Raw genomic sequence first — 55,842 nt, 5'->3', positions numbered from 1 at the left:
TCAGAGTGACGTTTGAATGTCAACTCTTTTTAAAAAAGTTTTTTTTGATTTCGTTTGAGAAATCTTTCAGCAACTCATTTATCATATCGCATCGTTTGTTATTTGTCAAGAACTTTTTTTGAAGTTTTCCTTGATGAAATCAAGCTTCATAAGCAGTTCTTTTTAAACAACTTAGTTATCTTATCATGCCATAATGAACATGTCAACAACTTATTTAACGACTAATCAACAAAATTTTAATTGCTCTTGTTGAACAAATAATAATATACCAACTTAAAATTCTAAAGTCAATAATAAAAATGCTGTTTTAACAACATTTATAACAAGTTCGATCATTATTTAATTCTGCTTTAAAATCATTCGCTTTTTACACTATTTTCGCTTGATTTTATATTACATCTGTAATAATTGTTCAGTTTTTTTCTATTATGTTTGATTTACAGTGATTTCTTCTAAATTTTTTGTTAACAAAGTGTTGCTTTTATCTATTTCTGCTTTTTTTTGCTAGAATAATAGTAAACACACTTATTCTGGAGGATTCATTATATGAAAATTTTAATTGCAGATGACGACAAAGAAATTGTAGAGTTATTAAGTATCTATGTACACAATGAAGGTTACGAGGCAGTAAAAGCTTATGACGGAAAAGAGGCACTATCAAAAATTAGAACTATTCCCGATATTGAATTGCTTATTTTAGATATCATGATGCCTGAAATGGATGGTATGCAAGTTGTAAAAGAATTACGAAAAGAATCTCAAATTCCAATTATTATGTTAACAGCAAAAACAACTGATATGGATAAAATCAAAGGGTTAGTTGCTGGTGCAGATGACTACGTAACCAAACCATTTAATCCATTGGAAGTTATGGCGCGTGTAAAATCTTTATTACGTCGTACAAAAATGCAAATAACTGCTGAACAACCGGATGTATTAGAAGTAAATTCATTAATAATCAACAAAGACTCCCATGAAGTAAAAACAATTGACGGGAAAGAAATCCAATTAACTGCTTTAGAATTTGGCATTTTATATCTTTTAGCTAGTCACCCAAATCGTGTATTTAGTGCGGATGAAATTTTTGAACGTGTTTGGAAACAAGAAAGTATTGTCTCAGCAAAAACAGTTATGGTTCACGTGAGCCATTTACGAGATAAGATTGAAGAAGCTACAGGTGGAGAAAAAGTAATTCAAACTGTTTGGGGGGTTGGATATAAAATTGACGCAAGATAAGAGCGTGGGAAAAGAGAAACGACGGCGTATCATTTTAACTTCCAAAGAAATCAGTGAACTTTTAGCAGAAGGAATTATCACAGTTATTCTTTTACTTCTATTAAATGTCGCTATTTTAGTAGTAATTAGTTCTGTCATCAACAGCTCTCCTTCTCTCACAAACGCAATTTGGGACTCAAAAAATATTTTTGCCCAGCGACTTGGCTCTGATCTTTTTTGGAATGGTAGGAATTTTATTATTCCGCTTTTCTTACTATTAGATGTAGCAGTTTTATATTGGCGCTTGATTCGGCGCTATCGACAAATGCAATTACGTCATATTATCAGTGAGCTACATTTCATTGCTAATGGTAATTATGATCATCGAATCCCTTTTGAACTTAGTGGCGATCTTAGTAGAGTTGTTACTAGTATCAATGGCTTAGTAGATAGTACGGTTGCTGCTATTGAGGATGAGCGAAAAATTGAAAAATCAAAAGACGAACTGATTACAAACGTGAGCCATGACATTCGTACACCCTTAACATCCATTATTGGTTACTTAGGTCTGATTGAAGATGGACAATATCATTCTCAAGAAGATCTTTTGAAGTACACACATACTGCTTATGTAAAGGCAAAACAAATGAAATCCTTAGTTGAAGACCTTTTTGAATATACAAAAGTGCGACAGCCAGCAGTGCCTGTTAACTTTTCAGCATTTGATTTGATTCAATTAATCGAGCAGCTTGCTGCTGACTTTGAGTTGGAAGCTGCAAAAAAAAATATTCAAATACTTGTTCAATCTAAAGAGTCTTCTCTGATTATGGATGGGGATACAGAAAAATTGGTCCGCGTCTTTAATAATTTAATTACAAATGCCCTGAAGTACGGTAAAGGAGCTACAAATATTATCATTGAAGTCGAACGTGTCGGAACAGAAGTTGTAGCAGTCGTTAAAAATAATGGGGCAATGATTCCAAAACAATCTCTTGATAATTTATTTGATCGTTTTTATCGTGTGGAAGAATCTCGATCACAAGCAACTGGCGGAACAGGACTTGGGCTAGCAATTGCTCAAAGTATTGTTGCATTACACGGTGGGTACATTTATGCAAAATCAGATCAAAGTTGGACTTCATTTATTATGCACCTACCTTTGAAAAAAAATAGTAAACTTCCTCAAGATGAAAAATAATCAGTTGACGAATATCTCATTTTTCGATATTCTTAAGTCAATTAGTGAATACTAAACACAGAACCCAGTACACTTTATTTTTTAACAGAGAGCTGATGGTCGCTGCAAATCAGCAAAAAATAATTTGGAAGTTCCAGTTCTATGATGTGTGCTTTTTGAAATAAGAAAAGCCGGTTAACAGCCGTTATCTGTAAACAAGAGCAGCAATTAAAGCTGAACTCGGGTGGTACCGCGAATACAAAACTATTTCGTCCCAAGATTTTTGGGAAGGAATAGTTTTTTTTATTTATAAAGGAGGAATTAATTAATGTTAGATGTAAAAATGATGCGTCAGAACTTTGACTCAGTCCAAGAAAAATTAATGACACGTGGCGTAAAAAAAGAAACTTTGGCTGAATTTATGGAATTAGATGAAAGTCGTCGTAATTTGCTTGTAAAAAGTGAGGAATTAAAAAAATATCGAAATGATGTTTCTGCAGAAATTGCACAACTAAAACGTAATAAAGAAGATGCTTCTGCAAAAATTTCAGAAATGAAAGAAGTTGGTGGCAACATCAAAGCCTTAGATACAGAAATTGCTGATGTTGATGAAAAACTTACTCAGATTGCTACTACTTTACCAAACTTGCCTAATGACTCAGTACCAATTGGAAAAGATGAAGACGATAACGTAGAAGTTCGTCGTTGGAGCAATCCCCGAAACTTTTCTTTTGAACCTAAACCACACTGGGAAATCGCAGAAAATCTTGATATTTTAGATTTTGAACGTGGCGCAAAAGTTTCAGGAAGCCGTTTTGTTTATTATAAAGGATTAGGTGCACGCCTAGAACGCGCCGTGTATAATTTTATGCTTGATCAACATATTTATGAACATGGTTATACTGAAATGATTACTCCTTACATTGTTAACAGTCGTGCAATGTTCGGGACAGGTCAATTTCCAAAATTTAAAGAAGATGTGTTCCAATTAGAAAATACCGATTTAACATTGATTCCTACTGCAGAGGTTCCTTTAACCAACTATTATAATGACGAAATTTTAGATGGAAAAGATTTACCAATTCGCTTTACCGCTCTTAGCCCTGCTTTCCGTTCAGAAGCTGGTAGTGCTGGTAGAGATACTCGTGGTCTGATTCGTTTGCACCAATTTAACAAAGTTGAAATGGTTAAATTTTCTGATGCTGAACATTCTTATGAAGAACTAGAAAAAATGACTAATGATGCTGAAGATATTTTGCAAAAATTAAACTTACCTTATCGTGTCGTTGCTTTGTCAACAGGTGACATGGGCTTCTCTGCTGCTAAAACGTATGATTTAGAAGTTTGGATTCCCGCGCAAGATACTTTCCGTGAAATTAGTTCATGTTCAAACTGTGAAGATTTCCAAGCACGTCGAGCAATGATTCGCTACCGTGATGAAGATGGAAAAATTCATTACGCTCATACATTGAATGGATCTGGTTTAGCTGTTGGCCGTACAGTTGCAGCTATCTTAGAAAACTACCAAAATGAAGATGGCTCAGTAACTATTCCTGAAGCTTTAGTGCCATATATGGGTAATTTAAGAGTAATCAACTAAATTTACTTTCTAAAACAAAAAACTTCCACCAAAATCAATTATGATTTTGGTGGAAGTTTTTCTTTTATTTATGATTCAACTGAGTAGTTTGGTGCTTCTTTAGTGATTTGAACATCATGTGGATGTGATTCTTTTAGTCCACTGCCACTCATTTGGATGAATTGTGCATCATCTCGTAGTTGTTGTAAGTTTGCAGCTCCGACATAGCCCATTCCTGATTTTAATCCACCAATCATTTGGAAGATAATATCTGCTACGCTTCCTTTATAAGCTACACGTCCTTCAATACCTTCGGGAACTAATTTATTTGCTTCATTGATACTTCCTTGGAAATAACGATCTTTTGATCCTTTTTCCATCGCACCTAATGAGCCCATTCCACGATATGTTTTGAAACGACGACCTTGGAAAATTTCGAATTCACCTGGTGATTCATCTGTTCCGGCTAGCATACTACCTAACATAACTGCATGTCCTCCAGCAGCTAGTGCTTTAACAATGTCACCTGAATATTTGATTCCGCCATCGGCAATAATTGTTTTACCATACTGACGCGCAACAGAAGCTGCATCATAGATTGCTGTCAATTGAGGAACACCGACACCTGCAACAACACGGGTTGTACAAATCGAACCAGGTCCAATACCAACTTTAACAACATCAACACCAACATCATAAAGTGCTTTCGTTGCTTCAGCAGTTGCTACATTTCCAGCAATCAGTGTTGCTGCTGGGAAAGTTTCACGAATTTCTTTAATCTTGCGAATTACACCTGCACTGTGTCCATGAGCTGTATCAATAATGATTGCATCTACACCAGCAGTTAACAATGCATCAGCACGTTCAAAAGTATCGCTTGTTACGCCTACAGCAGCAGCAACTAATAAACGACCATGTTCATCTTTCGCAGCATTAGGAAATTCGATGACTTTTTCAATATCTTTGATAGTAATCAAGCCACTTAAACGACCATCTTCATCGACGATTGGTAATTTCTCAATTTTGTGTTTTTGTAAAATTTTCTCTGCATCTTTTAGAGAAGTTCCTTCTGGGGCAACAACTAAGTTATCCTTTGTCATCACATCGTCAATCGGAATATGATAATCTGTTACGAAACGCATATCACGGTTAGTAATGATTCCTACTAATTTTCTATTTTCCAAAGTTTCAACAATTGGAACACCACTAATTCGATATTTACTCATTAATTCTTCAGCATCAGCAACTAGATGTTGTGGTGTTAAAAAGAATGGGTCAATGATGACGCCACTTTCTGAACGTTTTACTTTGCGAACTTCTTCTGCTTGTTGGTCAATTGTCATGTTCTTATGAATAACACCTAGACCACCCTGACGAGCCATCGCAATTGCCATCTTACTATCAGTTACTGTATCCATGCTTGCGCTCATAATTGGAATATTTAACTTAATGTTTTTTGCTAGTTGTATGCTCATATCCACTTCGTTTGGTAACACGTGACTTTCTGCTGGTATCAATAAGACATCATCAAAAGTAAAACCTTTTTTCGTGAACTTTGTTTCCCAGTTGGACATTGTTAGTACCACTCCTCTAATTTAGTTTATCTATTAAAATAAGCGATTTTATCCTTTAAGTCAATAACTAAGAAGCAACTGCTGCTTTATTTCTCATAAAACAAAGATTTTATTTTGATTATTCTCATTGTTACGAAAGAAAATATAAAAAAAAACAACGCACGAATAATTTCGTACGTTGCTTGCTAATTATCTTCTTGGAACAGATAGACTGCCCACGATTTCATATTTTTTCTTCAAGTAGTAACGTAGTGCTAATGCTGCTGCACCAATCACAATTACTGCAATTGGATTTAACACTGGGTTAAGAACTGGTGGAAGTAACGTTGTCGCTGAGAATGCGATTACCCACACAAGTGTTGAACCACCTAAAATCAATAATGTTTTTAACATTCCTGGTTTCTTGCTTCTATCTGCACCTGGATATTCATATTGATAAATATATTTATACATCATATAAAATACCCAACCACCGATAGCTGATCCAAACAGAAGTGTTGAGATTCCATAAGCTGGAGCTGTTTCACGTGAAAAGAAACCTGTAATTGCAATCATGATACTCAATAAACCTAATAACAATAATGTATTATCTAACCACATCAAAACTGGTGTAGAAGATTTTTTAGGTGCTACTGGCTTACTAATAATTGATTCTGTTCGCTCAGAAACTGTTCCAAAAAGCTGACGTGCAGTTTTGCCGCCTTTTTGTTCTTTCACCAAGACAGGTAACATATCATGAAGCGCATTAACTTTCTCTGCCTCAGATAAGTTTGCTGCTTCTAAAGATTTTTTCAAATCAAAAATATACTGTTGGTTTCGCTTCGTTAATTGTGTTTCTAAATTATTATTTTCTTTCACCATTTCACGTAATTGCTCTGGTTCCATGATCTAGTAGTCCTCCTTAGCCGTTAGTTTGCTTAACGGTCGTCACAAAAAATATTTTAACATATTTTTAGCAAACTATGATAGCCCTTTTATACATTAAAACGGAACAACATAACGTCTCCATCTTGTACAATGTACTCTTTACCTTCTAAACGAACACGTCCAGCTTCTTTAGCTGCATGCATATTTCCATATTTATTCAAATCATCGAATGAAACTGTTTCTGCACGAATAAAGCCACGTTCAAAGTCCGTATGGATAATTCCAGCTGCTTGTGGTGCCTTGATTCCTTTTCTGAAAGTCCAAGCACGCACTTCTTGCTCACCTGCTGTGAAATAAGTTGCTAATCCAAGTAATCCGTAGGCTGCACGAATCAATTGATCTAAACCAGATTCTTCAATTCCTAAAGCTTCTAAGAATTCTGCTTTGTCTTCTTCATCTAGTTCAGCAATTTCTTCTTCTGCTCGGGCACAAACTACGATAACTTCAGCATTTTCTTCTGCTGCAAAATTGCGCACTTCTTGAACATAATGATTTGATTCTGCATCAGCAACATCATCTTCTGATACGTTCGCCACATATAAAATAGGTTTAGTTGTCAGTAAAAATAGACTCTTAACGATTTTTTGTTCTTCTTCCGTAAATTCGATTGAACGGGCAGAACGGCCTTCTTCTAAAACTGGTTTGATTTTATCCAACACAGCTAACTCTGCCACAGCTTCTTTATCTTTTGTTTTTGCTACTTTAGCCACACGTGTATAACGTTTAGTAATTGATTCCAAATCAGCTAAAACCAACTCTAAGTTGATTGTATCAATGTCGCCTAAAGGATCTACACGACCTTCAACATGGGTGATGTTATCGTCATCAAAACAACGAACAACATGACAAATTGCATCTACTTGGCGAATATGGCTTAAAAATTTATTTCCTAATCCTTCACCTTTACTTGCGCCCTTAACGATACCGGCAATATCAGTAAATTCAAATGTCGTTGGTACAGTTTTTTTCGGTTGTACAAGTTCTGTTAAGCGTTGTAAACGCCAGTCTGGTACTTCAACCATTCCAATGTTTGGATCAATTGTTGCAAAAGGATAGTTCGCTGCTTCTGCTCCAGCTTTTGTAATTGCATTAAATAAAGTTGATTTTCCTACGTTGGGCAAGCCAACGATTCCAGCAGTCAATGCCATAAATTAATTCACTCTTTCTTTGCCTTTTTTTCAAGTATTTTTTTTAGTTTTTTTTCAAAATCGCGACGTGTCATCATCACGATATGGCCACAGTTCACACATTTAATTTTGATGTCTGCTCCCATACGAATGATTTCCCAACGATTTGTTTGACAAGCATGAGGTTTTTTCATTTCAACAATATCGCCTAAATCATACATAAAATAGCCTCCTGTTTCTACTCTTCATCAAATTGAATGTTAAGAATATCAAGAATTCTTGTTAAATCGTTTTGTGAAAGATACTCAATTTCAATTTTTCCTTTGCCATCTTTTTCTTGAATTGCAACACTCGTACCAAATTTATCCATCAAACGATCTTCGCTTTCACGAATGTAATAAGGTTTTTCTTTTGCCAAACGTGGGATTTTTTTCTTTTCTTTCCCATCATTTTGATTTAATTCAGACACTGTTTGTTCTAATTGACGAACAGTTAAGTTTTCAGATACTACACGATTAGCTAATTTCAAAATAAGATCTTTATTTTTTAGACCTAATAAGGTTCTAGCTTGTCCCATTGATAAACGGTGATCTTGAACCATTTCCTTCACTAGATCTGGTAAAGACAACAATCGTAAGTAGTTCGCAATGTAAGGACGACTTTTCCCTAAACGGCTGGCTACTTCTGCTTGTGTCAAATTCAAATTTTTCATCAGCATTTCGTAAGCTTCTGCTTCTTCTAAAGGATTTAAATCTTCTCGTTGCAAGTTTTCTAAAACAGCAACCTGCATCATTGCTTCTTCATTGAATTCTCGTACAATTGCTGGAATTGTTTCTTTTTCAGCTAATTTTGAAGCACGAAAACGTCGCTCACCAGCGATAATTTCATACCCTTTTACCGTAGATCTTCTAACAATAATTGGTTGAAACACACCCGATTGTTCAATTGAATTAGCTAGCTCCTGTAGAGATACTTCTTCAAACGTTTTTCGTGGTTGATAAGGATTAGGACGTAGCTCGTTCAAAGGTAATTGAATAACTGCTTCGTCTTTTACATCAACACTTTCTAAATTTTCTAAATCTTGAAATAGCGCGTTGATTCCTCGACCTAGGCCTTTATTTTTCTTCACGATCAACCACTTCCTTTGCCAATGCTTGATAAACTTCTGCTCCTCGAGAACGTGGATCGTAGTCAATAATTGGTAGACCATGACTTGGTGCTTCTGATAAACGAACATTTCTTGGAATAATCGTATCATAGACTTTTTCACGGAAATACTTACGAACTTCTTCAACAACTTCTGTCCCAAGGTTCGTTCTTGCATCATACATCGTTAATAAAACGCCAGCAATTTCTAAGTCGGGGTTAAAATGTTTTTGTACTAAACGAACGGTATTAAGTAATTGGCTTAAGCCTTCTAAAGCATAATACTCACACTGGACAGGTATTAAAATTGCATCACTAGCAGTAAACGAATTGATTGTTAAGTGGCCTAAAGAAGGCGGGCAATCAATCAAAATATAATCATATTGATTCTTTACTTCTGCTAAAGAACCTTTTAATCGAGATTCTCTAGCCATCATAGAAGTTAATTCAATTTCTGCTCCAGCTAATTGGAGAGTAGCAGGCACGATATTTAAATTTTCATGTTCTGTTACAATCGTTGCTTCTGCAATTGGCAATTCATTCACCAATACATCGTAAATATCTTGCTTAACATCCGGTTTTCGGACACCCACACCGCTAGTAGCATTTCCTTGCGCATCCATATCAACTAAGAGTACTTTTTTTCCTAGGCTAGCAAGACAAGCACCTAGATTAACTGTAGTTGTCGTTTTACCAACTCCACCTTTTTGGTTTGCAACAGATATAATTTGTGCCATCTCTTCTCCTCCTACTTAATGGGTTGCTTATTAGGCAATCCAGGTTTTCTTGGATATTTTTTTGGTGTGACTTTTTTCTTTTCTATAGTAAGAATATGACGTTGATCCGAAATTTTTGGCAGATCAACTGCTGTCTCCTTGATAAATTTACCACCCAAGATAGCAATTGCATGTTTTGCTTCAGTCAATTCTTCTTCACTTTTAGCAGCTTTTAATGCATAAAAATGACCACCTAACTTGACTAGTGGCATACATAATTCTGCCAATACGTTTAATCTAGCAACAGCCCTTGCAGTAACTAAGTCAAAAGATTCACGAAATTCTATGTTTTGCCCAAATGTTTCTGCGCGATCATGGTATAAAGAAGCACTAATACCTAATAAGTTAGTTAATTCTGTTAAGAAAGTAATTCGTTTATTTAATGAGTCAACAATTGTAATTTGTAGCTCTGGAAAAACAATTTTTAATGGAATACTTGGAAAGCCTGCGCCTGATCCAACATCACACAAAGAAAGCTTCTCGGTAAAGTCAACTTCAAAAGCCAGTGTCAGTGAATCATAAAAATGTTTCAAATACACTTCATTTTCATCTGTAATAGCTGTTAAATTCATTTTTTCATTCCACTCAACTAGTGTTTTAAAATACGTGGTAAATTGCTCCATCTGATGATCTGATAAATGAATTTGTTTTTCTGCTAATGCTTGGCGAAATTCTTCTGGTGTCATAATTAGTCCTTTCATTGTGAAACAGAAATTGTTTCACAGAATCTTCTCCTACTTTAACGCAATTTTCTTTTTCTTGCAATGCTTCCTTGGACAATCTTAAAAAAATTCGCACTAAAAAACGAACAAAAAAGAACTCGAGCAAGTATATAAATTATTACAGCTCAAGTTCTCTTTTTATTTTAAAAATTTATTGGGCAGATGCGTTAACTTTCGCAATCTTCCCTTGTTCGATATAGACCCAAATTGATCTATCAATAATTATCAAACTGAGTCATATAGAGACAAAAATTTCAAAAATGACCTGTTAAATGGTCATCAAATATCATTTAAAATCAATACGACGGAGTCAGACACGGAGTCAAAACAAGCCCGCTGAGAGTAAAAAATATACAGTCCCATAGGTAAAGTGCCACAGGACTGTATATTTTTTTATTTGAGATTACCTGAAATGATTCCATTTACTTTTTATCTCATTTTTTCCTACTAGTTAGTATCAAATACTCTCCTATTTTCTCAATAAACTATTTTGGGTTACATGGTATCTGAAACAGCTAAAACCTTGTCATTACAACAAAAAATCACTTTATCTCCGTTTCATTTCAGATACATTTCACTTAAGCGGATTCCAAAAAAACAAAAGAAAAAGGAACCCCTAGTTAGCCTATGCTTTTTATAGGTTCCTCTCGAAACACGGTCATATAACAATGGGGTGGGGTAAATGAATGAAAAAGGTGGAGGAAACATTATTCAATAGCTGTCTTAAATACTTCGTTATAAAATGTGAACAAATAAAAGACATCCTGCAACTGCAGAATGCCTCTACCCCTATTTTCTACACTTCCACTTTACTACCATCTTTGAATCGTACAATTTTCTTAACTCTTCTCGTTTACCTCAATTCATTTTCAAGGGGAATCAACTCATCATCTAACATTTTACGCCATGCTCGCTTCATTTCTTGTGTGTATTTAAATGGCTTCGCTTCTGGATGTTTGGCTTTATATCCTTCGTAATCCTTACTGTAGATAATTGCTTTCATATTAGGAATTGGATCTTCACCTAGCATATATTGCAGATTAGAAGCATGTAATTCTTTCTCAGAGACAAACCACTCATTGGAAAAGGCATGAATCAAATCATCACTTGCTTGTGTAAAATAGCGACGTTTAATGACAAAGATATCTTCATTACTATCTAAAGTCCCCACATCAAATGCATTTAAAATTTGTCGGTAAACTTCTTTGACTCCTTCTGTTTTATTCAATTTAGCCAAAGCTTTTTCAATTTCTTCTCGTGCATCTGAACTATTCGCAGCATAAGTTCCTAGTAATTGATCAATATAAGTTGAATCAATATCATACAACTTCGTGGTATTTTCACTATAAAATTCGATCGTTGAAAAATCTTCTCCCTCTTTTTCTGGTTCTTCCTCTATTAATGAACCCTTCACGGTCTCGTACACGCCAATTTGTTCTTCCAAAAGTTGAATTTGATTGTTCAAAGTTGGAGATTTCACCATGTCATCATTGTAATCGTCATAAGTCACTAACGATTCATACGCACGATTCAATTCTTGAAATGCTTTGACGTACTCGATACGGATTTCAAGTGGCGTATGTTCATCAATGGATTCCATGGATGAAACCTCCTTTAACTTACCATATGCTTGCTTGAATCTTTTTTTGGATTCCTGATAACTTGGATAAATCAAACCCGATTCTTCTTTTGCTTCTGAATACAGTTTTGTCGCATCCTCGACATTCTTCTCCATTGTCGCTGGCTTACGAAACGTCACAATCAATCCTTTTGTCTTTTCAGGATACGTACGGTTCGTACGTGAAAAAGCTTGAATCAATCCTGCATACTCTAGATTACGATCCACAAATAGGGTTTGAATCGTAGGTGCGTCAAAACCTGTCAATAGACGATCCACTACGATTACTAAATCGATTTGTTTCCCAAATTGTTTGAATTCCGCTCTTTTTCGTGCCAAACGGTTATTGATGTCTCCGTTATAACGCTCAATGTCTGCTAATGACCAGGAAGTATCATAATACTGATTATATTCCTCAATAATTTTTTGCATTTCTTCTTGTTGGACACTTGAATCTCGGCTGTTTTCTTCTAATGAATAGGTAATAGCGATTCGTGGAAAATCAGGATCCTCCATCGTTCTTCCTTCACGAATGGGCTGATTAGGAAACTCTTTTGTTAACCAGTCAGGTTCTTTCGTCATTTCTTTGATCGCTCGATAATACTTTTTGGCCATGTCAATGGAACTCGTGGTTAAGATCGCAGACTTCGTTGGACGGCCATTTCGAAAATCAAATTTTGTATAGGCATTGTCTGGACGGAACATTTTATGAATGACTTTTTGGATATGTTCATCTGATTCAAAAACAGTAGGGTCCAAATAACTTTCTTTTTTAACCGGCTCCATTTGATCAATCATACGATTGATCTGTTCCGGTGAATACTCTGCATATGTTTCTACTTCTTTTAATTTCCGATAGATTTTATTCTCTAATGAAGTCGGCTCCACGGTGTTTTCATGCTCTACTTGAAATCCTAAAACCGAGCCATCTTCTAGCGCATTCTTGATGGTATAGGTGTGCAAGACCTCTCCATACTGATCATGGGTCGTACGTGCCAATTGCCCTTTGGCTTGTTTCCGATTCTCAGGGAAAATCGGTGTACCTGTAAAGCCAAACCAAGTGGATTTCGGAAACATTTTTTTGATTTCTTCCATATTTTCAGCACTTAATGCTCGATGACACTCATCTACTACAAACACGATATGTTGCCCCATTAATTTTTGGAAGCGATTGGTTCCTTTTTTCTCTTCTTGTTTCTTTGCATATTTCAACGCCGCATCTAGCTTTTGACGGGTTGTAATAATCACAACATTTGCATTGGCATCTGCCAACAGGGTTTCACTTAACTCTTTGGCACTTCCTGTTCCCACGATCAAGCTATTCGCTTTGGCGTTCCCGGAAGAAATCCCAGTATTAAATTCCGAAGCAAATTTCGTAAACTCTGCGGTGGTCTGATTATCTAAATCTTTGCGGTCCACTAACATGATCGTTCGATCGATCCCCGATTTTCGCGCTAAAAGCTTAGTAGATACAAAACTAGTCAACGTCTTTCCTGAACCAGTCGCATGCCACACATACCCTGATTGATGTTTATTTGCGGCAATAAACAAGGCTTGAATCGCATGAACTTGATAAGGATGTAACACCATGAGGGTTTTATTGTCTTGATCTTCACTGACAATCGTATAATCCGCAATCAAGCGATGGGCATCCGGGATATTTAGCACTTGTTTACAAAACTCATATAAGTTTTCTACTTTTTCATTGTCTTTCGTTCGCCAACTAAATAAAAACTTAGGGTGCAAGTCTTTCGGTAAGGCATTTGCAAAATACCGAGTCGTTTGTTCATTAGAAACCACAAACAACTGTAAGGTCGAAAAGATATTGTTCCGAAACATGCCTTCTTCTGCATATTTTTTGATTTGGTTAAAGGCCTGATGAAAACCATCTTTTGCGGTTACTTGTTTCAACTCGATTTGAACAATCGGTAATCCATTGATCAATAAGGTGACGTCAAAACGTCGATCCCGTGCTTCTATGTTACTTCCACGTTTTGCAATTTGATGGACCACTTCATAAGTAGAGATTCCTCCACCAATGTCTTGATTGGAATAAAGGATAAGTGAGACAGAACCTAATTGCGAATCTTCCCGTTCAATCGTGATCCGAGCCATCCCATTTTCACCTTTTAACCATTTCGCAGCATCAAATGGGGTTTTCGTCCGTAGCAATAATTCGGTTTTGATCGTTTCAAACTCTTTATCGGTCAAAGGAGAATCATTCAGTTCCGCTTGATTGTTTGAGATGATTTTTTGACGTAAATTAACCCAAAGATCTTCTTCTGATTTTAGATCCGGACGATACGTCCACTGATTATGCCCTTCTCCAAGTACACGAATCAACTGTTCTTCGACTTCCGCTTCCTCACGGTGACTAATTTTCATTCTTCTTCCCTCCCTAAACAAACATCTTTTGCAAGAAGCCTTTTTTCGTTTCTTTTAGTACATCTAATTCGCGCTCATGAAGGGCAATAGTATTATCAAGCCTCTCAAAAAATGCAGCAATCTGTTTCTGTTCCTCAATGCTAGGAACCATTATCTTGACTAATTTTAGTGTTGGAAATTTCAAATTCCATGTGTCAGATGTCAGGCCTTGTGAATTTCTCTTGAATGTTTGAATCATGTCATATCGCTTAAAATCATACGCAAAGAATTTTGAATCAGTTCCTTCTTTAGGAATAATAACAGTATATGCAGGGCTTAGAATCCCCTCATAAGAAGAATATCCGCTTGCGCCTTGCCACATCCGCATTGAATTATACGCAATATCACCAACTTCAACTTTCTTGTAATTTGATTTATTATCACTAGAATTATCTTTTCTATCAAGTTCACTTGCCTTTATAACTCCTGAGTTAATTGTAACCGAGATAAGCTCTCCCTCACTACTACGTTCTGATCGTTCAGAGAAAACATCTCCCAATTTCCGCTCTTCCCAATCTTTCGTAAATCCAGGAAACCGAATTTCTGGCACTTTTGCTCCGTTTTTAGGGAACATTTTTTGTAAGAATCCTTTTTTCGTTTCCTTCAGCAAATCTAACTTACGTTGATGAAGGGTGATGGTATTGTCAATCTGTTTAAAGAAAGTGCCGACTTTTTGTTGTTCTTGAATGTCAGCTGGTACTTTAACAGGTAACTTTGCAAGATCATTTGAATTTATAGCTGGATAGCTTGTTCCTGTACTTCTTTCTAAAACTCTATTTACAAATTTTTCTTCTTGTATTAGAGTCAAAAGAAAGTAGCCATTACCTATAGGTCTCATTTGTGCATAACCTGTTGAGAAAACATAGTTATCATAAGGTAAGTCAAAGAGATAATTATTCTTTTGATAAGGGCGCACTGTCTGATAAAACACATCATTTTTTTTAGCTAAGCGTTGGGCTCTTGAAGGAGCGGAATATCTATTTTCCGTTCTATGTCCGACCAACTCTGTTCCAACCACAGATTCTAAATCAACATATTCGAATCTTTCAGGCAAGTCTGATTTGGGATTGAACTCTGCTAACTCATTTAACTTACGCTCTTCCCAATCTTCCGTAAATCCTGGGAAACGGATTTCTGGTTGTGTATTATTGCTCATGTTTGAACACCTCCAGCGCACCTTGCAACCACGCTTCATTTTCAGGTGTTGTTTGCAGGGAAGAGATAGCTTCTAAAAGTTCTTTTTCTAGCACTTGCTGTTCTTGTCGTATCTTCTTGATGTCATTTCCGACATGAACCATATCAATTGGTTCTTCTTCTTCGAACGTATCGACATAGCGTGGGATATTTAAGTTATAGTCATTTTCTTTGATTTCATCAAAGGTTGCCAAATGAGCATATTTATCTACGTCTTTTCTCTCTGCATATGTTTCGAGGATTTTTTGAATGTTTTCTTCCGATAATTTATTCTGATTTTTTCCTTTGACAAATTCTCGACTAGCGTCAATGAATAATACATCGCGAGTTTGACGATTCTTCTTCAATACAATAACCGTCGTTGGAATCGACGTGCCAAAGAATAAGTTCGCAGGCATACCGATCACAGCATAAATACTGCCGTCTTCTAGTAATTTTTGACGAATGATCCCTTCTGCAGCGCCACGGAATAAAACTCCGTGTGGCAAGACGATAGCCATGGTACCCGTTTCCTTCAAATGATAGAACCCATGAAGAAGAAACGCAAAATCTGCTTTGGATTTTGGTGCTAATTTTCCATAACGATTAAACCGAGAATCATCTAAGAAGGTCGTATCTGCTGACCATTTTGCTGAATAGGGTGGGTTCATCACTACTGCATCAAATGTGTAAGGTTCATCTGTTGGCCAGTCCTTATTCAACGTATCCCCATTGCGGAGATTCATTTCTTCGGCATCTACCCCATGTAAAATCAAGTTCATTTTTGCTAGATTGTATGTCGTTGTATTTAATTCTTGCCCATGATATTTAACGTTACCTGGGTGAGTTAAGTAGCTACGTACGTTTAACATCAATGAACCTGAACCCATCGTTGGATCAAAAACACTAAAGAACCGACTTTCTTTTTGATCCAACGTCACGATTTGTGCCATCATATCAGAAACCATATGAGGCGTGTAAAATTCTCCGGCTTTCTTCCCTGCTTCTGAAGCAAATTGACTGATCAGAAATTCATAAGCATCCCCGATCACGTCCCCATCGTGACCTAAAACTTCCACGTCATTCAATTTCTTAATGACTTCGGTAATCGTCACATTTCGTTGTTGCTCATCTGTCCCTAGTTTTTTTGATTGGAGATCCACATCATCAAATAACCCATTAAATTGATTGTAGGTAGATGCCAATTGCACAAAGGCTTTATTTAAATCATTCAATTGGAACGTTGCTTGTTTTGCTTGATCCGCTAAGACGTTGAAAAGATACTCTGGCGCAATCGCATACCCCAAAATATCAACGATTGTGGCAATCAGATCTTCTTTTGATTCTTCATCTGAAAGTAATTCACGATACAACATTGTTTGTTTGCTTACTGTGTCATATTCCTCTAAGGATTCATCTGCTAAAAGAACCACTTGTTCCAACAAACGGTCGGATAAATATTTATAGAAAATCAGCCCCAATAAATAATTTTTATATTCTGACGCATCCATTTTACTACGGAGATTATCTGCCGCACTAAATAATTTTTGATTTAATTCTGCACCCAAAAAGATACACTCCTATCTCTTATTTAAAGTTGCTATATACCCTATTATTTTAGCATACTCCCTTTTAGAAAAAGAAAAAAACTTATTCTTGCTAATAAACTACGTGAAAGGAGCCTAACGTTGTTTGATATAACTTAGACTGATCGTTAACTTATTTTTTATATTTCTACATAGTTATCTTTAGAACCATTTCAGATACATATGAAACAATTACATATGATTTTTTCATAAAAAAACAGTACTGTCTAGTAGTATAAAATATACAAATTTCTTAAAAATTTTTTCACTAAAATCACTACCTGAAAACACTTATATATCAACGTTTAATGAAACTATCTCCGTTTCATTTCAGATACAAATAAATATAGTCGGGATCCAAATCCGAAAAAAAAAAACACCCCCAGTAGCTTATCCTAAGCTACTGGAGATGTATAAGTACGGTCATATAACAACGGGGTAGGGTAAATGAATGAAAAAGATGGAAGAATCATTATTCAATAACTTTTTTAAATACTTCGTTGTAATCAGTTACCTGTCCGTTCTTAAATACCACAGAATAATCTTTTTTCCCATTTTCAAGTAACCTAAGTGGAACATCTTTACCAACTTGCTCTGTCACCGCATTACTGATTCCTGTTAGGTTGGCTAATAAATCTGATAAAGATTGAGCATCTGTAGAAATCTCTGTATCAGTATTTATCGTGATTCCTTTATCTTCATTTACAAGTTTCCAAGTAGGTGGTATAGCCGTATACGTTTTTATGAATGAATCAATTTTTTCATCTGTTGTTTGTTTCGATATTATATCATTTTCCTTTTCTATCTTACCAATCGGACTCTTATCTTTTGAAGTTCTATAAAGAACTGCTGTTGAGAATTTCCCGTTCAATGTTGCCATCAACATTAGTTTATCCTTCTCACCTTCCATACGCATAATCGATACTTTACTTTCCCCAGTAGTTTGTTCTATTTCCGGTATCCCTTTAACTAATTCATCTTTTGATATTTTTATTACACTATATGAACCTGTATTTATCTTTTCATGTTTTAGAGTATACTTATAGTCCACCAATTCATCATTTTCTTTTAGTTCTATTACTTTGTCTTTAGTTATTTTAAAATCATAAGCTATAGGGAGCCCATCCTCAGTTCCTGACCAATATCCATAAAAATCTTTATCTTTATTTCTACACCCCGATAATTGAAGAACTAGTATGGTTCCTATGACCAAAAACATACCTATTTTTAAATAACTCTTTTTCATCACAAGACTCCTCTTTTAAAGCTTTTTTAAAAACTTTACATTAATTATTATAACATTTACTTCTCATCTTTATTAGTATTTTATTTATAGGAAATCAAACAAAAATCTTTAGTAAGATTGTAGTTTTGAGAGTTTCTTTTGGGACAATATGCATAATAAAGAGGCTAAATAAATTTCATATCAATTTAGCATTAACACCTCTGTATATGGTATCTCTACATATACACGGTCTTTCTTTGGATAGTACTCGATATTTATATTGATAGCACTTCCATTGTCTAACGTAGCTTTAGCTCGGTACGTGTTATCACCATTTTCATGAGTGATAGTCACGTCGTCACAAGAACGATTTAAGTTGTACTGTTCTTGTAAAATCTGTGTTACCAATGGTTTAGATGACTTCTCTAAATTAGATGAGCCTGTCATTCTTGAGAAAATAATACTTATAATAATAGCCAATACAACGATACCTATAATGACAAATTTCTTATCCATATTTACTTTATTCATTTTTTTATCTCCTATCTCCAAAATGATTTTCTCTCATCAGTAACCCGTTGACATCCCTAAAAGTACACCCAAGATTGCTCCGGCTATCCCTGCTATCATCAAAACCGTACCCATTTTTTCATCTTTATCTCGATATAAGTACCCCATAATAACAGCTACGGCACCAAACGCAACAGGAACGAATACCAACGATACCACCGTAGAAACCCAACCAATAATCAAATACAGCTTCCCTGTCTCTTGTCCATGTACGATTTGTTCCTTCATTTCATTAATTGTCTGCTCAGTACTTTTCTTTACTGCGTCTGCTCCGGTTGTCTCATCTGTTTCTTGTAGTGCTCCGCAAAACTGGCAATACTTACTTTCATCTGTTATTTCTTTGCCACATTTTCTACAATACATGTCTTCTCCTCCTAAAAACATTCAATTGTTTATTAGTTAACTGTTTACTTTATTAAATACATCAGAAAACAGCTCATTCATTGGTACACTTAATATCTCAGAAAGCATTTTCATTTGATAGGGTTTAGGAATCGTTCTCCCTGTTTGCCACGAACTTACACATTGCGCTGAAAAAATCTTCTCTACACAACAGGCAGTAGCAAGATGGGAAAATTCTGTAACAGAACCTAACCTTGATAGCTTAACAGCTCTTTCTAGAGCCCTAGGAACCCCTGTAAGCCATTTTCTAGATGAAGAGATGATTAAACGGAGGAAGACTTTGTGACCTTGTATCGATCGCTCAGCCCCCATGATAGAGAGAGAACAATTGATTATATGAAATTATTAAAAAAGCAAGAATTTGAACGAAATGAATTTGCTTAAAGAAAGAGCTTACTACGAAATGTTAAGCACTTTCTTTTAGTATATTGATGACTTTATTATGCAATCGAGCAATTTGTCTGTTGGCTGACTCCAGTTTTATACCTTGTTTTTTTGCGATTTTTTCTGGTACCATTGTTACTATATCTGTTAGAAGTATAATGTCTTTTGTATTTAATCCATTCATAATGTCCTCTCTCATTTCTATATTTCTTTGGTGACTAGATACATTGTCAGAAAGAACACCGATTGATACATTGTCTGGTGTACTAACTGTAGACAGTCTCTCCTCATATCTACTTATACTAGATAAATGATTTTTTTTAATCCATTCTTGCATCTCAATTGATAAATTGCCATATCTTTTTTCAAATTCCTTTTCTCGATCTTTTTGACTTCGCCTTTTCATGTTAAGTTCCATTTCGAAAAACCTGTCTTTTGTTGCACGTTGCGAATTTGATAAGATTCTTTTTATTTCAAGTTCACTTTCTGAACAATCCTTTAAAAGAAAGTCCTCATAAGAAAGTCCGTAACTTAAAGTACTATACCGCTTTTTTCCATTGTTTAACTCATAGAATAAACTATAATCAAATTCCGCCTTTATAGTCTCTCTGTCCCAACGTTGATATGGGAGAAAAAGTGAAATAAGATGTTTGAGAACCCACTTACCTTTTTTTGTCTTCTTTATTTTCCAAATGATATCTTGGAATCGTCCTGTATCTATCTTAGTAATATTTTTTTTCATTTTTTTACCTACTTTCTGTCTGTTTTTATGTTTTTTCGCCCCTAGTAATTATGAAAAGGTCAATAATTAATAAGAACAATATTTAATTTAGTAACTTCATACATATATAAATATCACTTCTGTTATTAAAATATGAGATAAATACCTAGTTAAATATTTAATTTATATACATATATCAAAAAACTATTATACTCAGGAGGGGCTCTGCCCCTCCCTCGGTCAATCTGAAAGATTGTGGGGGTTTGGGGCGCATAGCCCCAAGGTCTTAAAAGCCCTTATTTTGTTTTTAAGAAAACATATTCATTTGATCAATTATAAATGGTTGATTCATCAGTTACCTAATACTTATTTTCATCTAAAAACTGAATGATATCAGTTTTTTTATAAAGACATAAACCATCTATAGTAACCCGTTTTAAACCTTTTCTTCTTAGCTTAGTCAAGCTATTAGTAGATATCCCCCCTAAATAAGCTTTAGTCTCCTCCGTAGTCAAATACTCTCTATACCGAGAACTATCTTGATTCCATGATTCAAATATAATGCTTATCTCTTTTTTCATTTCCTCTAACAGCCCGTCAGTGTTTACTAACAACTCCATAAAAAAACCTCCTAAAAATCAATTAAAAGAACAACTTCCATGCCAACATAATATACTCATACCGTTTACTACGCAAGCCTGTTTTTTATAAAAAAACGCACAAAAATAGGGCTATTGTTTTTTGTCAATAGCCCTAATCTGTCTCACCCAAACCCTTATTTATTGAAAATATTATATAACATAAAAAAATTCATGTCAAAAAAATATTGTTTACAAAGTAAACAGTAATATGCTATCGTAAATACAGGTGATGAATATGAAAGAACACAAATATTATTTCTTTGACAAATCTGCTATCGGTAAGAGAATCAAAGCTATACGTGAAAATTTCGATTGTACGATGGAACAATTTGGTCAATTGATTGGAACAACCAAAGTAGCGGTTTATAACTGGGAAACAGGAAAAAGATTTCCTAGCGATGATAGTCTTGAATGGATTGCTCTTTTAGGTAAAACAACTGTGGAATGGATTGTATACGGAGATATAGAAGAATATATATTGTCTTTATCAACAATAGACTCTTCAATCTACACTCAGTTAAAGAGTTTCTACACGAACCACTGTGCAAACAATGTAAGTTTATTTGAACGATACGAGAAGGCTACGACAGAAACAAGAACAGATATAGTCAAGCAAGTGGTTAACGACTATGCTAGAAGAAATTTATTAATCTACTCACAATTAAAGCACGTTTTTGACTCTTTTATGTTAACCATGGAAGATGCGTTATCCAAACAAGACATAGTAGAACTACCTGATGATCTAAAAAGTTCATTATCAAAAATAAAAAAGAAAAGTTTATCACACAAAGGCATAGATTCTTTATTGAAATCAATTCGTAATTATTTAGAAAATTAATTTGAAAGGTGGGATGCAATGATTTTCCTTTATAGCCAATAAGCTCTCAGCGGGCTTCTATGGCTTCTTCAAGGAGGAATTACAATGCCAACTATACAACAATACAAAAAAAGCGATGGCACCACAGCTTGGCTTTACAAAGTTTACATGGGCAAAGACCCGATGACAGGTAAAGAAAAACGGACGACACGTAGAGGATTCAAAACAAAAAAAGAAGCCTCTTTAGACTTGGCTCGATTCCAGTTAGAAATCGAATCTAATGGAATAAGTCAACACTCTATCAAGACATTCAGTGAGTTATATGATCTATGGATGAGCCAACACGTTAAAAATATTCGAAACACAACAGAACAACGGATCAAGAATCACTTCACGAACCAAATTCTTCCCTCTTTTGGAAAAATGAAGTTAGAGGCTATTACTCCTGCTACATGTCAAAAAATACTAACTGAATGGTCAATGAAGTATCATTCTTACCAGAAAATAAAGAGTTACACTTCACAGGTATTCAACTACGGTATATTGATTGGCGTGATCAAGACCAATCCCATGGAACGTACCATTACACCTAAGTCTAATCATGACTCTGCTGAGATCGAAGCGGAGTTTTACACAAAAGAAGAGCTTCGACAATTCTTTGATTGCTTGCAAGAGCTGAAAGATGATCGTGCTCTAGCATTTTTTAGACTAGCTGCTTATACAGGAGCTAGGAAGGGGGAAATACTGGGGCTGACGTGGAAAGACATCGACTTTGATAAAAAGACTGTGCAGTTCAATAAAACGCTAGTAGAGCTATCTGATGGCTCTCTATGTATCAATCCTACAAAGACAGAGTCATCTAAGAGAACAATCACAATAGACGACGGGACTTTGACTATTCTTAAGAAGTGGAAACGTACCGTCATAAAAAAGAATCTCTCTAGAGGTATCAGAATCGATAATATAGATGATGTACCTGTTATCAGCACTATTAAAGCAAATAAAAAAAGGGACTTCCTGTATAAGGGCTACCCTAATCATGTAATGAGTAAAGTAGCTAGGAAGTTCCCTGATATGAAAATAATCAAAGTTCACGGTTTTAGAAAGACTCATGCCACCTTGCTATTTGAAGCGGGTGCACAAGTAAAAGATGTACAGAATAGACTCGGACATTCTTCATCCAAAACAACCATGGATATCTATATCCAAGTATCGACAAATCGACAAGAGGAGACAGTCCAATTATTCGATTCTTATATGAACGCTTGATAGGCGGAGTCAAAAACGGAGTCAGCGTATACTAAAAGGACTCATTTTTTAACATGAGTCCTTTCGTATCAATGCTTTAAGCCTGCACTTTCGCAATCTTCCCTTGTTCGATATACACCATCAGAATACTCAAATCGGCAGGATTTACACCACTAATTCGACTCGCTTGCGCAATCGTTTCAGGTTGAATTTTTTGCAATTTTTGTTTTGCTTCTGTAGCTAAACCATTGATTGCTGCGTAGTCGATATTTTCTGGAATTTTTTTAGCTTCCATACGTTTTAATTTTTCAACTTTTTCCATGGCTTTTTTGATGTAACCTTCATATTTAATTTGAATTTCAACTTGTTCAATTTCTTTATGTGTCAGTGCATCATTTTCTGGAATAAATTTTAACAAATCTGCGTAAGAAATCTCTGGACGTTTCAAGAAATCACTTGCCAAGACACCATCTTTTAATGGTGCTGCTTCAATGCTACTCAAGAAAGCTTGGACTTCCTCTGTTGGCTTAATTCGAATGCTCATTAATCGTTTGATTTCTTGCTCAACCGCTGCTTTCTTCGATAGGTAAGAATCATATTGTTCTTCTTTTACTAATCCAATTTGATGGCCCATTTCAGTTAAACGTAAATCTGCATTGTCATGTCGTAAAATCAAACGATACTCGGCACGAGAAGTAAGTAAACGATAAGGTTCATTTGTTCCTTTTGTCACCAAATCATCAATCATCACACCAATATAGCCATCACTACGTTTAATTACGAAAGGATCTTTTTCTTGGACTTTTAATGATGCATTGATTCCAGCAATCAGACCTTGACCTGCCGCTTCCTCATACCCACTTGTTCCGTTTGTTTGACCAGCTGTATACAAGTTTTCAATTACTTTTGTTTCAAGTGTTGGACGTAATTGATGTGGCTCAATGACATCATACTCAATGGCATATCCCGTACGCATCATTTCCACTTTTTCCAAACCAGCAATTGAATGCAATACATCTACTTGAACATCTTCTGGTAACGATGTGGATAGCCCTTGGACGTATACTTCTTCTGTATTTAATCCTTCTGGCTCTAAAAACAATTGGTGACGTGGTTTATCAGCAAAGCGAACAATTTTATCTTCAATTGAAGGGCAGTAACGTGCGCCCACACCTTCAACAATTCCAGTAAACATCGGTGCACGATGTAAATTGTCACGAATAATTTGATGCGTTGATTCACCAGTGTAAGTTAACCAACAAGGCTCTTGATCAATTTTATATGCACTATCAGGTGTGCTAAAACTAAAATGATTAGGTTTTTCATCACCAGGTTGTTCTTCTGTGACTGAATAATCAATTGTACTTGATTTTACACGTGGTGGTGTTCCTGTTTTAAATCGTTCAATCTTAAACCCTAATTCCTTTAGATTATTGGCTAAGCCTACTGATGGCTGTGAGTTATTTGGACCTGATGAATATTTTAATTCACCAATAATAATTTCACCACGAAGAGCTGTTCCAGCTGTGATAACAACAGCTTTCGCGCTATAACGTGCGCCTGTAGAGGTAACGACGCCACGACAAACACCCTCTTCAACAATTATTTCTTCAACAATTCCTTGTCGTAGCGTCAAATTAGGTTCTTTTTCAATGGTATGTTTCATTTCTGAGGCATAGGCATGCTTGTCAGCTTGTGCGCGCAAAGCACGAACTGCAGGTCCTTTTCCGGTATTCAACATTCTCATTTGAATGTACGTTTTGTCAATATTTTTTCCCATTTCTCCGCCTAAAGCATCAATCTCACGAACAACCACTCCTTTAGCTGGTCCGCCTACTGATGGATTACAAGGCATAAATGCAACCATATCCAAATTAATTGTTAATAGCAATGTTTTCGATCCTAGTCTAGCCGAGGCTAACGCTGCTTCAGATCCAGCATGCCCTGCTCCAACAACGATGACATCATACGACTCTGCTTGATATTGATTCAAAAGATGTTCCTCCTCTATTTTCCTAAACAAAATTGACTAAATAACTGTGTTATCAATTCATCTTGGACACTATCTCCAACTACTTCTCCAAGATAGTCCCAACAACGTGTCATATCGATTTGAACTAAATCAACAGGCATACCAGCCTCTATTCCTGTGACCACTTCATCTAATGAAATAGCTGCTTTTTCTAATAATGCGATATGTCGCGTATTTGAAACATAAGTTGCATCTTTCTCGCCTGTTTTCCCACCGAAAAACAGTTCAGTAATAGCAAGTTCTAATTGATCCAAACCATCATTGTTTGTGACTGAAACTGGAAAAACAGGTTCATGATTAATAAATGTTGCTAGTTTATCTAGTTCAATTTTTGCGGGTAGATCAGTTTTATTTAAAAGAATGATTCTCTTTAATCCACTGGTTGCTTCTAATAATTGTTCATCTTCTGCTGTTAGAGCTTCACTTTGATTTAAAACTAATAAAATCAAATCAGATTCAGACAAAGCTTTTCTACTTCTTTCTACACCAATTCGTTCTACAACATCATCCGTCTCACGAATTCCAGCTGTATCAATCAATTTCAAAGGTACCCCCCGAACATTGACATATTCTTCAATCACATCACGTGTCGTTCCGGCAATATCAGTTACAATTGCTTTTTCTTCTCGCAATAAATGATTTAGCAAACTTGATTTCCCTACGTTAGGGCGTCCAATAATTGCTGTGCTTAGCCCTTCTCGTAAAACTTTTCCTTGTTTTGAAGTTGCCAATAGCTCTTCAATTTTTTGATGAACCATTTGCGCTTTTTCAAGTAATAATTTAGTTGTCATTTCTTCAACATCATCATATTCTGGATAATCAATATTGACTTCAACTTGTGCTAACGTTTCTAAAATTTCTTGGCGCAATGCACGAATTAATGAAGAAAGATTTCCATCTAATTGATTAATTGCTAGGTCCATTGCCTTATCTGTTTTTGCACGAATTAAATCCATGACAGCTTCTGCTTGTGACAAATCCACCCGTCCATTTAAAAATGCACGCTTTGTAAATTCTCCTGGCTCCGCTAGACGCGCACCCTCTCTAAGTAAAAGCTGAAGTACCTGATTGACTACAACAATCCCACCATGACAATTAATTTCAACCACATCTTCACGAGTAAAAGTTTTCGGTGCTAACATTACTGAGACCATCACTTCATCCACTAGATGATTATCTTTTGGATCAGCTATATGACCATAATGAATCGTGTGGCTAGGTACTTCGAGTAAAGTTTTTGTTCCACTACGATAAACTTTATTGGCAATTTGAACTGCATGATCACCACTCAAGCGTACAATACTAATTGCACCTTCACCTGGTGGCGTTGAGATTGCTGCGATTGTGTCAAACTCCAAAGTAATTTCAGCCATTTTTTCACTTCTCCTTTAATTTTACGCACAAAAAAAGCGCCCACTCCACCCTTTACATAAAAAGGTGAACTTAGCACTTTGACTGCTTGTTCTTGATTAAATTCTTGTCATAGACTATCACATTTCTAAAAATGAATCAAGTTCTTTTGATTGACTAGTCTCTAACCTTATTTTTAAGCAAAAAAGTACAAAGCAAATGCCTTGTACTTCTTTTTATCAAAGTTAGACTACTACGATCGTATACTTCGATAAGAATGATTTCTAGTAAAATATACTTGGTTTAAAAAATTTTGTCAATCTGATTTTATTTCTTCACACCATTTAGCCATAAAAAAATTATTTTAGTGTTCTTTTTTCTTTATTATCTTATATATATAGAAACAAAAATAGAAACAAAAAAGGAAATGTCACAAGTCAACTGACTTGTGACATTTCCTTTTTGATTTTTATTTCACTTTAATAGAATCTTTTTGCTGGCTCAACAACTAAATATCGATAAGGCTCTTCACCTTCAGAGTGTGTTTTTACTCCGTCATTTTTACTTAGTGCTGCATGAATCTGTTTTCGCTCAAAAGCCGGCATTGGTTCTAAAAATACTGGCTGACCTGTACGAATGACTTTATCAGCTGTTCGCTCAGCTAAACGCTGAATAATTTCTTGGCGCTTTTCACGGTAGTTTCCTACATTAACAACAATTGATAATTTGTTTGTAGCCACCCGATGGATAAATACTTGTGCTAAATACTGCAAAGCATTCAGTGTCTTCCCATGTTTACCAATTAAAATTCCTTGTTTTTGTGTTTCTAAGTGAAAAACAACTAAGTTTGCTTCTCTCTCCATTTTTACCAGAGCAGGCGCGTCCAAATGTTTAGAAATTTCAGTAAGATAAAGTGCCAATTCCGTTAAAGCTGCTTCATCATCCAAGTCACTTAATTCTTGTTCTACTGAACTTTCTTCTGACTCTACTTCAATTTCATCAATCACTGTGATTTCTACAGGAGTTTCTTCTAGAACGTCTTCAACTGTTTCTTCCACTACTTCTGAAATAGTTTCACTAACAGAGGGCTCAATAGACACTTGAGCATCTTTACGGCCCATTCCAAGGAAACCTTTTTTTCCTTCGTCAAGTATCTCAAGTTCAACTTGATCTTTAGTCAAACCTAATTGATTCAAACCATTTTGAATGGCTTCATCTACTGTTGCAGCTTTATAAATCGGCATTAGCATTACCTCCCTTATTTTTTACGTTTTTTCTTAGGACTTGTGGCTTTTTTCAACGCTTTTTCTTTTTCACGAATCTTCATTGCTACTTCTTCACGTTCTTTACGGATCTTAAACGGATTATTAATCAACAATGTCTGAACAACTTGAAAGGCATTTGAAACTACCCAGTATAATGAAAGACCACTTGCTAAGTTAACACCCATAACTAAAATCATCACTGGCATAGCAAAACTCATAATTTTTGTTGTTGGGTTTGACTCAATTTGACTCATACTAGATAAGTAAGTACTTGCAAAAGTAAAAATTGCAGCTAAAATTGGCAAAATAAATGTTGGATCTGCTTCACCTAAATTAAGCCAAAGAAAATGTCCCTGTTTTAATTCTGGTACACGAGAAATTGATTGCCATAATGCCATCAAGATTGGCATTTGTACCAACAAAGGAAGACATCCAGCGTATGGATTTACACCATTTTCAGCGTAAAGCCGTTGTTGTTCTTCTCTCAATTTGCTTTGAGTCTCAGGATCTTTAGAAGAATATTTCTGTTGTAGCTCTTTTAATTTCGGTTGAACTTCTTGTGTTTTGCGCATACTTTTTGTTTGAAAATGCATTAATGGTAATAAAATTACCCGAATCACTAATGTAAATAGAATAATCCCGATTCCAGCATTCCCAAATGATAAGCCTTTAATCGCTTGAGCAAAATTATAAACAATGTAGCGATCCCAAATTCCTGTACTTTGTGCACTCACTTCTCCAGTTCCACAACCAGACAAGATGACAACTAAACTAATTATGCCAGCCATCAAAAGTAAACGTTTGTATTTCTTCACGTACTCGTTACCTCTCTATCGATTATTTTTGCAAGCTTTAAGACATGGACTAAATTTGAGCGAATCTCATCGTAAGTCAGTCCTTCAACACTTGGTCTTGCAATTACAATAAAGTCTAATTCTGGATCGATTTCATCTTTAAAAGAATAAATCGCTGCACGAATCTTTCTTTTTACATCATTGCGGGAGACTGCATTTCCAACTTTTTTACCTACTGAAAGTCCTACTCTAAAATGAAGTTGGTCTTTTTTATCTAATCGGTAAACAACAAACTTACGGTTAGCAAAGGAAGCCCCTGTTTTAAAGACGGCTTGAAACTCTCGTTCTTTTTTTACTCGATACGCTTTTTTCATTAGTTTTCTTTCCTTTTCTATCTCTCACTTACGTGAACCATCATACCATATTTACTGTTATCAGTTCATCATTTCCCTAAAAAAGGGCATAAAAAAAACCACTGAAACCCCAGTGGCCTAAGCTGAAAGAACTTTTCTTCCTTTACGACGACGGCTTGCTAAAACACGACGTCCATTTTTAGTACTCATACGTTTACGGAATCCGTGAACTTTTTGACGTTTACGTTTATTTGGTTGGTATGTTCTTTTCATGTATTCCACCTCCAAAATTTCTTATCTAATTATAAACACAGACATACTTTGATAGTATACCGACTAGAATGCTGTTTTGTCAATATAAAATAATATTAACTCTCTTAAAACTTATCCACAACATTATTTTTTGCTGTGTGATTTTTTTGTGGAAAAAGTTATCAACAACAATTATCCACAATTTTTTTAGCCCATTTTTTACACAGAATAAACACATGTAAAAAAAGAAATCCACAGACTCTCTCTTTTCTGTGAATTGTTTATTCAATCGCTTATAAATATTAACTTTTTTATCCACAAGCGCTTGTTAAAAACTTTTTTATTAGCTGACTTATCCACCTGTTGATTACTCCTGTGGATAAACTTTTTCCTCTCTTGTGATTTTCTCTTTTTTTCTGACGTGGATTTTGTGGATAATACAAATAAATTTATTTTTTTCTTTTCTTTCTGTGGAAAACTATCTGAAAAAATGCTAAATTAGTACTAGTTATTCACTTTTTAATGAAGGAGGAAGCCTTATGGTATCCCTCGATGCTTTATGGAACGAATTAAAAACTACTTATCAAAGAGATTTATCTCCTGCGAGTTACAATACTTGGATTGAAACTGCAACACCTCGTTCATTAGACAATCATCAATTTGTCTTAGAGGTTCCAAGTAAGATTCACAAAGAATATTGGGAAAAAAATCTAGCTACAAAAATTGTTGAAGTTGGCTATATGCTGACTGAAGATGAAATTATTCCACGTTTTGTCACTGGGGATGAGCTTGAACAAGAAGAAATCATTACTGAAAAAATGGAGAAGCCCACCATGGCTGCGCCAATCAAAAAAGCCATGTTAAATCCTAAATATACTTTTGATGCATTTGTCATTGGTAAAGGAAATCAAATGGCACATGCTGCAGCATTAGTTGTAGCAGAAGATCCTGGATCAATTTACAATCCACTTTTCTTTTATGGTGGTGTTGGTTTAGGGAAGACTCACTTGATGCATGCAATTGGTCACCAAATGCTGTTAAGCCAGCCAAATGCAAAAGTAAAATACGTAAGCAGTGAAACTTTTGCAAATGATTTTATCAATTCGATCCAAAATAAAACTGCCGAAGAATTTCGTCAAGAATACCGAAATGTTGATTTACTATTAGTAGATGACATTCAATTTTTTGCAGAAAAAGAGGCTACTCAAGAGGAATTTTTTCATACATTTAATGCACTTTACAACGAGGGCAAGCAGATCGTCTTAACAAGTGATCGTTTGCCCAATGAAATTCCAAAACTGCAAGAACGACTAGTTTCGCGCTTTGCTTGGGGACTTTCTGTCGATATTACACCTCCAGATCTTGAAACTAGAACAGCTATTTTACGTAAAAAAGCTGCTGCCGAACAATTAGAAATTCCAGATGACACTTTAAGTTATATCGCAGGCCAAATTGATTCAAATATTCGGGAACTTGAAGGTGCTTTGGTTCGAGTTCAAGCCTTCGCTGCAATTAATAGCGCAGATATTTCAACTAGCTTGGCCGCTGATGCTTTAAAAACGTTAAAATCTGGAAAAGGTCATTCTCAATTGACTATTTTACAAATCCAAGAAGAAGTTGCTAAGTATTATCATGTCCAGCTAAAAGATCTAAAAGGAAAGAAACGTGTCAAGTCTATCGTTGTCCCACGTCAAATTGCGATGTATCTTGCACGTGAACTCACAGATAGCTCATTACCAAAAATCGGTGCTGAATTTGGTGGGAAAGATCATACAACTGTCATCCATGCACATGAAAAAATCCAACATTTAATGGATTCCAGCATGAGCATGCAAAATGAAGTTTCAGAAATCAAAAATTTCTTACTTAATTAGCTTGTGGATAAAGATAAAAGTTTTACTTTTTTTATCCACAGTTTGTCCACAGCGATTTTTTCTACGGACTATTATATTTTTAATAGTTTTCCACAAAATTAACATGCCCTATTACTTTTATTATTTTAATTAACTAATAATAAATTAACTACGCAAAAGGAGATTCATCATGAAAGTTACTTTAAATCGAGCTAGCTTTATGCAAGAGCTACAAACTGTTCAAAGAGCTATTTCAAGTAAGACGACCATCCCAATTTTAACTGGGGTCAAAATTACGTTAACTGATGAAGGTTTAACGTTAACAGGGAGCAATGCAGATATCTCAATTGAAACACTTTTATCTGTTGAAAATGAAAAGGCTCAAATGCAAATTGAATCTACAGGTTCAATTGTTTTACAAGCACGCTTTTTTAGCGAGATTATTCGTCGTTTACCGGAAGAAAACTTTACTTTAGAAGTTTTAGAAAACAAGCAGGTAGCAATTACTTCTGGTAAAGCCAACTTTACTGTTAATGGATTAGATGCAGATAATTACCCACATTTACCAGTTATCGAAAGCCACAACCAAATGAAATTACCTGTTCATGTATTAAATAAATTGATCAATGAAACAGTTTTTGCTGTTTCTCAACATGAAAGTCGCCCAATTTTAACTGGAGTACATTTAATTTTATCGGATGAATCATTATTAGCAGTTGCTACAGATTCACATCGCTTGAGCCAACGTGTTATTCCAGTAGATCAAACAGCTGACCATTTTGATATTGTTATTCCTGGTAAAAGTTTGACTGAACTTTCTCGCTCGTTAACCAATGAAGAAGAAATTGTTGAAATTAGTATCATGGAAAACCAAGTGCTTTTTAAAACTGAAACAATGTTCTTCTATTCTCGTTTACTAGAAGGAAATTATCCTGATACTAATCGTTTAATTCCATCAAGCTTTAATACGGAAGTTGAATTCTCAGTACCAAGCTTATTAGCTGCGATTGAACGTGCTTCATTGTTGTCTCACGAAGGCCGCAATAACATTGTTCGTTTATCAATTAATTCAGATTCAGTTGTGTTATACGGAAACTCGCCTGAAATTGGTAAAGTAGAAGAAAGCCTAAATTATACGGCTAGCAGTGGAGATCCATTAGAAATTTCATTTAATCCAGACTACATGAAAGCTGCTCTACGTGCATTTGGAGATATGAGTATCAAAGTTAAATTCATTTCAGCTATCCGTCCGTTCACATTAGAACCTGCTGAAGAAGGTGTTCAATTTATTCAGTTGATCACGCCGGTTCGGACAAATTAATCTTTTTTTCATCCTTTTGAAAAATACTTTGAAAAAAATCAAAAAAATAAATTTTGAAACAGAAGGCCCTAAAATCAATTTTAAGGCTTTCTGTTTCTTTTTATTCAAAAGACCTTTTTAGAATCAAATCTTCTTATATTTGAAAATATGTAGGAAAATTTGTTTTATTCCTCAAAAAAAGGTATAATAATGCTATGTTTAATAATGAAAATGAGGGATGGATATTGAAACAACAAGTCATTTTAGAAACAGAATTTATGACGTTGGGCCAAATGTTGAAAGAAACTACTGTTATTGGCAGTGGTGGCCAAGCAAAATGGTATTTAGCTGAAAATACTGTTTTAGTTGACGGTGAACCAGAAAACCGTCGAGGAAGAAAACTTTATCCCGGAATGATGATTGAAGTTCCAGATGTAGGAACTTTTTTTATGGTAAAAAAAGGAAAAGTGAATAATGAGGCTGAATAAGCTACACCTTAAAAATTATAGAAACTATGATGAATTGACTATAGATTTTTCCAAGAATTTGATTATTTTTTTAGGTGAAAATGCTCAAGGAAAGACGAATTTGTTAGAAAGTATTTATGTACTTGCTATGACACGAAGTCATCGTACAACTAGTGAACAAGAACTAATTGGCTGGGAACAAGAACAAGCACTTGTTCAAGGTGAAATTAGTAAAGGTTCTTCTAAACTTCCTTTAGAGATTTTATTATCTAAAAAAGGGCGTAAAACCAAGATTAATCATATTGAGCAAAAAAAATTAAGTAGTTATGTTGGGCAACTAAATGTCATTTTATTTGCACCAGAAGATTTATCATTAGTAAAAGGTAGTCCTCAAGTACGTCGAAAATTTTTAGATATGGAATTAGGTCAAATTAATCCTATTTATCTATATAATTTGTTTCAATATCAGTCAATTTTGAAACAACGAAATCAATATTTAAAGCAATTAAGCGAAAAAAAGCAGTCAGATTTGCTTTATTTAGATATTTTATCGGAACAATTAGCAGATTTTGGAAGTAAAGTGTTGAAAGCTAGAAGCCAGTTTATTAAAAAGTTAGAGTTTTGGGCTAATTCACTACATCAACAAATCACGCATCAAAAAGAGCACCTTAAAATTGAATATGTGACGACGCTTAATTCTTTGGAGAGCCAATCGCAAGAACAAATTCAAAAACAATTTTTAGAAGAATTAGCAAAAAATCAAAAAAAGGATCTATTTCGAGGTACGACAACTGTAGGACCACATCGAGATGACCTTCATTTTTTTATCAATGAAAAAAATGTTCAAGTTTATGGGTCACAAGGACAGCAGAGAACTACTGCTTTAAGTGTTAAATTGGCAGAAATCGATTTGATTAAAGAGGAAACAGGTGAGTACCCAATTTTGCTATTGGATGATGTGATGAGTGAACTAGATGATAACCGCCAATTACATTTGTTGGAGACAATCGAAGGGAAAGTCCAAACCTTTTTAACAACGACAACACTTGATCATGTAAAAAATAAAATGACCGTTGAACCAGAAATATTTTATGTTCAACAGGGAAAAATAAAAGGAGACGAAACTGAATGACGGAAGAAAAAAGTTTAGTGGATCGCGCTAAAGAATATGATGCCAGTCAGATTCAAGTATTAGAAGGACTGGAAGCCGTTCGTAAACGTCCAGGGATGTACATTGGAACAACAAGTTCTGAAGGATTGCACCACTTAGTATGGGAAATCGTTGATAATTCAATCGATGAAGTATTAGCTGGGTTTGCTACTTCTATCCACGTTATTATTGAAAAAGATAATAGTATAACAGTAGTTGATGATGGTCGTGGTATTCCTGTTGATATCCAAGCTAAAACGGGACGTCCAGCTGTGGAAACAGTTTTTACTATCTTGCATGCCGGAGGTAAATTTGGCGGTGGCGGATATAAAGTATCAGGTGGTCTTCATGGTGTAGGATCTTCTGTTGTAAATGCGTTGTCTACGCTATTAGATGTAAAAGTTTATAAAGACGGAAATGTTTATTATCAAGAATATCGTCGAGGTGCTGTTGTCGATGATTTGAAAATTATTGATACAACCGATCGTCACGGAACAACAGTCCATTTTATTCCTGATCCAGAAATCTTCACTGAAACAACTGTTTTTGACTTTAATAAATTAGCAACGCGTATTAGAGAACTAGCTTTCTTAAACCGCGGAATGCATATTTCAATTGAAGATAAGCGTGAAGAAGAACCAGTTATTAAAGAATATCATTATGACGGCGGGATTAAGAGCTACGTTGAATTTTTAAATAGCAGTAAAAATGTTTTGTTCCCAGAACCAGTTTATTTGGAAGGTGAACAGCAAGATATCACAGTCGAAGTATCAATGCAGTATACAGATGGTTATCATTCAAACATTATGAGTTTTGCCAATAATATTCATACATATGAAGGTGGAACACATGAATCTGGATTTAAAACAGCACTGACACGCGTTGTTAATGACTATGCAAGAAAACAAAAATTGATGAAAGAAAATGACGACAATCTAACTGGAGAAGATGTTCGTGAAGGGTTAACAGCTGTTATTTCAATTAAACATCCAGATCCACAATTTGAAGGTCAAACGAAAACAAAATTAGGAAATTCTGAAGTTCGTACTGTAACTGATCGATTGTTCAGCGAACATTTCATGAAATTTTTACTTGAAAATCCAAGTGTTGGACGACAAATCGTTGATAAGGGATTACTTGCATCTAAAGCACGTTTAGCTGCTAAACGCGCACGTGAAGTTACTCGACGTAAAGGCGCACTAGAAATTAGTAATTTGCCAGGAAAATTAGCTGACTGTTCAAGTAATGATCCTGAAAAATGCGAACTATTTATCGTCGAAGGAGATTCTGCCGGAGGATCAGCAAAACAAGGACGTGATCGTCAATTTCAAGCTATTTTACCAATTCGTGGGAAAATTTTAAACGTTGAAAAAGCAAGTATGGATAAAATTTTAGCCAATGAAGAAATTCGTTCACTGTTTACAGCAATGGGAACAGGATTTGGAGCAGATTTTGACGTAGCAAAAGCACGTTATCATAAATTAGTTATCATGACCGATGCCGATGTCGATGGTGCTCATATCAGAACACTGCTGTTAACATTGTTTTATCGTTACATGCGTCCAATCGTGGAGGCTGGCTATGTTTATATTGCACAGCCACCTTTGTATGGAGTAAAACAAGGAAAGAAAATCACTTATGTTCAACCAGGTAAAAACGCAGAAGAGGACTTGAAAAATGTTATTGCTTCCTTACCTGCATCGCCTAAACCAAGCGTTCAGCGTTATAAAGGTCTAGGGGAAATGGATGATCATCAATTATGGGAAACAACCATGGATCCTGCTAATCGAATGATGGCTCGCGTAACTGTAGACGATGCAATTGCTGCAGACCAAATTTTTGAAATGCTGATGGGAGATCGCGTAGAACCTCGTCGTGCGTTCATTGAAGAAAATGCACATTACGTTAAAAACTTAGATATTTAATCATGAAGGAGGAAAAGAATTGTGAGTGAAAAATTTAGTGAAAACATCCATGATGTCAATCTAACCAATGAAATGAAAGACTCCTTCATCGATTATGCAATGAGTGTTATCGTAGCTCGTGCATTACCTGATGTTCGAGATGGATTGAAACCAGTTCATCGTCGTATCTTGTACGGAATGAATGAATTAGGTGTTACACCAGATAAACCACATAAAAAATCAGCCAGAATTGTTGGGGATGTTATGGGTAAATACCATCCCCACGGTGATAGTGCTATTTATGAATCCATGGTTCGGATGGCTCAGCCATTCAGCTATCGCTATATGCTAGTTGACGGTCACGGAAACTTTGGCTCTGTGGACGGTGACGGAGCTGCCGCAATGCGTTACACGGAAGCCCGAATGAGTAAGATTGCTATGGAAATGCTAAGAGACATTAACAAAAATACAGTTGATTTCCAAAGTAACTATGATGATACGGAAAAGGAACCAGAAGTTCTTCCTGCTCGGTTCCCCAATCTTTTGGTCAATGGGACAACTGGTATTGCGGTAGGTATGGCAACGAACATCCCTCCACATAATTTATCAGAAGTTGTAGCGGCAATTGATTTGTTGATAGAAAATCCAGAAGTTACAACAAATGAGTTAATGGAAGTGTTACCTGGACCAGACTTCCCAACTGGCGGTCTAGTTATGGGTAAATCTGGAATACGCCGTGCCTATGAAACGGGTAAAGGATCAATTACTGTTCGAGCAAAAGTTGAAATCACTGAAATGCCGAATGGCAAAGAAAGAATTTTAGTCACAGAATTACCATACATGGTAAATAAAGCAAAACTAATTGAACGAATTTCTGAACTTCATCGTGATAAACGAATTGAAGGAATTACTGATTTACGGGATGAATCTTCTCGTGAAGGAATGCGTATTGTTATTGATATACGCCGTGATGCTAGTGCTTCTGTTATTTTAAATAACTTATATAAAATGACTTCATTGCAAAACTCGTTTGGATTTAATATGTTAGCAATTGAAAAAGGTGTTCCTAAAGTTTTAAGCTTGAAAGAAATTCTTGAAAACTATGTTGAACATCAGCGTGAAGTAATCACACGTCGTACAATTTTTGATAAAGAAAAAGCTGAAGCACGGGCACATATTTTAGAAGGTTTACGCATTGCGTTAGATCACATTGATGAAATTATTGCTATTATTCGTGGATCAAAATCTGATGATATTGCAAAAGCAACAATGATTGAACGATTTGCTTTGTCAGATCGTCAAGCACAAGCAATTTTAGATATGCGCCTTCGTAGACTAACTGGTTTAGAACGTGAAAAAATTGAAAATGAATATCAAGAATTATTAAAATTGATTGCAGATTTAACTGATATTTTGGCAAGACCTGAACGAATTACTGAAATTATCAAAACAGAACTTGCTGAGTTAAATCAACGGTTTGGTGATAAACGTCGGACAGAACTTTTAGTTGGTGAAGTCTTAAGCTTAGAAGATGAAGATTTAATAGAAGAAGAAGAAATCGTTATTACTTTGACAAATAATGGTTATATCAAACGTGTTGCTAATAATGAATTTAGAGCACAAAGACGTGGCGGACGTGGTGTACAAGGCATGGGTGTTCATAACGATGATTTTGTAAAAAATCTTGTTTCCTGTTCAACACATGACACTTTATTATTCTTCACGAACAACGGAAAAGTATATCGTGCAAAAGGATATGAAATTCCAGAATATGGTAGAACTGCCAAGGGAATCCCCGTCATTAATTTACTTGGAATTGATTCTAGTGAAAAAATCCAAGCAATTATTGCTGTAACAGGGAAAGCAGAAGAAGGACATTATCTATTCTTTACTACTCGTCTAGGAACTGTAAAACGGACAGCAGTGACCGCCTTTTCTAATATTAGAAGTAATGGCTTGATTGCCATTGGCTTAAAAGATGGTGATGAGTTAGTCAATGTCTTGTTAACAAATGGCGAATCGAATATTATCATTGGAACGCACAATGGTTACTCAGTTACATTCAAAGAAGAAGCTATCCGTGATATGGGGAGAACTGCTTCTGGTGTAAGGGGAATTCGTTTAAGAGAAGAAGACTATGTCATCGGCGCAGCTTTGATGACAGAAAATCATGAGGTTCTTGTAATTACAGAAAAAGGATATGGAAAACGTACAAAAGTATCTGAATATCCTGTAAAAGGTCGTGGTGGTAAAGGAATTAAAACGGCCAATATTACTGAGAAGAATGGTCCTTTAGCTGGATTAACGACTGTTACTGGTGAAGAAGATATTATGTTGATTACAGATAAAGGCGTCATTATTCGTTTTAATGTGTCAACTGTCTCTCAAACTGGTCGTTCAACATTAGGCGTTCGTTTAATGAAAATGGAAGTTGATACAAAAGTTGTAACAATGGCAGCAGTTGAACCTGAAGCGACTGAAGAAGTAACAGAAGTAAATTCAGAAATTGATGCAGAAGAAACAACAGAGGAATAAAAATTTTCTTTGAAAACAATCTATAATAAGAGTACCTTAAATTTTAAGGTGCTCTTATTTTTTTGTTGCGCAAAAGACGTAATGCGTGTATAATCAAAGATTGTGAGTAGTCTAATTATATTAGAAAACTCTCCTTGCTCTTGGAATAACAAGAGCCTAAAGTCCATAGGGAGGTGAAATCAATGGAAAATACGAAATATGAAATTATGTATATTATTCGTCCAAACATTGATGAAGAAGCAAAAACTGCTTTAATCGAACGTTTCGATACAATCTTAAAAGATAACGGAGCTGAAGTTATCGAATCTAAAGATTGGGAAAAACGCCGTTTAGCTTATGAAATTAACGGTTACCGTGAAGGTATCTATCACATCGTTAAAGTGTCTTCTCCATCAAATGCAAGTGCAATCAATGAATTTGATCGTCTTGCTAAAATCAATGACGATATCGTTCGTCACATGATTGTTAAAGAAGAAGCTTAATTTGTTTCACATGGAACAAAGGAAAACGATGAGAGGAGATGACTATTTTGATTAATAATGTTGTACTAGTTGGACGTCTGACTAAAGATCCGGATTTACGATACACATCAAACGGAACTGCAGTAGCAACGTTTACTCTGGCCGTAAATCGTAATTTTACAAACCAAAGTGGAAATCGAGAGGCTGACTTTATTAACTGCGTTATTTGGCGTAAATCAGCAGAAACAATGGCTAACTATGCACGTAAAGGTACACTTTTAGGTGTTACTGGTCGTATTCAAACACGTTCTTATGATAATCAACAAGGACAAAAAGTCTATGTTACAGAAGTAGTAGCTGATAACTTCCAATTATTGGAATCTCGTTCTGCATCAGAAAATCGTCAACAAAGTGGCGGTTTCCAAAGCTCAAACCAATCAACAAACACATTTGGTGGAAACAATAACTTTAATCAAACATCTCAATCATCCAACGGTATGCCTGATTTTGATCGTGACACAACTGATCCATTTGGTTCAAGTTCAACGATTGACATTTCAGATGATGATTTACCATTCTAAACGAATTGATAGGAGGGAAATAGAATGGCACAACAAAGAAGAGGCGGACGTAAACGTCGTAAAGTAGACTATATTGCTGCTAATCATATTGAATATATCGATTATAAAGATATCGAATTACTAAAAAGATTTATCTCAGAACGCGGTAAAATTTTGCCACGTCGTGTAACTGGTACAGGCGCTAAAAACCAACGTAAACTTACTGTTGCAATTAAACGTGCTCGTATTATGGGCTTACTACCTTTCGTTAGTGAAGACTAATAAATTGTAAAAAAAGAAGCAATAATCCCAAAGGATTGTTGCTTCTTTTTTATATAAAAGCAGAATTATAGTTTCTTTTTTTTGTTTAGGGAGCAGATATAGATGTTAGTCGCTTGTATTGACCAAAATATGGTAAAATTGAACTAATTATTAGTGGGAGGGAGAATATGGAAGATGAAAATTTAAACTTTACCCCCAGACCATTCTTCTTTTTTTTGTTTATTCTAATAGAAGTTTTGGTTATTCTAGTGTTTCCGTTTCGATTAATTAGTGCATTAATTGTATTTGTCATGAATGCACTTTGTTTCCGTTATTGGTTAAAGATGAGTCGATGGTTAGTTTTAAGAAACCGAGAGAAAATTCAACAAGCATCGACTGTGGCAGAAACTAATCTCGCATATGTTTCAGAGATTATGCCTGTAGGAGTAATCGCTTACCAACCAACGACACAAAAAATCGAATGGTTAAATCCCTTTGCTCTAGATATAAAAGATAAGAGTGCATTATCGGAAACTGAATTATTAGATGCCTTTTTTTCTGCTAAAGAAAAAAAGAAAAATCAATTATATTTAGCAGACAAAACCTTTCAGTTTGATCTAGATACGGTCAAAGGAGTTATCTACTTCAGTGATGTCACACAAAATCAATTATTAAAATTGCATCAAACAAATATACAGCCCGTAATCGGAATTTTATCAATTGATAACTATGCAGATGCAATTGATAAATTAGATGATAAAGAGATTTCTTATCTAAATTCATTTGTTACCACATTGATTTCTGATTGGATGGATGAATATCATATTTTTTATAAGAGAATAAATGCAGAGCGTTTCTTCTTTTTTGCACAAATGATTGATTTGAAAAAGATGATGGAAAAGAAATTTGACTTATTAGACCGGCTGAGAGCTGAAGCAGAAAAACAAAATTTACCGATTACGCTAAGTATGGGTGTTGCTTATGGGCAAAAAACGCTAGAAGAAATTGGCGACGAAGCACAGAATAATTTAGATATTGCTTTAGTTCGCGGGGGCGATCAAGTTGTTGTAAAAGAAGTCCAAGAAGGATCAAAACCAACTTACTATGGTGGTAAGTCAGCGAAAAACGTAAAAAGAACAAGAGTAAGATCTCGTGCAATGAGTACTGCGTTACGGAAAATATTTACAGAAACAAATGATGTGTTTATTATGGGCCATCGTTTTCCAGATATGGACGCTTTAGGTTCTGCTTTTGGTGTCAGTTGTTTGGCGCGCTTCAATCAGAAAAAAGCATACGTTGTGATTAATGAAGATGAAATTATTCCAGATGTTTCTAGGTGTTTAGAAGAAATTCACAAGCATCCAGAGCTAGAAGCTCAAATAATTTCGCCAGAGCGAGCGATGGAGATCAAACAAGACAATGACTTATTAGTTATGGTAGATTATCATAAACCATCATTATCAATCTCACAGAGCCTGTATGACCAATTTGATAAGATTGTTATCATTGACCATCATCGACGTGGAGAAGAATTTCCAAATAAACCATTATTAACTTACATTGAATCATCTGCGTCATCAGCCTCAGAATTGGTAACAGAATTGATTCAATATCAAAGTACGAGAACCAATAGACTTGATCGTTTTGAAGCAACACTTTTACTCGCTGGGATGACCGTAGACACGAATAGTTTTAATGTGAGAACTACGGCTCGAACATTTGATGTGGCAAGTTATTTGAGGTCTTGCGGAGCAGATGCGTCATTAGTACAATATTTATTAAGCTCTGATTTAGATACTTATTTAGAAATCAGCGATCTAATTGCTCACAGTGAGTATGTTACAAAAGATATTGTGGTAACAGCAGGAACAAATGAGAAAGAGTATAATAGTGTTATTGCCGCTAAAACAGCTGATACGTTGCTGTCAATGATTGATATTAATGCTGCCTTTGTTATCACTAAGCGAACAGATGGTTTGATCGGAATTAGCGCAAGAAGCAGTGGAACAATCAATGTCCAACTCATCATGGAGTCTTTAGGTGGTGGAGGTCATTTTACCAATGCAGCAACACAATTGGAAAATACAACAGTTGAAGAAACAAAAGAGCGGTTATTAGCAGCAATTCATGAGAATATAAATCAAATATATGACAAGGAGTAGGCCAAATGAAAGTAATTTTCTTGCAAGATGTAAAAGGAAAAGGCAAAAAAGGGGACGTCAAAGAAGTTCCAACTGGATATGCACAAAACTATCTATTGAAAAATAATTTAGCTAAGGAAGCTAATAAAGGTAGCATTAGTCAATTAGCTGGACAAAAAAAGGCACAAGAAAAGCATGAAGCCGAAATTTTAGCTGAAGCAAAAAAATTAAAAGATTTTCTTGAAAAAGAAGACACAGTTGTTGAAATTAAAGCAAAAGCTGGTGAAGACAGTCGTTTGTTTGGATCAATCCCATCAAAACAAATTGCAGAAGGATTGAACAAACAATATAAAGTAAAAATCGATAAACGAAAAATAGAATTGGAAACACCAATCAGAGCTTTAGGTTACACAAACGTACCAGTTAAGTTGCATCATGATGTAACTGCGACGATTAAAGTACATGTTGTGCAAGAATAAGAGTACAAAGAGATTGTGACGCAAAACGTTTAACTCTGACAAATAGTGAGGCGTTGTTTTGGAACACTGTTTATTCGGAAAAAGGAGGTATGACAAGATTTTTGTCACACCTCTTTTCTTATGCGGTGTACATTTCAGTTATTTTCTTGTAAAATGAAGCAACCGAAGACAAGGAGCGATAAGTATGAGTGAAGTGTGGCAGGATCGAATTCCACCGCAAAATATTGAAGCGGAACAAGCAGTCTTAGGCTCTGTTTTTCTTGATGCAGAAACGATCATTGATGCCATGGAATACATAGAGCCAAAAGATTTTTATCGTCGTGGTCATCAAATTATTTTTGAAACAATGATTGAGTTGAATGATCGCAATGAAGCGATAGATGTTGTAACTGTGAAGGATCGATTAGAGCAAGGAAATCTTTTAGAAGATGCTGGGGGATTAAGTTACCTCTCAGAACTTGCTTTGGCGGTCCCTACAGCTGCAAATGTGGCTTACTATGCCAAAATTGTTGAAGAAAAATCTCTGTTGCGAAATTTAATCCAAACAGCAACTGGAATTGTAACTAAGGGCTTTGAACAAGGTGAAGAAGTTCAGTCGATTTTGGACGACGCAGAACGAAGTATTTTAGAAGTATCTGAAAAAAGAAATCGTAGTGGTTTTTTATCAATTGCTGAAGTTTTGAACTCCACAATTGAAAATATTGATCAGCTAGCACAAAATAATGAAGAAATTACCGGGTTACCGACAGGGTATCAAGGGTTAGATAAAATGACTGCAGGTTTTCAAGCAGAAGAATTAATTATCATTGCCGCTCGTCCAGCGGTAGGTAAAACAGCTTTTGCTCTGAACATTGCTCAAAATGTTGGAACAAAAACAGATCGTGCTGTAGCAATTTTTAGTTTAGAAATGGGTGCGGAATCATTAGTAAATCGTATGCTTTGTGCAGAAGGATCCATTGAGGCTAGTCATTTACGAACAGGTCAATTATCAGAGGAAGAGTGGTCAAACTTAATTGTTGCTATGGGAAGCTTATCACGAGCCAATATTTATATTGATGATACTCCTGGTATCAAAATTTCTGAAATTCGTGCGAAATGTAGAAAACTAGCACAAGAAAAAGGAAATTTAGGATTGATTTTGATTGATTACTTACAATTGATTGAAGGGAGTGGGCGAGAAAATCGTCAACAAGAAGTGTCTGATATTTCGCGTCAGTTGAAAAAATTGGCAAAAGAGTTAAAAGTACCTGTAATTGCGTTATCCCAACTTTCACGTGGTGTAGAACAGAGACAAGACAAACGTCCAGTTCTTAGTGATATTCGGGAATCTGGATCTATTGAGCAAGATGCCGATATCGTAGCGTTCTTATATCGTGATGATTATTATGATCGTGAAAGCGGAGAAGACGGAGAAACGACAGAACCACAAAATGATAATGTAATCGAAGTAATCATTGAGAAAAACCGGAGTGGTGCACGTGGGACTGTTGAGCTACTATTTATTAAAGAATATAATAAGTTTTCTTCACTTTCACCGAGGGAAGAATTCTAATAAATTTTTTTGAAAAAAAGTTTGTTTTTATTGTGTAGACAGTAAAGCCAAGCTTTTTTTATTATGGAAATTTTTTAAATAATTTGTAAAACGTTCGTAAATAAACCGTTTTTACAAAAAAAAATAAAATATCATTCGAATTTTGTTTGAATATATAGGCATAACTTGGTACAATAGTTCAGGATCAAATAATATAAAATGAGGTGTTCGAATGTCATCTGTAGTAGTAGTAGGTACACAATGGGGCGATGAAGGGAAAGGAAAAATCACTGACTTTCTTAGTGAGAACGCAGAAGTAATCGCACGTTACCAAGGTGGCGATAATGCAGGACACACAATTAAATTTAGTGGTGTTACGTATAAACTGCATTTAATTCCTTCTGGAATTTTTTACAAAGATAAAATCAGTGTGATTGGAAATGGTGTTGTTGTTAATCCTAAATCTTTAGTAAAAGAGCTTGCCTATCTACACGAAAAAGATATTACGACGGACAATTTAAGAATTTCTGACCGTGCACATGTCATCTTGCCATATCACATTAAATTGGATCAATTGCAAGAAGATGCTAAAGGTGAGAATAAAATTGGAACAACGATCAAAGGAATCGGACCTGCATATATGGACAAAGCAGCACGTGTAGGGATTCGAATTGCAGATTTATTAGATAAAGAAATTTTTGAAGAACGTTTACGCATGAATTTGGAAGACAAAAACCGTCAATTTGTTAAAATGTTTGACTCTGAGCCAATTTCATTTGATGAGATTTTTGAAGAATACTATGAATATGGGCAACAAATTAAACAATATGTGACAGACACTTCAGTCATTTTAAATGATGCGTTAGATGCTGGAAAGCGTGTGTTATTCGAAGGTGCACAAGGAGTTATGTTGGATATTGATCAAGGAACTTATCCGTTTGTTACTTCATCTAATCCAGTTGCTGGAGGCGTAACAATTGGTAGTGGTGTTGGCCCATCTAAAATCAACAAAGTGGTTGGTGTATGTAAAGCTTATACTTCACGTGTAGGTGATGGTCCTTTCCCAACTGAATTATTTGATGAAACTGGTGAACAAATTCGTAAAATCGGTCGCGAATATGGTACAACAACTGGTCGACCACGTCGTGTTGGTTGGTTCGATACGGTTGTTATGCGTCATTCAAAACGTGTATCGGGGATTACAAACCTTTCACTTAACTCTATTGATGTGTTAAGTGGCTTAGACACAGTAAAAATCTGTACAGCTTATGAGTTAGATGGAGAGTTAATCTATCATTACCCAGCTAGCTTGAAAGAATTAAAACGTTGCAAGCCTGTATATGAAGAATTACCAGGCTGGTCTGAAGATATTACAAGTTGTAAAACATTGGCAGAATTACCAGAAAATGCTCGTAATTATGTGAGACGTATCTCAGAGCTTGTAGGCGTGCGTATTTCTACTTTCTCAGTTGGACCAGATAGAAACCAAACAAACATCTTAGAAAGCGTATGGGCGCAAATCTAGGACGTTTCAGCCCACATAGATAACTGAATCAGGACATTTCTTTTAGAAGTGAGTTATCATCTTGGGGAAACTTTTTAATAAAAAACAGCTGAAACTTGAAGTAACCTTGAATTTATTCATGTTGCTTCAAGTTTTTTTGTAAATACTGGCCATAAATTCCTTTTGATTGCAAGACGTTTGTTATAATGTAGTAGTTAGGCGGGTTAAGAATAAAAAGGAGTTGAATAATGTGTATCAAATAGTGACTGATTCTTGTTGTGATTTACCTTATCAGGTATTAGAAGAAATAAATGTCGATTTTTTATCAATGAAGATTCAGCTAAATGGCGAAGAATTAATTGACGACTTAGGAAAAACTTTTGATTATGAAAAATACATGAATGAATTAAAAGGCGAAGCAATGCCAACAACTTCTCAAATAAATGTGGGGGGCTATTTAGAATTTTTCCGATCATATGTTGAAAAAAAGATTCCTGTCCTTTATGTTGCTTTTTCTAGCTCAATGAGTGGCTCTTATAGTAGTGCAATGCAAGCTGTTGAGTTATTGAAGGAAGAGTATGAAAATCCAGAAATTTATGTTTTTGATACGAAAGCAGCTAGTGTTGGCGAAGGACTGTTGGTTTTAGCGGCAGCTCGATTAAAAGAAGAAGGCAAGCCACTTGAAGAAGTTTTAGAGTGGTTGAATAATAATTATTTAAAAGTGCGTTCTTGGGTAACTGTCGATGATTTAAAACATCTTGAGCGTGGGGGAAGAATTTCTAAGACAAGTGCAACCTTAGGAAGCATTCTAAGTGTAAAACCTATCATTACCGTTGATGAAGCTGGACGTTTAACAAATGTTGACAAAGTTCGTGGAAGAAATAAATCCATTCAAAAAATTGTTGATGAAACGATCCAATCAATCGTAGCGCCTCTTGAACAAACCATTTATATTGCATACGCTGGTGATTTAGAAAGTGCCGAAAAAGCTAAGAAACAATTAGAAGAAAAAATCCAAGTAAAAAACATTGTACTTTACCCCTTAGGGCCAACGATTGCTAGCCATACTGGTTATGGTTGTATTGCTATCTTTTCAATGGGAACGAGTCGTTAATCAATATCAATAATCCATAACAAAAAAGCGTAGGACGGTTAAGTTGTCTCTACGCTTTTTGTGTTTATTTTATGAGAACAATGCGTCCATACTTTTCTTAATATCAGGATTTTCTAAAAACTCATCGTAGGTTGTATCTGCACGATCAATTACACCTTTATCAGAAACAGCAATGATGCGGTTTGCTAGTGTTTGAATGAATTGGTGGTCATGGGAAGCAAATAGGATAGAACCAGTGAAAGCCATCAATCCATCGTTTAAAGCAGTAATTGATTCTAAATCTAAATGATTTGTCGGGTCGTCGAGTACTAAGACATTCGCTTTTGAAAGCATCATTTTTGAAAGCATACAACGAACTTTTTCACCACCAGATAAAACGTTAACTGGTTTTAGGACTTCTTCTCCAGAAAAGAGCATTCGACCTAAGAAACTTCTCAAGAATGTATTGTCATCTTCTTCTTTGCTTGCATACTGACGTAACCAGTCAAGAATCGTTAAGTCATTATTGAATTCTTTTGTAGTATCTTTTGCTAAATAAGAATGACTTGTTGTAACACCCCAGCGAACAGTACCAGTATCAGGCTTGATTTCACCCATGATTACTTTAAATAAGGTAGTAGTTGTAATATCATTATCTGCTATGAAAGCAACCTTATCTTCTTTGTTCAAAGTAAATGATATATCTTTTAAGATTTGCTTACCATCAATGGTTACACTCACATTATCTACTTGTAAAAGATCATTTCCAATTTCACGTTCAGGTTTAAATCCAACAAATGGATAGCGTCTTGAAGATGGTTGAATATCATCTAAAGTAATTTTTTCTAACATTTTTTTACGTGAAGTTGCTTGTTTTGATTTTGAAGCATTTGCACTGAAACGCGCAATAAATTCTTGTAGCTCTTTGATCTGTTCTTCTTTTTTTGCATTTGCATTTGCTTGGAGTTTTGTTGCAAGTTGGCTAGATTCTAACCAAAAATCATAGTTACCGACGTAAAGTTTGATTTTACCGAAGTCTAAATCTGCCATGTGTGTACAAACTTTGTTTAAGAAGTGGCGGTCATGGGATACTACGATTACAGTATTTTCAAATTCAATTAAAAATTCTTCTAACCAATTGATTGATTGGATATCCAGCCCATTGGTAGGTTCGTCAAGTAGTAATACATCAGGTTTACCAAAAAGTGTTTGCGCTAGTAAAACTTTGACTTTTTGACCAGCCGTTAATTCACTCATTGATTGATGATGTAATTCTTCAGGGATATTTAATCCTTGCAATAAAACTGCTGCTTCGGGTTCAGCTTCCCAACCATTTAGCTCAGCAAACTCTCCCTCTAATTCTGCGGCACGAATACCGTCAGCATCGGAAAAGTCTTCTTTCATATATAAAGCATCTTTTTCTTTCATTACTTCATATAATCGTTTATGACCCATAATAACAGTTTCTAAAACAGTATATTCTTCATAATCAAAATGATTTTGTTTCAATACTGCCATACGTTCATCAGGGCCTAAAGTAACGTTCCCAGTTGACGGTTGTAAATCTCCAGATAAAACTTTAAGGAAAGTTGATTTACCTGCTCCATTTGCACCAATCAATCCATAACAATTTCCGGGAGTGAATTTAATATTAACGTCATCAAATAGTTTGCGATCTGAAAAGTGCAAACTTACATCATTTACAGTAATCAATTTTTTTCCTCACTTATATCTATAGTAGTTTTGACGAATTTGAGTCTTATAGAATTATAAAGGGGAAAGGTAAAAGTTTCAAGGTAATACCAATTTTAATTGTGTTTCACGTGGAACGTAAAAAAATTGATCAAAATTTTTTTTGTCAGATAGACAGCATAAATTTTGACGTATATCGAAAGAGTGTTTAGTATTAGTTATGTAAATAAAAGAAAGAAGGTATGAAAATGAATGAAAATAGAAGATCGGTTGATTGGGGCTCCTTGCTGTTAGGGGTTTTGTTTGTGATTGTATCGCTATTATCATTTCAAGATCCTGTCGGAAATTTAGTGGCTATTGTTATGGTGTTTGCAGTGTTTGCTTTTTTAAAGGGAATTTTTGAAATTATTGGACGTAATCGATTGAAAGAGTTAACTGGTTATAAAGCAAAAATGCCTTTAGTAGTTGGGATTATTGATATTTTAATTGGGATTTTTTTCCTGTTTAATGTAAATGCAGGTGTGATGGCTTTACCATTTGTATTTGCTGTTTGGTTCATCATTGATTCGATATTTGCTTTATTTGTTACTGATTTGGCAAAAAATATTAGTACAGGATATTATTGGTTTACAGTTATTATCAATATTTTAGGAATCTTCTTAGGAATTGTGTTACTATTTAACCCAATTTCTTCAGCATTGACTTTGAGTTTTTTAGTTGGTTTTTACTTCATGATGTTTGGAATCACTCATATTGTTTATGCATTTAGATAATAAATGAAAAAATAGCGTATGCTTTTTGAGCATACGCTATTTTTTATAGTTTTATAGATTTTCGTAAATTTCATGAAGGACGGGCATGTCGTGTACTTCGTATTTTTGTTTAAAACTTTCAATTTCTTCAGCTGAATAGAGACGAGGATCCAAATGTAAATCTTCAACTGGTAGTGGACGTTTGTCTGAAATTTTGACATCAATGACGACTGGACGAGTTGATTTTGCTGCAGCATCAAATGCAGGGCGCAATTGTGAAAATTCAGTGATTGTGAAACCATCAGCACCTAGCGCTTCCCCTACTTTTCCGAAGTCAGCACCTTCCAAAAAGACACCAAATTTATTTTGTTCAGAATCTTCTTGCTCAGCTTCGATAAAACCAAAGGATTCATTTGAAAAAACAACATTGATAATAGGTAATTGATATTTTACTTGAGTAATAATATCTTGCATGACCATTGCAAAGCCACCATCACCACTAAGTGTAAAAACTTGTTGTTCAGGATAACTTAATTTTGCAGCAAGCCCGGCCGGAACAGCGTAACCCATCGTGGCAAACCAACCAGATGTTGTATGTTTTTGTTGACCATTTAAATCTAATAAACGAATAGATTGGATTGTGGTATTACCGACATCTGTTACAAAAATAGCTGATTCTTCTGCAATACGATTGATTTCATTGTACACAGCTTCGGGACGGATTGGCTTATCAGCTTTAGTTGCAAACGATTGAAGCCAATTTACCCAATTTTCTTTATTTTTTTGGTTAGCAAGCAACCAGTTATCTGAAGGTCGTGCTTCTCCAAGTTCAACCAACGTTTGCAATGTTGTGACGGCATCACCTAAAATGGCTAGCGAAGTTTGGTGCCGACGACCAAATTTTGAAGCATCAATGTCTACTTGGACAAATTTTGCATCAGGATTAAAGAAGTATTGGGCGAAAGGAAAATCACTTCCTACGAAGAAAATTAAATCTGCTTCAGCCAAAGCTTCGTTTGCAGGCTTGGTAGCAACACGACCAGCAAAACCAAGAAAATTAGGATAGCTATCTGGAACAATACCTTTTCCTAAAACAGAAGAAACAACAGGCATTGAAAAATGTTCTGAGAAAGCTTTGATCTGTTCAAATCCTCCACGAGTTCCTTGCCCAATATAAAGCACAGGCTTTTTCGCTTCGCTGATGTATGGTAAAGCTTTGATTACTTCATCTTTTTTTGGTAACAAAACATTATTTTGATAGGTGGAGGCTGTACTGAATTCTTGTTCTTCAATAGTTGCATAACCAAAATCAACAGGAATAGTTACCACAGCTACACCATTGTATTTGTAAGCAGCTTTAATTGCTTCATCAGCTACATGAGGGAGACTTTCTGGTGTCATTACTGTTCGATTATAGACACTAACATCAGCAAACATAGGGTTTTCATTTAATTCTTGGAAAGCATTATAATTCATTGCACTTGAAGCGACTTGTCCAAGAAAGGCGACTACTGGTACATGATCCATTTGTGCGTCGTACAGCCCGTTGATTAAGTGTGTTGCCCCAGGACCAGCTGAGCCAAATACAGCCCCAACTTTACCAGTTAGTTTAGCGTCAGCTGCAGCTGCTAGTGCACCTACCTCTTCGTGACGAACTTGAATATATTTAATAGAGTGTTTTTCTTGATATAAAGCATCCATGATGGAATTAAAGGAACCACCAGGGATACCATAGATATGATCAATGCCCCAACTTTCTAAAACTTTGACCATAGCTACGCCTGAATTAATTGTTGACATATGATGTATCACTCCTTTTGCTTTGTTAGACACAGTATAACTCTTTCTTTGTTTTGTCCCAACTAATTCGTTTTTTCACATAATAAGTCGTGATAGGTGTCGAAAAACTCTTTTTTTTAGTATGATGAATAAGTAAATGAGAAAGGAGAAATCAATGGTTACCTGGTTATTAGGATTGGATTCATGGCAACAAGCATTAGTCGGAACAGGATTCACTTATTTTATGACAGCGCTAGGCGCAGCACTTGTATTTTTCTTTAAAGAGATTAAGAAAGAGTTATTGAATTTGATGTTGGGATTTGCTTCGGGGATAATGATTGCTGCTAGTTTTTGGTCATTGTTAGATCCAGCAATTTCAAAAGCAGAAGAAAATGGCGACATTGCCTGGTTGGTCGTAAGTATTGGATTTGGTTTAGGTGGCGTTTTTCTTTACATAGCAGATAAGACGTTACCTCACATGCACTTTGGTCCAAAGCATGAAGTAGAAGGGTTTCAAACACATTTGAAACGAACAATTTTATTGGTTTTTTCGATTACACTACACAATATTCCAGAGGGATTGGCAGTAGGGGTGGCATTTGGCGCAGCAGCCAATGCTAGTGATCCTAAGGCAGCAACGTTGGCGGCCATTTCGGTTGCTTTAGGAATAGGTATTCAAAACTTCCCCGAAGGTGCAGCAGTATCGATTCCATTGAGACAAGAAGGATTAAGTCGAAGAAAAGCGTTCTGGTATGGGCAGGCTTCAGGTGTGGTTGAACCAATAGCAGGTGTGCTAGGTGCACTGCTTGTAACGAAAGTATCACTATTGTTGCCTTATGCATTGGCTTTTGCCGCAGGCGCGATGATTTACGTTGTTGTAGAAGAGTTAATTCCAGAGGCACAACAAACATTATCAAGCAGACGACACTTTGCTGTATTTGGTGTCATGCTTGGATTTATGATTATGATGATTTTAGATGTAGCATTAGGATAAAATGAATGTAACGGCAGTTTTGCTCAAAGAAACAACCAGAGAAAATTTTTCTCTGGTTGTTTTCTGTTAAATAATGAATCATAAAATTGCAGCATTTTTAGTGATTGCTCGAAAGGGTCCTGTAAGCTATAGCCAGTTTTTTCGTGCAATAACTAGTAGTATCGTCTATTGTTACCGGACGTTCCTGTAATCAATCGAACTAGCCAAATAGCAATAGCCAATGGGATAAGTAATTTGATTGCAAACCACAAGAATCCGCTTAATAAACCAACAAAAAGACTGATGATAGAGCTAGCGATGATTAGAAAAAGAATTAACAAGAATACTTTTCCAAGTATATTTTTTTGTCCCATGAACTATTCCCTCATTTCATATGTTTTTTTCTATATAGAAAGTTTAACAAATTTTTACTTTTTTCACGTCCAACTAAAGACTGATTATTTCATCAGACTTCAGATGATTATCTTTTGCTTTTTTTGAATGTTTCCATATAAAATAAGCGAAAGGAGAGAAAATTATGACAAAGAATCGTTTAGAAGCATTTACAGATGCAGTTATTGCAATTATTATGACCATCTTAGTTTTAGAATTACATCAGCCTGGTTCGGATACGTGGTCGGCGTTGATTGGACTCGAACATAAAATTTTAATTTATGTTATCAGTTTCTTTACACTGGTTATTTATTGGAATAACCACCATCATTTGTTTTTAGTGGTCAAAAAAATCAACGGACAAGTATTGTGGCGAAATAGTATCTTTATTTTTTCTTTATCGTTATTCCCTTTTGCGACTGCTTGGATCAGTGAATACATAAATAGTCTCGTGCCTGAGCTTATTTATGGTTTAGTCACATTGTTTGCTAATGTCACCTATTATTTTTTAGCGAGAGAACTTGCTAAAGTAAATAAAAAAGAAAGCATCGTGAAAGAACTGTTGATTGACTATCGGAAATCTTATCTATCTATTGGACTGAATATTTTAGGGTTATTATTGGGGTGGTTAGTCGCTCCTATTGCAGTTTTGATCGTGAATGTATTGATATTATTGATGTGGATTATTCCAATAAAAAAAGTGGAACAGTATTTTCGATGAAAAGAAAGGTGTGGGACAATAGTCTTACACCTTTCTTTTGTGGATTAAATAAAAGAACCAGAGTTTTCCACAGTGGATAACTCTGGAAGAATGACAAAATTCAGAAGTAAATATGCGTTATTTGTAAATGATTGAATAACGTTTCTTTACAGCATACAAGTGATAGACAGTTGGCAACAAGAGAATAAATAAGGGGATATATCAGTATCTCACATACCGTTAGGGGGTATTTAAATTAAGGATTAAACTAAGGTACTAAACACTAGAAATGCTTAGTTGAAAGGGTACCAGGCTAGTAGAGAGGGGGGAACTGTTTTCTTATATTGAGATAGATGAGTTACAATAAACAAAAAGGAAGAAAATAATGAATAATTTACGTAAATTACGATTAGAACACCAATTAACCATTCGAGAGTTAGCTGATATTTTAGTTTGTGACTTCTCTTTGTATTCAAAATATGAACGTGATGAGCGGAGTATTCCGATTAAATATTTGGTCATATTATCAGATTTTTATGATACGAATAGTGATTTTTTACTGGGACGAACAGATTATCCTAAAAAACTTCCATCGTCTAAAGAACCATCTGAATATGATCGTACATAGAATTATTGATAAAATATAGCCAACCAAAATTTGATATATCAAATTTTGGTTGGAGACGAGATAAGAAGAAAGTCAAAAATAGATAAAACAAAATAGTAGTTTGATTTTTTATTTTTCATCAAATAGTGGAGAATTTTTATTAGATGTGTTGTTCCATGAATGTTAAGTGGTGTAGAAATGACTTATAGTGGAAGTAAGTAATGATTCAACTGTTCGTTGAGTCAAAAAAGTGAGCGCAACAAAGCGTACATTGCCAAACTATTTTTCAAGGAGTACATTGATAGTAGAAATAGGAAAGAAAATAAAAGAATTAAGACAATCAAAAGAAATGACGCAAAAAGAATTAGCAGAAATCTTGAATGTTACACCTCAAGCAAGTATCTAAGTTGGAGCAAAACGTTAAGTAATCCGTATCTTCAAATACGTTTAAGACTTAGTCGTTAGATGTTTCCGTTACTGATACTTCAGGTAATACTAAGCAGACACTTTTTGATTCTCTTTTTTCAAAAATGAAAAGGGGTAAGCAGATGGAAAATTCTCAAAACACGAATATAGAGCAAGTTTCAACTGATACAAAAGTCCTGATTTTTGATTTAAGTGGTAGTTTTATGAGTGATAAAGGCTTGTTACAGACACAAATTTTGAATAGTAAATTACAGTCACTAATGAATAAAAGTGGAAAAAAAGTCATAGTAGACACCTATGAATCTAGTCAAATAAATAAGTACGGAGAACAAGCAGATGTTATTCTATTGACACCGTCATTTAGTTTTGCGCAAAAAGACATTGAAAAACAATTTCCTAAAATTCCTGTGATTGAAATATCAAAGAGAGACTATGGTTTGCTGAATATTGAAAATATTTATCAAGAGATTCTCAACGTAGTTAAATAGAAAACAACTAAGTAAAAGAAAAGGCAGCTTTTGAGTAAACGACTCAGAGGCTGCTCTTTTTGCGAAGGGTTAGATCAGAGATGCAATACAATAAATAGTAAATTTACTAAAAGATAAATGACAAGTAGTTCTCTGCTTAACACCGTTTCTCTCTTTTTTTTGATTTTTAAGTGGTAGTAGGTTCCAAATGTCATCAGACAAATAAGAAACATTAGATACTTCGTTAGTAACATAAAATTACAACTTTTTGATTGGACTTTGAGTCGTTGTCTTTAAATTAGCAATTGGGAACTCATCGGTAAGAGTAATTCGGATTCCTCCTTTAGCTGAGTCAACACTAATCCATTTTTTCCTATCATTGTTACCATCTCTAAATCTTGATGCTAGAATGGTAGCTCCTACTAGTCCAATAAGAGCCCCCGCAGGTCCACCAGCAAGGGCACCACCTAATGTGCCATTTACTTGTAATAATGTTGCACTCGCACCTAGATTATCACGTAAACTTACCATAGCTGTTTTATTAGAAGCGAAAGCATTGTATCCACCGGAGAAAAATACTTCTGAAAAGGAGGCTCTACCATTGATACATACAGTAGATTCTGCATTATCATATTTATTGATTAAATAAAGAAGTTGATCTCTAGTCAAATCGAGTGTACCAGACTGGCATAGTTGACTAGCCCGTAGATTATTAAACTCTTGCTCAAATCCAATCCATTGTTTATTTGATTCTCTAGTTATTGAATAGCTGTCTATGCTAGTTTCTGTTGCATATGTAGTAGTAATAGGTGACAAAATTATTGATGAAAAACTGAAACACATAACCATTGTAATTATCATTTTTTTCATTTAAATGTCCCTCGTTCTTTAACAACTAATTTTATGCTGATAAATAGGCCCAATTATCTACCAAGTTTGGTGGTGTTCTTTTTTATTATTAACTAAAAAAATGTTTATTTCATCCGTAAAAAATGTATCTTTTTTTCTCTATTTACGTATGCCATGTATTGAAGCGTGATAAAATATGACGTATTAAATGATTCTAAGGGGAGGGATGGGCAGCGAGACCAACTAATTTTTTGAACCACATTTTTGAAAAAGTGCACTGAGAGAAAAAGAGATATTGAGGTGTAAATAATGAAAGTAATTTTATTTGATGATCAAGAGTTATTTTCAAAAGGAGTAGAGGAAGTTCTTACACAAGAAGTCGCTAGTTTTCGTACATTTCCCACTTCTAGTAATATTATAGCCACAGTACATAGAGAGAACCCAGATGTTGTTTTGATGGACATCCATATGGAAGGAAAGGATGGATTTGAAGAAGGAAAGAAGCTAGTAGAATCAAATTCAGAATCGAAAGTGGTTTTTTTAACAGAGTATCCATTTAATCAATGCTATGAAGAAATGATTAGTATCGGTGCAGCTGCTGTTATTTCTAAAAGAAGTTCCAGAGAAGATTTTATTACAAAATTAAGGCTAGTTATAAAAGGGAACAGGATTTTTCCCAAGAAAGAACTTATGGTGGAAAGCTTAACTGCTAAAGAAAACAAAATCTTACAAATGATTACGGATGGCAAGACGCAAAAAGAAGTCGCTATTCAGTTGTACATGAGTCAAAGGACAATATCCACGCATATGCAACATATCTTAAACAAATTAGGTGTTGGAATGGCAACAGTTTTTTTGACAAATTTT

The 55,842-nt window shown here is 35.2% G+C and carries 49 protein-coding genes, 2 pseudogenes and 1 other annotated feature; of the genes and pseudogenes, 27 read left to right on the top strand and 24 right to left on the bottom strand.

Annotated features, from left to right (window positions below; translation table 11 throughout):
- Positions 1-546 precede the first annotated feature (546 nt).
- The 3 genes from croR (at position 547) to serS (ending at position 3,992) form a co-directional block, all read left to right on the top strand.
- Positions 547-1,236, top strand: coding sequence for a response regulator transcription factor CroR (gene croR / locus RV17_RS11055; protein ID WP_067483692.1), 690 nt, complete (start codon positions 547-549; stop codon positions 1,234-1,236).
- Complete coding sequence (locus RV17_RS11050) at positions 1,223-2,413, top strand: sensor histidine kinase (RefSeq protein WP_067483690.1); 1,191 nt, start codon at positions 1,223-1,225, stop codon at positions 2,411-2,413. The genes croR and RV17_RS11050 overlap by 14 nt, the downstream gene beginning before the upstream one ends.
- Before the next feature lie 50 nt (positions 2,414-2,463).
- Positions 2,464-2,672: a binding site (T-box leader), on the top strand.
- Positions 2,673-2,720: 48 nt separating this feature from the next.
- Complete coding sequence (gene serS / locus RV17_RS11045; RefSeq protein WP_071869236.1) at positions 2,721-3,992, top strand: serine--tRNA ligase; 1,272 nt, start codon at positions 2,721-2,723, stop codon at positions 3,990-3,992.
- A 68-nt stretch (positions 3,993-4,060) separates the two neighbouring features.
- Here the strand turns inward: serS and guaB are convergent, their stop codons facing one another.
- The 13 genes and pseudogenes from guaB to RV17_RS10980 form a co-directional block, all read right to left on the bottom strand.
- Positions 4,061-5,545, bottom strand: coding sequence for an IMP dehydrogenase (guaB, locus tag RV17_RS11040; RefSeq protein WP_067483686.1), 1,485 nt, complete (start codon positions 5,543-5,545; stop codon positions 4,061-4,063).
- Positions 5,546-5,734: 189 nt separating this feature from the next.
- Entirely contained in the window at positions 5,735-6,430 is a 696-nt protein-coding gene (locus RV17_RS11035) for a DUF1129 domain-containing protein (protein ID WP_071869235.1), read from the bottom strand.
- 89 nt (positions 6,431-6,519) lie between these two features.
- Positions 6,520-7,620, bottom strand: a complete 1,101-nt coding sequence (ychF, locus tag RV17_RS11030; RefSeq protein WP_067483682.1) for a redox-regulated ATPase YchF — start codon at positions 7,618-7,620, stop codon at positions 6,520-6,522.
- Positions 7,621-7,628: 8 nt separating this feature from the next.
- Positions 7,629-7,820: a DUF951 domain-containing protein gene (locus RV17_RS11025; protein WP_067483680.1), complete on the bottom strand. Its 192-nt coding sequence runs from the start codon at positions 7,818-7,820 to the stop codon at positions 7,629-7,631.
- 17 nt (positions 7,821-7,837) lie between these two features.
- Positions 7,838-8,728, bottom strand: coding sequence for a ParB/RepB/Spo0J family partition protein (locus RV17_RS11020; RefSeq protein ID WP_067483678.1), 891 nt, complete (start codon positions 8,726-8,728; stop codon positions 7,838-7,840).
- Positions 8,715-9,482 carry a ParA family protein gene (locus tag RV17_RS11015; RefSeq protein ID WP_067483676.1) on the bottom strand — a complete coding sequence of 256 codons (768 nt, stop codon included), beginning with the start codon at positions 9,480-9,482 and terminating at the stop codon, positions 8,715-8,717. The genes RV17_RS11020 and RV17_RS11015 overlap by 14 nt, the downstream gene beginning before the upstream one ends.
- Before the next feature lie 11 nt (positions 9,483-9,493).
- Positions 9,494-10,207: a 16S rRNA (guanine(527)-N(7))-methyltransferase RsmG gene (gene rsmG / locus RV17_RS11010; protein WP_067483709.1), complete on the bottom strand. Its 714-nt coding sequence runs from the start codon at positions 10,205-10,207 to the stop codon at positions 9,494-9,496.
- Between the two features lie 889 nt (positions 10,208-11,096).
- The gene (locus tag RV17_RS11005; RefSeq protein ID WP_071869234.1) at positions 11,097-14,246 is read right to left on the bottom strand and encodes a type I restriction endonuclease subunit R; all 3,150 of its coding nucleotides are present in this window, start codon (positions 14,244-14,246) and stop codon (positions 11,097-11,099) included.
- Between the two features lie 13 nt (positions 14,247-14,259).
- Positions 14,260-15,441 carry a restriction endonuclease subunit S gene (locus RV17_RS11000; RefSeq protein ID WP_071869233.1) on the bottom strand — a complete coding sequence of 394 codons (1,182 nt, stop codon included), beginning with the start codon at positions 15,439-15,441 and terminating at the stop codon, positions 14,260-14,262.
- Positions 15,431-17,026, bottom strand: a complete 1,596-nt coding sequence (locus RV17_RS10995; RefSeq protein ID WP_071869232.1) for a type I restriction-modification system subunit M — start codon at positions 17,024-17,026, stop codon at positions 15,431-15,433. Before RV17_RS10995 ends, RV17_RS11000 begins: the two co-directional genes overlap by 11 nt.
- 490 nt (positions 17,027-17,516) lie before the next feature.
- Positions 17,517-17,816, bottom strand: a pseudogene (locus RV17_RS13830) (hypothetical protein); the annotation flags it as partial.
- Positions 17,817-18,470: 654 nt separating this feature from the next.
- Positions 18,471-18,800: a hypothetical protein gene (locus RV17_RS10985; RefSeq protein WP_002341125.1), complete on the bottom strand. Its 330-nt coding sequence runs from the start codon at positions 18,798-18,800 to the stop codon at positions 18,471-18,473.
- A 36-nt stretch (positions 18,801-18,836) separates the two neighbouring features.
- Positions 18,837-19,202, bottom strand: coding sequence for a zinc ribbon domain-containing protein (locus RV17_RS10980; RefSeq protein WP_002341124.1), 366 nt, complete (start codon positions 19,200-19,202; stop codon positions 18,837-18,839).
- A 166-nt stretch (positions 19,203-19,368) separates the two neighbouring features.
- On the opposite strand from RV17_RS10980, the pseudogene RV17_RS13610 reads away from it, so the two are divergent.
- Positions 19,369-19,625: pseudogene (locus RV17_RS13610) on the top strand (helix-turn-helix domain-containing protein); the annotation flags it as partial.
- Between the two features lie 22 nt (positions 19,626-19,647).
- Here RV17_RS13610 and RV17_RS10970 read toward each other — a convergent pair.
- Complete coding sequence (locus RV17_RS10970; protein ID WP_034689715.1) at positions 19,648-20,367, bottom strand: hypothetical protein; 720 nt, start codon at positions 20,365-20,367, stop codon at positions 19,648-19,650.
- Positions 20,368-20,705: 338 nt separating this feature from the next.
- Positions 20,706-20,966 (bottom strand): helix-turn-helix domain-containing protein, encoded by a 261-nt coding sequence (locus tag RV17_RS10965; protein WP_002341121.1) that lies wholly within the window; start codon positions 20,964-20,966, stop codon positions 20,706-20,708.
- Positions 20,967-21,222: 256 nt separating this feature from the next.
- On the opposite strand from RV17_RS10965, the gene RV17_RS10960 reads away from it, so the two are divergent.
- Both RV17_RS10960 and RV17_RS10955 read left to right on the top strand, forming a co-directional pair.
- Positions 21,223-21,825 (top strand): helix-turn-helix domain-containing protein, encoded by a 603-nt coding sequence (locus RV17_RS10960; RefSeq protein WP_002341120.1) that lies wholly within the window; start codon positions 21,223-21,225, stop codon positions 21,823-21,825.
- A gap of 84 nt (positions 21,826-21,909) precedes the next feature.
- Positions 21,910-23,073 carry a site-specific integrase gene (locus RV17_RS10955; protein WP_002341119.1) on the top strand — a complete coding sequence of 388 codons (1,164 nt, stop codon included), beginning with the start codon at positions 21,910-21,912 and terminating at the stop codon, positions 23,071-23,073.
- 76 nt (positions 23,074-23,149) lie between these two features.
- On the opposite strand, the gene mnmG is transcribed toward RV17_RS10955, so the two are convergent.
- From mnmG to rpmH, 6 genes are all read right to left on the bottom strand, one after another.
- Entirely contained in the window at positions 23,150-25,045 is a 1,896-nt protein-coding gene (gene mnmG, locus RV17_RS10950; RefSeq protein WP_071869231.1) for a tRNA uridine-5-carboxymethylaminomethyl(34) synthesis enzyme MnmG, read from the bottom strand.
- 14 nt (positions 25,046-25,059) lie between these two features.
- Positions 25,060-26,457, bottom strand: coding sequence for a tRNA uridine-5-carboxymethylaminomethyl(34) synthesis GTPase MnmE (gene mnmE / locus RV17_RS10945; protein ID WP_067483672.1), 1,398 nt, complete (start codon positions 26,455-26,457; stop codon positions 25,060-25,062).
- A 456-nt stretch (positions 26,458-26,913) separates the two neighbouring features.
- On the bottom strand, positions 26,914-27,678 hold the full coding sequence (jag, locus tag RV17_RS10940) for an RNA-binding cell elongation regulator Jag/EloR (protein WP_071869230.1): 765 nt from the start codon (positions 27,676-27,678) through the stop codon (positions 26,914-26,916).
- Between the two features lie 14 nt (positions 27,679-27,692).
- Entirely contained in the window at positions 27,693-28,514 is an 822-nt protein-coding gene (locus RV17_RS10935) for a YidC/Oxa1 family membrane protein insertase (protein WP_067483668.1), read from the bottom strand.
- Complete coding sequence (gene rnpA / locus RV17_RS10930; protein ID WP_071869229.1) at positions 28,511-28,867, bottom strand: ribonuclease P protein component; 357 nt, start codon at positions 28,865-28,867, stop codon at positions 28,511-28,513. Before rnpA ends, RV17_RS10935 begins: the two co-directional genes overlap by 4 nt.
- 117 nt (positions 28,868-28,984) lie before the next feature.
- Positions 28,985-29,119: a 50S ribosomal protein L34 gene (rpmH, locus tag RV17_RS10925; protein ID WP_002293121.1), complete on the bottom strand. Its 135-nt coding sequence runs from the start codon at positions 29,117-29,119 to the stop codon at positions 28,985-28,987.
- A gap of 518 nt (positions 29,120-29,637) precedes the next feature.
- Between rpmH and dnaA the strand changes: the two genes are divergently transcribed.
- From dnaA to RV17_RS10855, 14 genes are all read left to right on the top strand, one after another.
- Positions 29,638-30,972, top strand: coding sequence for a chromosomal replication initiator protein DnaA (dnaA, locus tag RV17_RS10920; RefSeq protein WP_071869228.1), 1,335 nt, complete (start codon positions 29,638-29,640; stop codon positions 30,970-30,972).
- 169 nt (positions 30,973-31,141) lie between these two features.
- Complete coding sequence (gene dnaN, locus RV17_RS10915; protein WP_067483663.1) at positions 31,142-32,272, top strand: DNA polymerase III subunit beta; 1,131 nt, start codon at positions 31,142-31,144, stop codon at positions 32,270-32,272.
- Positions 32,273-32,496: 224 nt separating this feature from the next.
- On the top strand, positions 32,497-32,739 hold the full coding sequence (yaaA, locus tag RV17_RS10910) for a S4 domain-containing protein YaaA (protein ID WP_067483660.1): 243 nt from the start codon (positions 32,497-32,499) through the stop codon (positions 32,737-32,739).
- Positions 32,726-33,850, top strand: coding sequence for a DNA replication/repair protein RecF (gene recF / locus RV17_RS10905; protein WP_071869227.1), 1,125 nt, complete (start codon positions 32,726-32,728; stop codon positions 33,848-33,850). Before yaaA ends, recF begins: the two co-directional genes overlap by 14 nt.
- Positions 33,847-35,793 carry a DNA topoisomerase (ATP-hydrolyzing) subunit B gene (gene gyrB / locus RV17_RS10900; protein WP_071869226.1) on the top strand — a complete coding sequence of 649 codons (1,947 nt, stop codon included), beginning with the start codon at positions 33,847-33,849 and terminating at the stop codon, positions 35,791-35,793. The genes recF and gyrB overlap by 4 nt, the downstream gene beginning before the upstream one ends.
- A gap of 21 nt (positions 35,794-35,814) precedes the next feature.
- The gene (gene gyrA / locus RV17_RS10895; protein ID WP_071869225.1) at positions 35,815-38,307 is read left to right on the top strand and encodes a DNA gyrase subunit A; all 2,493 of its coding nucleotides are present in this window, start codon (positions 35,815-35,817) and stop codon (positions 38,305-38,307) included.
- A gap of 182 nt (positions 38,308-38,489) precedes the next feature.
- Positions 38,490-38,789 carry a 30S ribosomal protein S6 gene (gene rpsF, locus RV17_RS10890; protein WP_067483652.1) on the top strand — a complete coding sequence of 100 codons (300 nt, stop codon included), beginning with the start codon at positions 38,490-38,492 and terminating at the stop codon, positions 38,787-38,789.
- 47 nt (positions 38,790-38,836) lie between these two features.
- Positions 38,837-39,349 carry a single-stranded DNA-binding protein gene (ssb, locus tag RV17_RS10885; RefSeq protein ID WP_067483650.1) on the top strand — a complete coding sequence of 171 codons (513 nt, stop codon included), beginning with the start codon at positions 38,837-38,839 and terminating at the stop codon, positions 39,347-39,349.
- A gap of 24 nt (positions 39,350-39,373) precedes the next feature.
- Positions 39,374-39,610: a 30S ribosomal protein S18 gene (gene rpsR, locus RV17_RS10880; RefSeq protein ID WP_016623165.1), complete on the top strand. Its 237-nt coding sequence runs from the start codon at positions 39,374-39,376 to the stop codon at positions 39,608-39,610.
- A 167-nt stretch (positions 39,611-39,777) separates the two neighbouring features.
- Complete coding sequence (locus RV17_RS10875; protein ID WP_071869224.1) at positions 39,778-41,751, top strand: DHH family phosphoesterase; 1,974 nt, start codon at positions 39,778-39,780, stop codon at positions 41,749-41,751.
- Between the two features lie 5 nt (positions 41,752-41,756).
- Complete coding sequence (gene rplI, locus RV17_RS10870) at positions 41,757-42,209, top strand: 50S ribosomal protein L9 (RefSeq protein WP_067483646.1); 453 nt, start codon at positions 41,757-41,759, stop codon at positions 42,207-42,209.
- Between the two features lie 184 nt (positions 42,210-42,393).
- Complete coding sequence (dnaB, locus tag RV17_RS10865) at positions 42,394-43,761, top strand: replicative DNA helicase (protein WP_067483644.1); 1,368 nt, start codon at positions 42,394-42,396, stop codon at positions 43,759-43,761.
- 211 nt (positions 43,762-43,972) lie between these two features.
- Positions 43,973-45,265 carry an adenylosuccinate synthase gene (locus RV17_RS10860; RefSeq protein WP_067483642.1) on the top strand — a complete coding sequence of 431 codons (1,293 nt, stop codon included), beginning with the start codon at positions 43,973-43,975 and terminating at the stop codon, positions 45,263-45,265.
- A 229-nt stretch (positions 45,266-45,494) separates the two neighbouring features.
- Positions 45,495-46,358, top strand: a complete 864-nt coding sequence (locus RV17_RS10855; protein WP_067483640.1) for a DegV family protein — start codon at positions 45,495-45,497, stop codon at positions 46,356-46,358.
- A gap of 69 nt (positions 46,359-46,427) precedes the next feature.
- Here the strand turns inward: RV17_RS10855 and RV17_RS10850 are convergent, their stop codons facing one another.
- Positions 46,428-48,050: an ABC-F family ATP-binding cassette domain-containing protein gene (locus tag RV17_RS10850; protein WP_071869223.1), complete on the bottom strand. Its 1,623-nt coding sequence runs from the start codon at positions 48,048-48,050 to the stop codon at positions 46,428-46,430.
- A gap of 227 nt (positions 48,051-48,277) precedes the next feature.
- Here RV17_RS10850 and RV17_RS10845 point away from each other — a divergent pair, with 227 nt between their 5' ends.
- On the top strand, positions 48,278-48,802 hold the full coding sequence (locus tag RV17_RS10845) for an HdeD family acid-resistance protein (protein ID WP_067483636.1): 525 nt from the start codon (positions 48,278-48,280) through the stop codon (positions 48,800-48,802).
- 51 nt (positions 48,803-48,853) lie between these two features.
- Here RV17_RS10845 and spxB read toward each other — a convergent pair whose 3' ends face one another.
- Complete coding sequence (spxB, locus tag RV17_RS10840) at positions 48,854-50,581, bottom strand: pyruvate oxidase (protein ID WP_071869222.1); 1,728 nt, start codon at positions 50,579-50,581, stop codon at positions 48,854-48,856.
- 154 nt (positions 50,582-50,735) lie between these two features.
- Between spxB and RV17_RS10835 the strand changes: the two genes are divergently transcribed.
- The 5 genes from RV17_RS10835 to RV17_RS13295 all read left to right on the top strand — a co-directional run bounded on the left by RV17_RS10835 (position 50,736) and on the right by RV17_RS13295 (position 54,147).
- Positions 50,736-51,554 (top strand): ZIP family metal transporter, encoded by an 819-nt coding sequence (locus RV17_RS10835; protein WP_067483631.1) that lies wholly within the window; start codon positions 50,736-50,738, stop codon positions 51,552-51,554.
- 517 nt (positions 51,555-52,071) lie between these two features.
- Positions 52,072-52,647: a TMEM175 family protein gene (locus RV17_RS10825; protein WP_067483626.1), complete on the top strand. Its 576-nt coding sequence runs from the start codon at positions 52,072-52,074 to the stop codon at positions 52,645-52,647.
- 364 nt (positions 52,648-53,011) lie between these two features.
- Positions 53,012-53,254, top strand: a complete 243-nt coding sequence (locus RV17_RS10820) for a helix-turn-helix domain-containing protein (protein ID WP_067483624.1) — start codon at positions 53,012-53,014, stop codon at positions 53,252-53,254.
- A gap of 277 nt (positions 53,255-53,531) precedes the next feature.
- Complete coding sequence (locus tag RV17_RS13300; RefSeq protein WP_244897455.1) at positions 53,532-53,639, top strand: helix-turn-helix transcriptional regulator; 108 nt, start codon at positions 53,532-53,534, stop codon at positions 53,637-53,639.
- 142 nt (positions 53,640-53,781) lie between these two features.
- Positions 53,782-54,147: a PTS sugar transporter subunit IIB gene (locus tag RV17_RS13295; RefSeq protein ID WP_071869221.1), complete on the top strand. Its 366-nt coding sequence runs from the start codon at positions 53,782-53,784 to the stop codon at positions 54,145-54,147.
- 237 nt (positions 54,148-54,384) lie between these two features.
- On the opposite strand, the gene RV17_RS10805 is transcribed toward RV17_RS13295, so the two are convergent.
- Positions 54,385-54,996, bottom strand: coding sequence for a hypothetical protein (locus tag RV17_RS10805; RefSeq protein WP_067483620.1), 612 nt, complete (start codon positions 54,994-54,996; stop codon positions 54,385-54,387).
- A 288-nt stretch (positions 54,997-55,284) separates the two neighbouring features.
- Between RV17_RS10805 and RV17_RS10800 the strand changes: the two genes are divergently transcribed.
- On the top strand, positions 55,285-55,842 hold a 558-nt coding region (locus RV17_RS10800; RefSeq protein WP_071869220.1), incomplete at its 3' end, for a response regulator transcription factor.

Source organism: Enterococcus thailandicus, assembly GCF_001886265.1.
GTDB classification, from domain to species: domain Bacteria; phylum Bacillota; class Bacilli; order Lactobacillales; family Enterococcaceae; genus Enterococcus_B; species Enterococcus_B thailandicus.
Note: the sequence above shows the minus strand (reverse complement) of the source record. Positions and strands in the feature narration are given on the sequence as shown.

Bases quoted from the DNA above. Each gene is read 5' to 3' on its own strand.
- croR (WP_067483692.1), top strand. From the start codon at position 547: ATGAAAATTTTAATTGCAGATGACGACAAAGAAATTGTAGAGTTATTA.
- serS (WP_071869236.1), top strand. From the start codon at position 2,721: ATGTTAGATGTAAAAATGATGCGTCAGAACTTTGACTCAGTCCAAGAA.
- guaB (WP_067483686.1), bottom strand. From the start codon at position 5,545: ATGTCCAACTGGGAAACAAAGTTCACGAAAAAAGGTTTTACTTTTGAT.
- RV17_RS11035 (WP_071869235.1), bottom strand. From the start codon at position 6,430: ATGGAACCAGAGCAATTACGTGAAATGGTGAAAGAAAATAATAATTTA.
- ychF (WP_067483682.1), bottom strand. From the start codon at position 7,620: ATGGCATTGACTGCTGGAATCGTTGGCTTGCCCAACGTAGGAAAATCA.
- RV17_RS11025 (WP_067483680.1), bottom strand. From the start codon at position 7,820: ATGTATGATTTAGGCGATATTGTTGAAATGAAAAAACCTCATGCTTGT.
- RV17_RS11015 (WP_067483676.1), bottom strand. From the start codon at position 9,482: ATGGCACAAATTATATCTGTTGCAAACCAAAAAGGTGGAGTTGGTAAA.
- rsmG (WP_067483709.1), bottom strand. From the start codon at position 10,207: ATGACACCAGAAGAATTTCGCCAAGCATTAGCAGAAAAACAAATTCAT.
- RV17_RS11005 (WP_071869234.1), bottom strand. From the start codon at position 14,246: ATGAAAATTAGTCACCGTGAGGAAGCGGAAGTCGAAGAACAGTTGATT.
- RV17_RS11000 (WP_071869233.1), bottom strand. From the start codon at position 15,441: ATGAGCAATAATACACAACCAGAAATCCGTTTCCCAGGATTTACGGAA.
- RV17_RS10985 (WP_002341125.1), bottom strand. From the start codon at position 18,800: ATGAATAAAGTAAATATGGATAAGAAATTTGTCATTATAGGTATCGTT.
- RV17_RS10980 (WP_002341124.1), bottom strand. From the start codon at position 19,202: ATGTATTGTAGAAAATGTGGCAAAGAAATAACAGATGAAAGTAAGTAT.
- RV17_RS10970 (WP_034689715.1), bottom strand. From the start codon at position 20,367: ATGAAAAAAAATATTACTAAGATAGATACAGGACGATTCCAAGATATC.
- RV17_RS10965 (WP_002341121.1), bottom strand. From the start codon at position 20,966: ATGGAGTTGTTAGTAAACACTGACGGGCTGTTAGAGGAAATGAAAAAA.
- RV17_RS10960 (WP_002341120.1), top strand. From the start codon at position 21,223: ATGAAAGAACACAAATATTATTTCTTTGACAAATCTGCTATCGGTAAG.
- RV17_RS10955 (WP_002341119.1), top strand. From the start codon at position 21,910: ATGCCAACTATACAACAATACAAAAAAAGCGATGGCACCACAGCTTGG.
- mnmE (WP_067483672.1), bottom strand. From the start codon at position 26,457: ATGGCTGAAATTACTTTGGAGTTTGACACAATCGCAGCAATCTCAACG.
- jag (WP_071869230.1), bottom strand. From the start codon at position 27,678: ATGCCGATTTATAAAGCTGCAACAGTAGATGAAGCCATTCAAAATGGT.
- rnpA (WP_071869229.1), bottom strand. From the start codon at position 28,867: ATGAAAAAAGCGTATCGAGTAAAAAAAGAACGAGAGTTTCAAGCCGTC.
- rpmH (WP_002293121.1), bottom strand. From the start codon at position 29,119: ATGAAAAGAACATACCAACCAAATAAACGTAAACGTCAAAAAGTTCAC.
- dnaA (WP_071869228.1), top strand. From the start codon at position 29,638: ATGGTATCCCTCGATGCTTTATGGAACGAATTAAAAACTACTTATCAA.
- dnaN (WP_067483663.1), top strand. From the start codon at position 31,142: ATGAAAGTTACTTTAAATCGAGCTAGCTTTATGCAAGAGCTACAAACT.
- recF (WP_071869227.1), top strand. From the start codon at position 32,726: ATGAGGCTGAATAAGCTACACCTTAAAAATTATAGAAACTATGATGAA.
- gyrB (WP_071869226.1), top strand. From the start codon at position 33,847: ATGACGGAAGAAAAAAGTTTAGTGGATCGCGCTAAAGAATATGATGCC.
- rpsF (WP_067483652.1), top strand. From the start codon at position 38,490: ATGGAAAATACGAAATATGAAATTATGTATATTATTCGTCCAAACATT.
- rpsR (WP_016623165.1), top strand. From the start codon at position 39,374: ATGGCACAACAAAGAAGAGGCGGACGTAAACGTCGTAAAGTAGACTAT.
- RV17_RS10875 (WP_071869224.1), top strand. From the start codon at position 39,778: ATGGAAGATGAAAATTTAAACTTTACCCCCAGACCATTCTTCTTTTTT.
- rplI (WP_067483646.1), top strand. From the start codon at position 41,757: ATGAAAGTAATTTTCTTGCAAGATGTAAAAGGAAAAGGCAAAAAAGGG.
- dnaB (WP_067483644.1), top strand. From the start codon at position 42,394: ATGAGTGAAGTGTGGCAGGATCGAATTCCACCGCAAAATATTGAAGCG.
- RV17_RS10860 (WP_067483642.1), top strand. From the start codon at position 43,973: ATGTCATCTGTAGTAGTAGTAGGTACACAATGGGGCGATGAAGGGAAA.
- RV17_RS10845 (WP_067483636.1), top strand. From the start codon at position 48,278: ATGAATGAAAATAGAAGATCGGTTGATTGGGGCTCCTTGCTGTTAGGG.
- spxB (WP_071869222.1), bottom strand. From the start codon at position 50,581: ATGTCAACAATTAATTCAGGCGTAGCTATGGTCAAAGTTTTAGAAAGT.
- RV17_RS10835 (WP_067483631.1), top strand. From the start codon at position 50,736: ATGGTTACCTGGTTATTAGGATTGGATTCATGGCAACAAGCATTAGTC.
- RV17_RS10825 (WP_067483626.1), top strand. From the start codon at position 52,072: ATGACAAAGAATCGTTTAGAAGCATTTACAGATGCAGTTATTGCAATT.
- RV17_RS10820 (WP_067483624.1), top strand. From the start codon at position 53,012: ATGAATAATTTACGTAAATTACGATTAGAACACCAATTAACCATTCGA.
- RV17_RS13295 (WP_071869221.1), top strand. From the start codon at position 53,782: ATGGAAAATTCTCAAAACACGAATATAGAGCAAGTTTCAACTGATACA.
- RV17_RS10805 (WP_067483620.1), bottom strand. From the start codon at position 54,996: ATGAAAAAAATGATAATTACAATGGTTATGTGTTTCAGTTTTTCATCA.